Here is a 57,671-nt window from a genome sequence, read left to right on the forward strand (position 1 = left end):
AAACTGCGACTGAAAACTGCGACTGAAAACTGCGACTGAAAACTGCGACTGAAAACTGCGACTGAAAATTCACAATCCACCATTCACAATTAAAAAAAAAATCATCATTTATAATGACTCCTCCGCTATAACGAACTTCTACATTTGCGGTTTTAAAATTGAAGAATAAAAGTATCATGAAAAATTATCGTTCGTATAAAAGAGTTGATCCCGTTTATTTTAGCGGAGAAATTTTCTTTCCTGTCGGATTATTGTTTGTTGCCGCGCTTATAAGTTATTTTCTATTGTACTTCCTCGGACTTGGATTTGCGGTGTTTTTTAATGCTGCCATCGCTTGGTGCGGTTATTTTTACTTTTTTTATTACGGAAAATCCAGTGCCAGTATCAGTTTAAAATTTGTGTTTGGCGTTATTGTGATAACCGCATTGCTGCTTTTTGTAGATTATGGTGTTTATGCTTTGGTTACGTATCAAAAAACAGGATTTTTTAATGGTTTGTATTTCTCAATATGGCTTGCAGTCATACTTGGCACCCCGCTGGTTTATTATATGCATTATTTCGGTTCAAATTATTATGAACAAGTCAATCTGGCGAGTACTTATTTTAAAGCCACTTTCAGCGTTTTTCACGATCGCGAACTTTTAACGTATATTGATTCGATTGCATTTGTCAATTCTTCAAAACATGTAATTTCAGATATAAAACTGGAGAATAATATTTGTTTTTATTCTGAAGAAGAACTTTCAGAAATGGAAACACAATCTAAATACTATCATTTAAACCAATCAGCTTTTTCCGGTTTAATTCATATTCCGTTTGATGCAGATCGTTTTCAAATGTCATGGTTTTCTATGGTGGAAGATCGGTATTATAAAATTGATGTTCCGTTTCCGATGGAGAAATTAGAGCTTGAAGAAGAGAAATATCCGTTAGACGAACCCAAAAACATTCGAGGTAAAAAGTCGAAGCGAATCTATCTTCATATTTACCAAAACGGAGGCTTTAAATTATACAACGATGATACGGTTTTACTGGACTTTGAAGCCAATAATGAAACTGAAATAAGCGAAGAACAAAAACAAGAAAAAATTATAGCAAACCGACGTTGTCATAGATTTTATGATAACGAAGAACGTTTTTCTCAGTTAATTGAAAGAATAAAAAACTCCAATGACATTCAGGAACGTTTTGAATTAAAAGATAAACTTGTAGTTTGGAATTTAGAATTTGAAGGCTTAGACAAACGCAATTATCTCGAAATAAACGACAATTATTTTAAATATTATAAAATAGAAAAAGAAGCCATTGCAGAACCGGCTTTAAGACATTTGCCCAGAAAAATCATTTTTGTACATCGAGGATCTTATTTACGAACCTGGATGCGAGTGCATATTGATGTTCAAAAATTAAACCAGAAAATTGAAGAAGTTCTGGCAGCAGGATCCCAAAACCAGGTTTTGTTTTCTCTTGATTTTAAAGATGCCGCAGTAAAAGATTTAATTTTTACAGTAATTGGAAACGATAAAAAAATAGTTTTCACAGGCTGGGAAATTGAAATAGACGAATATCGAAAAAAAGAAATAGACGACGAACATCTCGAGCAAAAAGAAGACGAAACCAAAAGAGCACTTTTAAAAGAAGGCTGGGATTTTGTTTTTGCCAAAAATTATGAGGAAGCACAAAAAACGTGTAATGCTATATTGCTTATAGATCCTCAATATGCTTCGGCTTATTTTCTTGAAACCAGAATATTATGGTATACGAAAGGTTTTGAAGCCAGCTTTAAGAAAAGAAAATATTATTTCACAAAAACACAGCATGAACCTCCTGTAAATGCTCTTATCTACAATAATTATGGCTGTATTTTAGATAGAGAACTGCGCTATGAAGAATCACTGCCGTATTTTGAAAAAGCAATTGAAATAAACCCGAAAGAACCCATTTTTGTGTGCAATCTCGGAGAAATGTATTATAAATTAAAACAACCCGAAAAAGCATTAAAAGAAGCCAGAAAGGCAAAAATGATGGGATATCAATCGGCAATGTTAACCGAAATTATAACCAATAAAGGCAAAATTGATTCAGATAAATCAGTCATAAATTAGAAATCAAAATCACTATAAATAGTGATGCCAGATAAAAATACGGAAGATAAATTTGCCCCAGTAATTAATCAATTAAATTAAATATGGGATTAGCAGAAAAACGTTTAGCAGAATCGATTAAAGTAGAAAAACTTCCGGCTTTTGAAGCAAAACTAAAAGAAAGAGCAGGTTATGATATTAAAGTAGATATTGACTGGAATACTTTTACAGCTTATGACCAATATCCTTTATCAAGACTGGATATTGTTTTTGACGACGTAGAATCTTTCGTAAAAAAAATCTGTTCTGATGATATGGGAAAAGAAGCGCTGCAGGAAAAACTGAGCACCATTCACTTAACAAATTCTGAAAATAATGATGACGTTAAAATGGAATTAAAAGACGACACCTTGTTTTTAACCGTCCAATTGGTACAGTCGTCATTTAATTCCCAAACCGATTCTCAAATCGCAAACTATGTAGAAGCACTTTTGTAGGTTATTGGTGTTTTTAAATATTTTGTGGGGCAAAACGAGGTAGAGTAGTCTATCTCGTTTTCGTTTTTTGATATCCGGTTATCATTCCGTTAGGAATGTTTCATTGGTAGAAATAAATAGCAACAATCGGTATTTACATTCCGTAGGAATGTTTGATATTTCAGATTATTAAAAATGATAAAGCCATGTCAAAATCAAACGTTCCTACGGAACGCAAACAATAATAACAATATAATTTTCTACCTATGAAATGTTCCTACGGAACAAAGAAAATTATAAAATAAAAGAGGCTGTCTCAACGTTTGAAACAGCTTCTTTATTTTTTTTATATTTTATTATGTCAAAGTTTTAAACTTTGACATAATTACTCATCGAAAATAGGAAAAGCTATGTGTGAAAAAACGAGTTTTTTTTAATCTCCCTTTTCCAAGAATAAAAAATCTATGTTTCTATGTGTTTAAAAAAATAATTGAATATTTATATTTTATTATCAGCCGCAAAAGCAGTTTTACCAATTGTAGAAAACAATAAGGCAGTTCTTTTGTTGTAATTATTTTGCTTGCTTTTAATGAAAACTCAAGTTATGATTTTTTAATACCCAGTCATCATTCCGTTAGGAATGTTTCATTGGTAGAAATAAATAGCAACAATCGGTATTTTCATTCCGTAGGAATGTTTGATATTTCAGATTATTAAAAATGATAAAGCCATGTCAAAATCAAACGTTCCTACGGAACGCAAACAATAATAACAATATAATTTTCTACCTATGAAATGTTCCTACGGAACAAAGAAAATTATAAAAATAAAGAGGCTGTCTCGACGTTTGAGACAGCTTCTTTATTTTTTTTATATTTTATTATCAGCAGCAAAAGCAGTTTTACCAATTGTAGAAAGCAATAAAGCTGCAGCAGCACTTGTCAAAACAGAATAATCAAAAGGCGCTTTTACCGAAACAGAAATCGCCATTGCGATTGCAAAAACTAACATTAAAAAAGAAGTTCCCAAAGCAGCGATTCTGGTTTTGAAACCAAAGATTAATAAGATAGAAAACAGAATTTCAAAACCTGTTGCAATTGCACCCAAAACTTCAGCCGTCGATTTGCTTGCAAAAGAATTAAGTGTCTGCGTATAAAGAACAAAATTTTCCCAGTTTCCCCATGCAACACCATTCGAACCGGGCGCGCCCCAAAGTCCAAATCGGTCAGCAACCGCTGATAACATTGTGATTCCTAAAACTATTCTTAAAACTAAACCGGCTTCTAATATTGTTATGTTTTTCATTCTGTGTATTATTTATTTGTCAAATTGGGGGATTAAACGAATTCTTTTCCAACTCAAAAAAGCTGGCAAATCATTTTTATAACGATATTCTAAGCTTCAAATTGTTTAAAAAGGAGAATTCACAATCGATATTGCTTTTTTTCAAGGCTTTTTAATGAGAAATCATCATTTCTAATGATTTTTACTGCTGAATGAAATTCTACATTTGCCTCAGGATTTTTTGTTTTTATTTTTAGAAGTTCTGTAAAATTTACCTGGAACGTAATCATCAGTAACTTCTTTTTAAAATAGACTTTCTATTTTAAGTATTAGTAAAGTAAAAAAGGGATAGAAAATTAATTCTATCCCTTTTTGTTTTCAAATATCTGGATTCTTATTTCAATGTAGTTTTAATTACAATTGCAGCTTGTTGAATCGCAGTTTGAATCGCCGGAACATTTGCAATAGGATTTAAAAGTCCGTAATCGTGAATCAATCCGTTGTATCTTGTCAAAGTTACAGGAACTCCGGCTTCGTTTAATTTTCTGGCATACGCTTCACCTTCATCTCTTAAAACATCATTTTCAGCAGTTTGAACTAATGCAGGAGGTAAGTCTTTCAATTCTGCTAAACTTGCTTGCAATGGAGAAGCATATTTTTCTGTTCTTTTTGAAGCGTCTGGCAAATAATTATCCCAAAACCATTTCATCATATTTTTAGTTAAGAAACGTCCGTTAGCATATAAATTATAAGATTCAGTTTCAAAATTAGCATCTGTTACAGGCCATAATAAAACTTGTAGTTTAATATGAGGACCTTTTTTATCTTTAGCCATTAAAGTAATTGCAGCAGTCATATTTCCACCCACGCTATTTCCCACAACAGCAAGGTTTTTACCGTTTACACCAATTTGTTTTCCGTTTTCGGCTACCCATTGAGTTGCGGCATAAATTTCATTAATCGCCACAGGATATTGAGCTTCCGGAGAAGGAGTATAATCTGGGAAAACCGCAACTGCACCGCTTTCTACAACTAAATCTCTCACTAATCTTCTATGAGTTGGATAATCTCCTAAAACCCATCCGCCGCCGTGAATAAAGATAAATACCGGAGCATTTGCTTTAGCGCCTTTAGGTTTTGTAATATGGATTTTTACTTTTAAACCGTTTTGAGAAATTACTCTTTCAGATTCTTCGATACCAGAATAATCAACTTCAACTGACTTTTGTGCACCAACTAAAACGTTACGTGCATCTGTAACAGATAATTGTTCCAAAGGTTTTCCGTCACCAGAATTTAATGCGTTTAAGAAACCGCGTACTTCTGTAAAAATTTCAGGGTCATTTTGCCCTTTAAATTGTCTTTCCTGTGCTGAAGCAATTGTATTTACGATTAACAATGCTGCAATAAATAAACCCTGTTGTAATACTTTAATAGTTTTCATATCATTTGTCTTTTTAATTATTTATAATTTGATAGGACAAAGATATGGCGGTAATACAGCTCTAAAAATAGACAAAAGTCTATTCTAATTGTACATTTTTCCCTTGAAGGTATTTTTTCTTGAAATTAGACGGAGTGTCGCCAACTTTATTGGTAAAAAGTCGGTTAAAATAAGCCGGATCTTCATATCCTAATTGATATGCAATCTCTTTTACACTTAAAGAAGAATAACCTAAAAGCCTTTTAGCTTCCAGAATAATTCTATCCTTAATAATATCGTTAGGCTGAGAAAGTTCTAAACGATTGAATTTATTCGAAAGTGTTTTGGGCGCAAGACCTAAAATATCAGCATAATCGGCAACCGTATGTTTGGTCCTAAAATGAATTTCGACCAAACGGCTGAAATCTCTAAAGAAATCCATTTCCTTTGAAGGTTCATCGTTTAAAACACCCAATTGCTGTATTTTCCAGATTCGGGTTGCTTTAATAATAAGCTGTTTCAAATACGTGCGGATCATTTCTTCCTGCGAAGAATCGGGAGCGTCAAATTCCTGCTGAATTTGACTGTAAATGCCTTCCACAAATAAAACCTCTTTTTCAGGTAAAGTTGTCATTGGCATTTCAAAAATATTATTGAACAACAAACCGTCGCAGGCAACCTCGGCATCATGAATCTGCACACAATAAAAATCTCGGTTATAATACATAAAATAACCTTGCTTTTTTCCTTCCTTATTAATCTGTAAATATTGATTGCTGTTTATAAAAAACAGAGAAGGACTTGAAGTTTTGTATTGTTTAAAGTCAATTGTTATTTCGTAACCTTCCGGTAAATACAATACCTTAATATATGCTTTGTAATCGTCACCATTAATTTCCTCTACAGTTTCCTGATTCAGAATTAAAAATCCCAGTTTTTTATAATTAGATTCAAATATTTGGTGATTCATTTCGGCTTGTTTTGGTTTAAAAATACTAATTTTCTTTGGCAGAGCCGAATTTTAATTCGGACTTATTTGAAGATGATCCAGTTTTTTTCCAACCAAAGTTTTTTTGCCCACAACCTTAAACCCAAGTTTTAAATAAAGACTTTTCGCCAGCGGATTATCTTCGTCAACCAATAATCCTAAAGTCAGTTTATTTTTATGTACATATTCATCAATTAGAAACTGAAGTATTTTAGAACCAATTCCTTTTCCCTGATATTTCGGGTTTATTCCCACCGAATCAATATAATATTCACCCGCCTGCGTTTCCTCTTCAAGATGAAAATCAGGATTAAAGTTGAGATGTACATAATCAATAATAGGAGCGCGTAATTCACGTAAATCGGCGCCATTATAAACACTGACGGCACCAATGATTTCATTTTCAGACTCGGCTACAAAACAATTTTCATACGAATATTGATTGCCTTCTCTTGCAGTAAAATAAGAAACCAATTCGATTGCGCTGTCATGATCCTTCTTGCCCATATATTTATAGATGATGTCTTCCATTGCCAGTAATAAAATAGGAGCAATGTATTTTGAATCGGATATATTGGCTTTGCGGATATTCATTTTGAGAAGTTTGATTTAGCAAATTTAAAGTTTTTTAAACACATAGGAACATAGTTTTTCTTTGCGTGTAAAGGCGTTTCACTTGTTTCAATGCACATAGCTATGTGTAAAAAAACGAGTTTTTTTTTAATATCCTCTTTTTCAAGAATTAAAAATCTATGTTTCTAAGTGTTTAACAAAACTGCCGAATTTCGACCAATATAAAATAAAAACATATCAGCTCTATTATTTTAAAGAGATTTGCTTTAAAAAATATGTTTCCCGCGGATTTTGCAGATTGAGCTGATAAATAAAAATATCTGCTAATCTGCAAAATCTGCGAGAGAACAAATAAAAGGCATTGAAAAATTTGTACCGATATTTTATAAAAATATACAAGTTTTAAGAGTTAAAGCCCTCGTATCTTTGTTAGTATATTTTAAACCAAAATTTAAAAAACGATGAAAGCAATAGGATTCAAATCATCATTACCCATAGAAGAAAAAGACAGTTTTATAGAATTTGAAACTGCAAAACCAATACCCGGAGCGCATGATTTATTAGTGAAAATTGATGCCATCTCCGTAAATCCGGTTGATTTTAAAATTCGCCAGAGCGCTGCAAAAGACTCCGTTCTTGAAAACCCAAAAATTATTGGCTGGGATGCCGTAGGAATCGTGCAGGCAGTTGGAGAAAAAGTAACTTTATTTGAAGTTGGAGATCCGGTTTATTACGCAGGAGATTTAACCAAACAAGGAAGCAACGCTGAATTTCAAATTGTTGATGAAAGAATTGTAGGTAATAAACCAACATCATTAACGAATGCAGAAGCTGCTGTGATTCCGTTGACTGGTTTAACAGCTTGGGAAATTCTTTTTGACAGAATCAGAATCAATCCGGAGAAAGACAAAGGAAAATCAATCTTAATCATCGGAGGTGCCGGCGGCGTTGGTTCTATCGCCATTCAGCTATCAAAGAAAATTGCAGGATTAACGGTTATTGCTACCGCTTCACGTCCGGAAACAATAAAATGGTGCAAACAGCAGGGAGCCGATTTTGTGGTGGATCATAAAGACTTAGTTGCTTCGGTTAGAGAAGCTGGTTTTCAGCACGTAGATTTTATTTTAGATTTTGTTGATACCAATGCTTATTGGGATATTATGGCGGAATTAATTAAACCACAAGGACATATTGCATCCATTACCGGAAGTGCAGAACCTGTTGTTTTAAATAAACTGAAAGGTAAAAGTGTTTCCTTTTCATGGGAATTAATGTATACGCGTTCGATGTTTCAAACAGAAGACATGATCGAGCAGCATCATATTTTAAATAAAATTGCAGATTTATTAGACGAAGGCGTTTTAAAAACAACTTTAAAAGAAACTTATAAAGGACTTTCTGCAGAGAATCTTAAAAAAGCGCATCAGCTTTTAGAATCCGGAAAAACGATTGGTAAAATTGCGATTAAATATTAATTGCATTTTTTAGAGAGTAAAGAAATCCCATTTTGTAATGGGATTTTTTTGTTTACAGCAGTTTTATTTAAACACATAGAAACATAGATTTTTTAATTCTTGAAAAGAGGATATTAAAAAAAACTGGTTTTTTGCACATAGCTTTACGCATTTTGATGGCGCAGCTTTGTCAAAGTTTTAAACTTTGACAAAGCTTTAAACGCACAACTATGTGCATTAAAAACAAGTGAAACGCCTTTACACGCAAAGAAAAGCTATGTTTCTATGTGTTAAAAAATTAATTGCATTCCAAAACTCAGAATAGTATTTTTGCGATCCAATTCCAAAACTTACTACATGCGATTTCTATTTTTCTTTTCTGTTTTTATCCTCACTTTTTCGACAAAATCACAAACGGTTTCGGGAACTGTAAATGGTGCAAACGGAAAACCATTATCTGATGTTTTGATTCGGAATTTAATTTCTAAAACGCACGCTCATACGGATATAAACGGAAAATTTACTTTAGAAGAAACTAAAATCGGCGACAGCCTTCAAATTTCGAAACAAGGATTTATTACACAGAAAATAAAGGTTTTGTCAAATGAAAATCTATCGATTCAATTAGAAGAAAAACCTTTTTTACTGGAAGAAGTTACGATTACCAATAATCTAAAATATCTTAATACAATCTCCAAAATTGATTTAGAAATTCAGCCCGTATCTAACTCGCAGGATTTATTGCGAAAAGTTCCGGGACTTTTTATTGGACAGCACGCGGGCGGGGGAAAAGCAGAACAGATTTTCCTGAGAGGTTTTGACTGCGATCATGGAACAGATATTAATGTTTCTGTAGATGGAATGCCTGTGAATATGGTTTCGCACGCACACGGACAAGGTTACGCTGATCTTCATTTTGTGATTCCGGAAACGGTAGATAATATCGATTTTGATAAAGGATCTTATTTTGCAGATAAAGGCGATTTTACAACCGCAGGATATGTTGGTTTTAATACCAAAAATGCGTTGCAAAACAGTTCACTTTCTTTTGAAGGCGGACAGTTTGATACTTTTCGTACGGTGGCTTTGTTCAATTTACTGAATAAAGAAAATCAGTCGGCCTATTTTGCGGGAGAATATATGATGACAGATGGTTATTTTGATGCGCCGCAAAACTTTAACCGAATTAATTTGTTTGGAAAATATGCTGCAAAAATGAATAACGGAGATAAACTGGCAATTGCTGTTTCGCATTTTAAAAGTCAATGGGACGCCAGCGGACAAATTCCGGATCGTGCCGTAAACGACGGAACCATTTCGCATTACGGAGCCATTGATCCAAATGAAGGCGGAAATACCGGAAGAACAAATTTCAACCTGCAATACGATGCCAAAATTGATGAAAACACGCATATTAAAAACACAGCGTATTTGAGTAAATATGATTTTGAATTGTATTCGAATTTTACTTTTTTCCTGAATGATCCTGTAAACGGCGATCAAATCAAACAAAAAGAAAACAGAACTATTGTTGGTTTTCAGTCAGAATATAATGAGAAGTTCAGCGAGAAATGGCTTTTTAAATTAGGGGCAGGATTACGAAATGACAATAATAAAGATGTTGAATTATCGCATACTTTAAACCGAAAAACAGTTTTAGAATATTTGAGTTTAGGAACTGTAAACCAGACGAATTTGTTTACTTATAGCAGTTTAGATTTTACATCTGGAAAATGGCTGATAAATGGAGGTTTGCGTTTGGATTATTTCAAGTTTGGTTATGAAGATCAACTGTCTTCAACTTATACCAATCAAACGCAGACAAAAGCGATTGTAAGCCCAAAACTGAATTTCCTTTATACTCAAAATGAAAAATTACAATATTTCTTAAAAATGGGAAAAGGATTTCACAGCAACGATACACGCGTAGTAGTGGCACAGAAAGGCGAAAAAATCCTGCCTGAAACCTACGGAGCCGATTTAGGAATTAACTGGAAACCGTTTCCAAGAATGATCGTGAACTCGGCAATTTGGTATTTGTATCTGGCACAGGAATTTGTGTATGTGGGTGACGAAGCGGTTGTTGAACCAAGTGGAAAAACAGAACGTAAAGGTTTTGATTTTGGATTTAGATATCAGTTAACCAATTGGTTATTTTGGAATACAGATTATACCTATACACACGCAAGAGCAATCGACGAACCAAAAGGAAATGATTATTTACCGCTTGCTCCGGTTCATACTTTAATGAACGGATTTTCAGTAAAAGATTTAAAAGGATTTTCGGGAAGTTTAAGAACAAGATTTTTAGGAGATCGTCCGGCAAATGAAGACAATTCCGTTGTGGCAAAAGGATATTGCATTACCGATTTCTCAGTAAATTATCAAATTAAAAAAGTTTCGATAGGCGTAAACATCGACAATATTTTTAATACAAAATGGAAGGAAACGCAATTTTTAACAGAATCCCGTTTAGCAAATGAAACCGATCCTGTTGAAGAAATTCATTTTACAGCAGGAACACCATTTAATGCCAGATTGATATTGAAATACAGCTGGTAGGTTATGCCAAAAATATTTGTATAATATTTTATGTTCCGTAGGAACATCTCGTCGGTAGAAAATATTATGTTATTATTATTTACGTTCCGTAGGAACGTTTGATTATGACATCATTTTTAATAATCGAACGTATCAAACGTTCCTACGGAACGTAAACCCTGACAATTATTATTTTTTTCTACCAATCAAACATTCCTATGGAATGATAATCCGGGATCGAAATTTAATAAAAATTCTGTAAGTCTTATCTTAAATTATATAAAATTTTTGAATTTTTATTTTAGATATTTGAAGTTATAACCCAGATTAATTTAATAAATATCTACGATGAAAAATTTAAAGTACATTTTGATTCTTTCGAGTGCATTATTTGCCTTTAGCTGCAACAACAACGATGATGATCCTGAAAATGGAGGCGGAACCGTAACGAACCCTGTAGAAACAAATCCTGCAAATACTCAATATAAACCTGCTTTTGCCGGACAAACCCGAATTAGCGGAATGACTACCAATACAGAATATAAAGCCGATATCATTACATCGGCGCTTACAAGTCCGTGGGGCGTAAAAGTGCTTCCAGACGGCCGACTTTTGGTAACTCAAAAAACAACAGGAACATTACGTATCGTTACAACTGCCGGAGTGGTTAGCGCGCCAATTACTGGTTTGCCTGCCGTAAATCCTGCGAATCAGGGAGGTTTGTTAGGTTTATGTCTTGATCCTGATTATGCAACAAATAAAATGATTTACTGGGTGTTTTCTGAAGCAGTTGCAGGAGGAAATATTTCTGCTGTTGCAAAGGGAAAACTGGCAAATGACGAAAAAACTATCGAAAACGCAACGGTAATTTATCGTTCAAGTCCTGCAAATCCAAGTGATTTACATTATGGCGGAAGAATTCTGTTTGATCAAACCGGAAATCTTGTGGTAAGCACGGGTGAACGTTCTGTTTTGCAAACCAGACCTTTGGCACAATCTTTAACAGCAAGTCTTGGTAAAGTAGTCAGAATTACAAAAGACGGACAGCCTGCACCAGGAAATCCAACTTTTGGCGGTGCAAATGCATTACCTGAAATATTTACATATGGACACAGAAACCCACAAGGACTTGCTATGCACCCGGTTACAAAAGAAATCTGGGAGAGCGAACACGGACCAAGAGGCGGTGACGAAATCAACCGTTTGAAAGCCGGAACAAATTATGGATGGCCAACTATTACGTACGGAATTGAATACAGTGGACAGCCAATTGGCGATGCTATTCAGCAGAAAGACGGAATGGAACAACCGATTTATTACTGGGATCCTGTGATTTCGCCTAGCGGTATGACTTTCTACTCTGGAAATCGTGTACCGGAATGGGAAAATAATCTTTTCATAGGTTCGTTAAGCGCTACGCATATTGCCAGACTTGTTATCAGAGATAATAAAGTGGTGGGAGAAGAAAGATTATTAGCAAGTGAAGGACAGCGTTTTAGAGATATAACGCAAGGTGCAGATGGCGCTTTGTATGCGGTAACAGATCAGGGAAGACTTTATAAAATCGACAAAAAATAATTATTTGAATGGTTAATTATTAATTGTGAATTGTGAATTATAAAAACGGTGCTTTATGCATCGTTTTTTTTTGGTCGTTATTTTATAAAAGTTTTGGATGAATGTTATAAAACTATATCAGTGTTTGTGATTTAATTTTAAAGCTAATTAAATGAAAGAGTTATGAGATCGATATGGACAGGTTCAGTGAGTTTTGGATTGATTAATATTCCAATAAAAATGTTTTCGGCGGTAGAGGAGAGCAGTCTTGATATGGACATGCTGGATAAAAAAGACCACGCCAATATTAAATTCAAACGTGTTAATGAAGATACGGGTAAAGAAGTCGATTTTGCGAATATTGTAAAAGGCTACAAAATTGAAGACAAATATGTCATTTTAGAAGATTCTGATTTTGAAGCCGCAGATGCGATCAAAACGAAAACAATTGCTATAGAAAGTTTTGTTCTCGAAAAAGAAATTCAAAGTATTTATTACGAACAGCCGTATTATCTGGAACCGGATAAAGGCGCAATGAACGCTTACGGGTTGCTCCGTGATGCACTTGAAGCTTCAGGAAAAGTAGGCGTAACGCGTTTTGTTTTGCGAAACAAAGAAAGTCTGGCCATTTTAAAACCTTATAAGAATGTCATTGTTTTAAACCGAATTCGTTTTGAACAGGAAATCAGGGCTACAGACGAACTAAAACTGCCGCCAGTTTCTAAAAAAGCTACCAAAGAAATGGATATGGCCGAAAAACTAATTGATCAGCTTACCGAAAAATTTGATATTACGGGTTTTAAAGATGAATATACCACCAAACTTTTGGATATAATTAAAAAGAAAGCCAAAGGAAAAACAGCCAAAGCACCTAAACTTAAAGTGGTGCACAGCAAACAAAGCGACGATTTAATGTCAATGCTGAAAGCGAGTTTAGAAACCAAGAAAAAGTCATCTTAGACTCTTTCTTGTTTCTCTTCTAATTTCTTGATTATCTTTTTGATATTGGCACCTTTTGACAAAACAGGTTCCCATAAATCCCCTTTTTTCTCAAATCGCTGCAATACATTCTTAATCGTAAACTGCGACGGATGTAATTTAGTAGTAACTTCACTCCATTCTAAAGGTGTTGAAACTGTTGCACCAGGTTTAGGACGAACAGAATAAGGCGCTGCCAAAGTTTGTCCGCGGCGGTTTTGCAGATAATCTATATAAAGTTTATTATCTCGTTTTTTGATGCTTCTCTCAATTGTTGTAATATCCGGAAGCCTTGTCTGAACTTCCTTGGCGATTAATTCTCCTAAAATTTTTATCGAATCATAATCGTATTGTGCACCAAGCGGAATGTAAATATGAAGTCCTGTCGCGCCCGAAGTTTTGCACAAACATTCCGTTTCTAATTCATCCATAACTTGTTTTACAACTTGTGCAGTTTCAACAACAATATTAAAATCCTCTTCTTTTGCCGGATCAAGGTCCATTACAAGCCAGTCTGGATTGTGAATGTTTTTTATGGTCGAATTCCACGGATTAATTTCTATACAGCCCAAATTTGCCATATAAAGCAATGTTTCCTTATCATTACAAATAAGATAATCTATGTTTTCTTCGTTCGATTCTGAGAATATTTTTTTGGTTTTCAGCCATTTTGGAGTTTTCTCCAAATCAATATCTTTTTGATAAAAACTTGGCGCATCAATTCCGTTAGGAAAGCGGTTCATAGATTCCGGACGATCTTTTAAATAAGGCAGAATAAGGGATGAAACTTCATTGTAATATTGAATAATTTCGCCTTTTGTAATACCGTCAGCAGGAAAATATATTTTGTTCTGATTTGTTAAATGTAAAGTGGCTTTTCCAACTTTTAAATCGTAATCATTTTCGGTTTTGTGTTCTTTTAAATCTTCCATTTTATTTTGCTTGAGGTTAGTTTTGCTTTTACCATTGAAAACAACTTCATTGGCTTTTTTATCAATTCTTAATCCCAGATAAACAGGATGTCTCAGGTTATTATCCTGCGTCCATTCTGAATATTTAACCTGACATACAACTTTGGGTTTAACCCATTGAATTTTATCTCTTAGTGGAACTTTTTCGCTTAGCGGGGATTTGTCCAGAAATAACGGTTTAAGCTTTGTATAAAGCTCTTTTAGAACTTCTTCTGAAAAACCCGTTCCGCATTTTCCAATATATTTTAATTCTCCGTCATTATATTGGCCCAGTAAAATGGCGCCAAAGTATTTCCGGGAATTCTTAGGTTCTGTTATTCCAATGATTATAGCTTCTTCTTCATTAGAAATTTTAATTTTAAGCCAGTTACTACTCCTGCTTGCAACAGAATAAGTACTGTCGGCTTTTTTTGCAATAATGCCTTCGCTGTTGTTTTTTCGGGCATTTTCAAATTGTTTAATTCCGTCCCCAATAGTATGTTCCGAATAAAAAACATTTGTAAAATCATATTTATTAAATAAAATTTTCAAAAGCTCTTTTCTGTCAAGCAGAGAAAGGTCTGTTACCGAATTTCCATCTAAATTGAGCAGATCAAAAACATAATATTTTAGGTTTCCGATTCCAGTTTTAAGATAATTTTGAAGAAGTTGAAAATCAGCTCTTCCGGATTCATTTTCAACCACGATTTCACCATCCAGAATTACGGTGTGATCTATCCTTTTCAATTCGTCTGCAACGGGTTTAAAACTGACATTGAACGAAATTTGATTTCTGCTGAATAAATTTACTTCATCCGGATTAATAACGGCAACGGTACGATAACCGTCATATTTATTTTCAAAAAACCATTCTTCATCATCAAAAGGTTTTTCGACTGTGGTGGCAAGCATTGGTTTTACAAAAGAAACTTCGGCAGTTTTTGCTTTAGACTTTTTTTTTATCGTTTGCTTTTCTTCTTTTTCTTCTGGTTTTGCCTTTATTTTTTCAGATTTTTTCTCCAGTTCTTCTAAACTTCTTTTCGAAATAACCGATTTATTTTTTTCTAAAATATCAGCATCTGTAGCATATTTATCTTGTTTCTTGATCAACAGCCAGGCGTTTTCCTGTTTTCCGTGAAGTTTTACCAATGAAAATTCCCCTTTAAGTTTTTTTCCTTTTAAGATAAAACTTAAACGTCCTTTTTTCAAATCGGCTAATAATTGTTTTTCGTCTGAGGCGGTTTTTTCGTCAGAAGTATACGTTCCGTTATCCCAAACAATAACATTTCCGGCACCATAATTTCCTTCGGGAATTGTACCTTCAAAATCTTTATAACTGTACGGATGATCCTCAACCATCATGGCGAGGCGTTTTACTTCCGGATCAAGTGATGGACCTTTTGGAACAGCCCAGCTTTTAAGAACGCCGTCCATTTCTAACCTAAAATCATAATGCAAATGTGATGCAGCATGTTTTTGAACGACAAAAATCAATTCACTTGCTGATTTTCCGATTTTACCCTTTGGTTCGCGGGTTTGTTTAAAATCTCTTTTTTCGTTGTATTTAGACAATGACATAAGCGTTTGCTAATATTAAAAGTGTTAACGTAACAGAGTAGAGCGCCGTGGCGACAATGGCAAAAATTATATGGGCAAAGAACAGCTGAATGTAATAACCCTTAAAATCAATTGGGGGGTGATGGTGGGTCATCTTAAAAATAATTATCCAGCTGACTATGCCAACTACACCGCTTATTACTCCTAATATAAGAGCGCTTAACGGTGAAATTGGCAGTATATCCTTTACCCAAATAATATGATATCCTATAACAAACAAAAGACCAATTATATAATGTAATAACCAGCCCCAGATTTTTTTTGACTTCGGCGAGAGCTCTATTTTCATTTTGTCGATAGCATAACTCAAAAGCACCGGTTCTTTATACAATTCTCTAAAGCTTTTTGACATGGCATAACTAAACCACGTCATGGCTGATGTTGCCATAATTGAAACCACAACCAATTGTATAATAACATTAAAAATCATGTACGGTGTTTTTAAAGTGACTCACTCAAAATTACTTTTAGAAATGCTTTTTTTAGTTATACGATTAGATTTCGTAATTATATAATTATAGGATTAAATAATTGATATCATGGATATTGTAATATGAATGTTATAAGCCTGAAACCAAATTGTATAATATTTAACATGAAAAGCCTTCTAACTTTGTTTAGCTATTTTGCTAAATATTCTTCTATCGAAATAGACCAATTATTAAGTCACCAATACATTTTAAATCAAGAAACAAATGAAAAATTCAAAGAAAACAAATCAGGATAATTCTGATGGAAAACAAAGAGATTTAGATTTGAATAGATCGAATGGAGAAAATCAGTTTTTGACCACTAACCAGGGAGTTAAGATTAATGATAATAACAATTCCTTAAAGGCAGGAGAAAGAGGGCCGTCTCTTTTAGAAGATTTTATTCTTAGAGAAAAAATAACTCATTTTGATCACGAACGCATTCCGGAACGAATCGTTCACGCAAGAGGTTCTGGAGCTCATGGATATTTTGAACTTTATAAAACCATGGAAAAATATACTAAAGCCGGATTTTTAAACAATACAAGTATTAAAACTCCCATTTTTGTTAGGTTTTCAACTGTTGCCGGTTCAAGAGGATCAACAGATTTGGCTCGCGATGTTCGTGGATTTGCCGTTAAATTTTATACTCAGGAAGGTATTTTTGATTTAGTTGGAAACAATGTTCCGGTATTCTTTATTCAGGATGCCATGAAATTTCCAGATTTAATTCACGCTGTTAAAGGCGAACCGCACAATGAAATTCCGCAGGCCGCGTCTGCACATGATACTTTTTGGGATTTTATTTCCTTAATGCCAGAATCCATGCATATGGTTATGTGGGTAATGAGCGACAGGGCAATTCCGAGAAGTTTAAGAATGATGGAAGGTTTTGGAGTTCACACCTTTAGATTTGTGAATGCACAAAACGAATCTCATTTTGTAAAATTTCACTGGAAACCAAAATTAGGAACTCATGCTGTTGCCTGGGACGAAGCACAAAAAATATCAGGTAAAAATTCTGATTTTCATAAACTGGATTTGTGGGAAGCGATCGATACCGGAAATTTCCCTGAATGGGAATTAGGCGTTCAGATTATTCCGGAAAGCGATGAACATAAATATGATTTTGACCTTTTAGACCCAACAAAATTAGTTCCTGAAGAATTGGTTCCGGTAACCATTATTGGAAGAATGGTGCTGGATAAAAACCCAGACAATTTTTTTGCAGAAACAGAACAGGTTGCGTTCCATCCGGGTCATATAGTTCCGGGAATTGATTTTACAAATGATCCGTTATTACAAGGCCGTTTATTTTCTTATACAGATACACAATTATCAAGGTTAGGAAGTCCTAATTTTCATGAAATACCAATTAACAGAACCATTGCGCCTATGCACAACAACCAGCGTGACGGGCATATGCGTCAGGAAATTGCAGTTGGTAAAGTAAGTTATCATCCTAATTCCCTGGGCGGCGGATGTCCTTTTCAGGCAAAAATTGACGAAGGAGGTTTTGCCAGTTTTAATGAGCGAATTGATGCTCATAAAATAAGAGAACGAAGCGAAAGTTTTTCAGATCATTTTAGTCAGGCCGTACTTTTTTATAACAGCCAGACTCCGGTAGAACAAGATCATATTGCAAACGCATTGTCTTTTGAACTTGGTAAAGTTGAAACTGTTGCAATTAGAGAAAGAATGCTTGGGCTGCTAAATCAAGTTGATGGTAATCTGGCATCAAAAGTTGCCAAATCCTTAGGAATTCCGGTTCCAAAGAATATCGAAAAACCCATCAATCATGGAGTTGGTGCCGATGATAAAGGCAATCACGAACCAACAAAAGTGAAACAAAGCATTAAAAATTCTGATGCTTTAAGTATGCTGAAAAATCCAACTATTTCGAATACTATTGCAACACGCCAGATTGCTTTTTTATGTGCTGAAGGCGTAAATGCATCATCAGTAAAAGCAATGAAAACGGCGCTTCAAAATGCAGGTGCAAAAGCAGTAATTATTGCACCGCATTTAGGAACAATTACATCAGAAGACGGAACAGCCATTCCGGTGGATCAAACTTATAAAATTGCAGCTTCGGTACTTTTTGACGGGGTTTTTATTCCGGGAGGAAAAGGAATTAAAGAACTTTCAAGAATCAAGGAAGTGAAAGAATTTATAAATGATTCCTATAATCACTGTAAGTTTATTGCAGCTGAAGCAGAAGGAATTCAAATAATAAAAACAAACAGCGATATAAAAGAGAAGGATGCAGGAGTTTTAATTAGCAATACTATTGCTGACAAAGCTTTAAATACTTCTTTTATAAAAGCTTTAGGAAGACATCGTTTTTGGGAAAGAGAAAAGATGCTCTAACAAATTGTTTATATAAAATATACTGAAACCATTCATTAATTTGAATGGTTTTTTTTTGTGGAATCAGAGCAAATAGGTTTCAAATTATAATTTGAAACCTATTTGTAAGATTTTGGCTCTTAGTAAGTTGTAACTTAGTTGTCCCTTAAAACCACAAATCATGAAAACAAACGACATTTTAAATGCTGCTTTAATTTTCATAAAAAATAAAGCAATACTTCTATTATTTGTAATTATTGGTACACAGGTTACTTTTAGCCAGGAAAATGAAAAACCGGGAACTCCAAAAGTTTTGCCGCAACCTGATTTTCATTTTTCAGGATATGTGGGCAGAACGTATCTGGATTCAGATCCGCCGCAATTTCCTCAGCCTGTAAAAGCTCCAAAAGGCGCACCAAACGTGGTGCTCATTTTATTAGATGATTCGGGATTTGGACAGTTTAGTACTTTTGGCGGCGGCGTACCTTCACCAACAATGGATAAACTGGCAGCAGAAGGAATACGTTACAATAAATTTCATACTACAGCGCTTTGCAGTCCAACACGTGCAACCTTAATAACAGGACGAAACCATCACTCAGTTTCTTTTTCCGGAATTACAGAAGCAGCTACGGGTTATGACGGCGCAGTTTGTATACTACCCAAAAATGCCGCAACCATTGCCGAAGTTTTACGTCAAAATGGTTATATGACGGCTTGGATTGGTAAAAATCACAATACACCCGCTTGGGAAACCAGTGAAGCTGGACCATTTGACCGCTGGGCAAACGGATTAGGCTTCGAATATTTTTATGGATTTAATTCTGGAGATATGAATCAGTGGAACCCGGTTTTGTTTGAAAACCGAAATCTTGTTCCGGTTTCTAAAGATCCAAATTATCACATGACAGTCGACCTTGCAGATCACGCTATTGCATGGGTTCGAAAAGTAAAATCGATCGCGCCTGATAAACCTTATTTTTTATACGTTGCTCCGGGTGCGGCACATTCACCGCATCATGCTCCGCAGGACTGGATAGACAAGTTCAAAGGTAAATTTGATATGGGCTGGGATGCTTACAGAGAGCAGACTTTTGAAAGACAGAAAAAACTGGGTGTTATTCCGCCAGATGCAAAACTTACTCCAAGACCAGAAAGTCTGCCTGAATGGAGTTCACTCAATGCCGATCAAAAACGTTTGTATGCCAGAATGATGGAAGTATTTGCGGCGTATGGCTCGCATTGCGATTATGAAATGGGAAGAGTAGTCGATGCTGTAAAACAATTGCCGGATGCAGATAATACCATTATCATTTACATTGCCGGAGATAACGGCGCCAGTGCCGAAGGCGGAATAGAAGGTTCTGTAAATGAAAATTTATTTTTTAACGGAATTCCCGAAAAATGGCAGGATAACCTTAAAGTAATAGACGAATTAGGCGGGCCAAAACATTTTAATCATTTTACAGCAGAATGGGCGTGGGCAATGGATACACCTTTTCAATGGACAAAACAGGTGGCAAGTCATTTTGGAGGAACACGAAACCCTATGATTATTTCATGGCCTGCCAAAATTAAAGACAAAGGAGGTTTAAGAAGCCAGTTTACACATACCATTGATGTTGTGCCAACGCTTTATGATGTCATTGGTATTACACCACCTGAAGTTGTAAATGGTATTACTCAAAAGCCTATTGAAGGAATTAGTTTTGCTTATACTTTTAATGATGCCAAAGCAAAAGAAAAACATACAACCCAATATTTTGAACTGGCTGTAAACAGAGGTATTTATCACAATGGCTGGATGGCTTCGGCATTATCATTTGCACCATGGAATCCAAATCGTGGCGCCTTTGATCCCGATAAACAAAAATGGGAGCTTTATAAAGTCGATGAAGATTTTAGTCAGGCCAATGATTTAGCAGCAAAAAATCCGCAGAAATTAAGAGAAATGCAAGATTTATGGTGGGTTGAAGCCGCTAAATACAATGTACTTCCGCTGGACTGGCGTGCTGTTGAAAGACTGAACGGAGAATTAATGGGAAGACCAACGCTGGCCGGAGACACCAATACTTTTACTTATTATTCCGGACAAGTGGGTTTACCAAATGAAGCCGCTCCAAGAATCCTTAATAAATCATGGTCAATTACCGCCGATATTGATGTTCCAGATAATGGAGCAGAAGGAATGATTGTAACACACGGAGGTTTAGTGGGCGGATACGGACTTTATGTACAAAACGGTAAACCAAGTTTTGTTTACAATAATCTTGCTTTGGAACGTCCTACAGTTACAGGAAATGAAGTATTGCCAAAAGGAAAAGTAAAACTGGTTGTTGATTTTAAATACGAAGGCAAAGGAGAAGAAAGAGGAAAAGGAGCAACAGTTACACTGCTTGTTAATGGCAAAAAAGTAGGAGAAGAGCATCTGGAAAGAACAATACCTATTCAAATATCCCTTAATGAAGGTTTAGATGTGGGAATGGATGCCGGTTCTCCGGTTGATTTTAATTATAAACTCCCTTTTGAATTTACCGGAAAAATTGAAAAAGTAACGTATAACCTGAGTGAAAACAAAGGCTCAAAAACAGGAAAATCCGCGAAAGCGAAATAATTATAAAAGCATTTTTTATGAAAAAGCTACTTCTATATTTTAGTCTGCTCCTTCTTGTTTTAAGCAGCTGTAAAAAAGAATCTGATACTTCAGTTTCAAACAATAACTCGTCAGATTCAAGTTCTGATGGTTTAGACAGCCCCTTTTTTTAATATTTGATTTGTATGTGTAATGAGTTGTCCCTACGGGACAATTTGCAGGCGTCGATATTGTTTTTTCTACCGACCAAAAACTCCTAACAGAGTTTATGTTAGTCGAAAATGTATTAAAATTTAAAAAACTCCATTTGGAGTTTCTAATCTATAGCCCCTACGGGGCAATTTTGCAGGGATTGGTATTTTTTTCCACCGATATAAAACTCCTAGCGGAGTTTATGTTAGTCGAAAATGTATTAGACTTTAAAAAACTTCGCCAGGAGTTTACTTTAGTAGAATTATATTAAAAATTAAAAAACTCCGTTAGGAATTTCTGGTCGGTAGAAAATGTTTGGAAATTTGCTGCAGAAAAAAAACTCCGTTAGGAGTTTCAGATCGGTAGAAAAAAAATGCATTACCCGATATTATTGTCCCGTAGGGACTACATTTTTTATACAAATGAGTAAATTATTTAATTATAAGTGTCATATTGGGAACGACGATATCTCCATTACTTCCTGTGTAACGTTGTGCAAAAACTTCAATAAAATCATTATTTACTAATTCTACTGATGCGTTTATGGGAAGCACTACAATATCGTTAAGTACTTGTCCTCTTCCGTAAATTTTGTACTGAGTTATAACTGTTCCATTTTTTGCGATATAGATAATGTAGGTTCCTGCTCCAGGCACTTGGAAAGAAATAGATCCTCCAATTAGAAAGATTCTCTTCTTTTTTCCCTGATATCGTAATCGATTTGCAGCATCAGTTGAAAATCTAAATAAATTTGAATAAGTGGTGGAAGGAGTTCCAGAGCCTACTTTTACTATATTACTTGGATTGAGGTTATTTGTAAAACTAACTCCAAGTCCACTCCCAACAGCATAATCCATAGAAAGATCGCCTACAGCATTAGCATCTGTTTCTGTTGGAATTCCGGAAGCTCTAACATTCCAGCTGTTATTAAAATTATATCCTGTATATGATCCTGTAGTATAGCCTTTTACATATCCTGTTGTATTTGAGCCTGTAAAAACAACAGATTCTAATATGGCATCTCCGGTAATACTAAGTCCACTAGTAGAAACATCAAATCCTACGGCAGTTCCGTCAACCTGACTAAAGCCACCTTGTTTTTCTACTAATGTAAATGTTCCGGTTAGTTTTTCGTAAGTCCCGGTATTATTACCAAACCATCCCTGATTGCTTAATAACAGCTGATTAATATTGTTATAGGTTATTCCGGTCGTATTTCCGGTAAAATTGACAATACTCAAAAATACAAGCCCAAAACCAGATATTGTTCCTACACTTGCTGAATTGGCAACGATACAGTCCCTAAAAACTAAATTTTGAGTTGCCGCTCCGCTAAGGTTAAAAACACTACCTGTTGCTGCTCTAAGCGTAACATTTTTTATATTTCCTCCTGTTGCGCCTTCAAAAATATTTCCTGTTGTTCTAAGTATAATATCATCATTAGAATCTAAACCGTGTACATAAGCATTATTTAATTCTATAGGAAAGTTGAAGGTAACAGTACCATTTATTTCATACAATGTATTTGAGTTTAAAAGATATTTCGCTCCTCCGCCTGCGGTAAGCTCTGCTGCCAAAACGGTTGCTAAATTATCTGTAGATCGAATACGTTTAAAATTTAATCTGGGATTTATACCGCTGCTCACCACTAACCATGACGTAGAACCTGAAGAATAATAGTAAAAAGCTTTTAAATCAGTATCATAAACAATTAATCCGTCAGCAGGCGTTGTTATGGCAGTTCTTTGGGCAGTTGTCATTCTGGGAGTCAGCATACCCTGAGTAGTTGAGGTAATATCTAATACCGAACTCGCATTAGGAGTAGTAGTTCCAATTCCGACTTGGGCATTTGCGATAAAGGATAAAAAAATAAAAACGAGTAGTAATAATGTCTGGTGTTTTTTTGAGGCTGTATTTTTCATAATTTCAGGTTTTAGATAGTTGAAAGGCAATAAAAAACATTATTAATTTCCTGCATTCGAAATAATTACTTTTTGGGATATTTTTTCATTATCAGCAGTTATGAAGGTCGCAATATATACTCCGGAACTTAAGCCGGAAGTAGAGAAACTATAGTTTTCTTCAACCCCCAAGTTCTCTTTATATCGAACTGTTTTACCCACCATATCATAGAGATAAAATGACTTAAACGGAATAAAATCCGGATTTGAAGCTTTTAATAAACGGCTTGAATTGTCCTGCATAATGAAAAAATTACTTTTAGCATTTTCATCTGTGCCCAGTGTTTTGTTTGTGAAAGTAATTTTAAAACGATCCGGGAATACGCCTGCCGGAATGGTAACTTCATAATTCCCCGTTTTAATATTATGATACGATGCATCTGAGGCATCATATATAAATATATTTTGTGCAGGATCAAAGTTGATAACTTCGGGAATATAAAATTTAAGGGTAGTGCTGGCTTCGGCCTTTACGGTTAAAGGAATTTGTTTGGTAATATCAAAATTAGTACCTGTTATGATATAATTTTTTCCTTCCATCAAAAAGAAAGTATCGCTGGGAAAATTGTCCATACTTACAGCGTCAAGACCTCTGTCAACTCCGTCTGTCGCTTCCGGTAAAAAAGCAAGGGCGAGCTGTCTGGTAAATTCGTTGTTGATAATAGCATTTATCCTGATGTGCGGAATATCATTTGATTCTTCGGCTTTTTCAGTTTTAGCTGTTTCTTCGGTTTTAGCGGTAGTTTTATCTTTTGCGGGTTTTTCAAATTGTGATAAACCTGCACCTTCTTTATAAAATATTCGATACGAATTTCTAAAGGTTACCGTTCCGTTTGCAGCACCTTTAATCACAAAGCCCTGTCCGATAGGCGAATATTTACGCTGACGCATAAGCCCAGACGAAGTACCAACCGTATTTAACGAACCATCGCCATTATAACTATTAAAAGTGGCAGGAACATAAATACCGTTTGAGCCTAAACTTCCGGGTGAATAAGTGGCATATCCGCCCCTATAAGCCTTAATTAAATGTGAATTTGTGGTTTTGTCCTGTTCCCAGAAATAAGCAATTCCCGTACAGGCACTGTTTAGTGGATCTAATAAAAAAGCATTTAAATGCAAGGCAGAAGGATATGGATTTCCGGTTAAGGTTGAGGCATTTCCCGCACCAACGGTAACGGTAATATTTCCGTCATTGGGTTTTCCTCTAAAATCATAACGCTGAGCACCAGTTCCGCCGGGATTATTTGCACCAGTTCCTTCCGGGTCTACAGCATCAGTTCCGCTGGTTCCTTTCATGGTGAAACCTTCACCGGGTGCCAGTGTAGTAGTAGTTCCTACCTGAACCCATTGCGAATAACTATTAGCATTGGTCAATTTATAAATCCATCTTGACGCAATAGAAAGCGGATTTGCAATTCCGTCATAACTTGCTAACGGCAGGATTGTTGCAGCAGTCGATGCCGTTGAGGTCGTTGGCCTGTTCAGTAAAGTAATACCAAAATTTCGGTTTCCGGTTGCAGCTACGTTTACACCTACGGGAGAACACCAGTAATTGTAGTCAAAATTATCTGCGCTTCCTTCCTGATAAACAGAAATTATTCCGGTTCCTACATTAGTCGAAGTTCCTGTTGTACCCTGAACCAACTGAGATAAATTACGCAGATATAAATTTGAATTTGCGGCAAGGTTTATAGTCTGCCCTACGTAAAGAACCTGGTTTTTTACATAAACGGGAGTACTTGCACCAACATAAATCTGTCCAAAGCTTTGAATAGAAATGATATAAATTAATAAGGCAAATTTTTTCATAATTTTTAGTTTAGTTAAAAATTAGATACTGTCGAAAACTATATTTCAAGTAATGCTAAACCCTTAATTATATATCTGCCTGCAGCAAATAACTGCTTTTTCCTACTGCATGATTAAGAATTCACTTTTATAAAAAACGGAAAGTAAAGTATGATTGTAAATTATTTAAATTGTAAAAAAAAGCTGCACTAACCAGTTTTCTAACTAGAAAAATACTTACTTATTAGTTACGATAAATCAAATATTTAAGAAATTTACTATGCTCAAATTTAAACCCTATATATTTTAAATTTTTACATAATTTCTTACATATTTTATATTATTTCCATTTTACACGCCATTTCTTATAAAAGTGAATCGATATCAAAGAACTTTTTTGACTACGTTGGTTTTAAAAAGATTAGAATATCCTTTGGCAATCAGCCTTGTTTCGGTTTCATTCCAAATTTCGCATTGTGCATTTACGAATTGCTTTCCTTTTTTTATTATGGATGTTTTCGCCAGGATATTGTCTCCGGAATGCGCAGGAGCGAAGTAATCAATAGTTAGGTTTATTGTGGTATAAAAATGTTCCTCGTCAAGCGAAAATAACGTTGCACCAATACAATCATCTACAATTGCCGCAGTAACTCCGCCGTGTAAAGATTTGATTGGGTTCGTCATTTCCTCTCTAATGTGGTATTTAAAAGTTACTGTTCCGGGTTCTGCCACGACAACAATGGGTTTCATCCAAAGCATAAATGGAGAAGGCGAAAGCACAAATTCTCCGCCAATGTGATCTTGCAACACTTCTAATCTTGTTTTTGTTTTCATTATTTAAATTTTAAATTAGTAATTATACCAATCGGTATATTTTTGTATGTAAAAAAAGCAATCGGTAGATTATTGCTTTATTCTAAGTCGTCGATAATTTTGCAAAGCGAAAGCATTATGGCAGATAAATCAGTATCACTTCCTGTTAATTTGCTTATCATCATGCCGCCTTCAATCAATGCAATTATGGTTAAAGCTGTATTTTCAACATTAATTGATTTTGCTTTAAATTCTCCAGCATTTATACCCTGATCGATGAGGTACATTAGTTTCTCTTTCCAATACAACAGCGTTCTTTCGGCATATTTTTTAAGAACCGGATGTGTGTCATCAGATTCAATAGCAGTATTCAAAATAGGACAGCCTCCAAGAGTTACATCCAGACTTGGGTATTTGGCATAAACGCGTGGATAAACTAGCAATTTTTCTTTAAAAGTTCTTTGTTTTTCGATTTCCCGGCTTAAAACATCGTGAAGCTTTTTCACATTAAACTTAAAAGAAGCAATGGCAACTTCATCTTTATTCTCAAAATTACCGTAAATACTTCCTTTGGTAAGACCTGTTGCCGTTGTCATATCATTTATAGATGTACCGCTGTAACCCTTAGTATTAAAGATTGGAGCTGTTTTTTCAATTATAAATTGCTTAGTTTTTTCTGCTTTACTCATCTTGAAATGATTTAGTTATACAAATATATACCAATCGGTATAATTTTAAATCGATTTATGTAATTATTTTTTATGAGATTATTGTGAGTTGGTTTTAATCTGCAAAAATTGAAATTTAGTATCTTAGTGTTTCTTGCAAAATGCGAGTTTACAGTTCTCTTATTTTAAATTTAAAAAATCAAAATATGCCTTGGAATCCAGATGTTTATAACAAGTTTAAAGATATTCGATACAAACCATTTTATGATTTAATAGAATTTATACAACCGCAAAAAGGAATGAAAGCTATTGATTTAGGATGCGGTACGGGAGAACAGACTTCTATTTTGGCAGATAAATTTAAAGAGGCTCATTTTCTTGGCATAGATTCTTCTGCAGAAATGCTGGAGAAATCAAAATCCTTAGAAACTGATAATCTCCATTTTAAAAAAGCAACTACAGAAGAAACCATACATTCAGGAGAAAAATGGGATTTGATTTTTAGTAATGCCGCTTTACAATGGTCAAATGATCATGAAAGTTTGTTTCCGAATTTATTAAAATTACTGAACAAAGATGGGCAGTTTGCCGTACAAATGCCCGTTCAGCCAGAAAATAAACTCAATAAAATCCTTTCTGACCTTGTTGATGAAGAACCGTTTAAATCGTATTTAAAAGGCTATAAAAGAGATTCTCCTGTTTTAAGTCTTGATGAATATGCACAAATACTTTTTGATGGCGGTCTTAAGGATATTGAAATCCTTCAGAAAGTGTATCCCATTATTGCTGATGATCACGAAACGCTTTATAATTTTATTTCGGGTTCGGCATTAATTCCTTATATCGAAAGGCTTGAAGGCGAACAAAAAGAACTTTTTATTAAAACATATAAAGAGAGAATTGCAGTAAATTTTCCTAAACTTCCTGCTATTTATTCTTTTAAAAGGATTTTGATGTATGGAAGAAAGGAGTGAATTAGTGGTCAGTGATCAGTGATCAGTGAAAAGTGATCAGTGAAAAAGTGATCAGTGAATAGTAAAAAGTAAAAAGCCTGTAGATTTCTCTACAGGCTTTTTTGAATTAATAGTTAAATTTAGTCTTTATATAAAATAATAACAGCTTTATAACCAGTTCCAACATTCCATTGGCTGGCTTCAATCACTTTTCCGTTGTCGTCATAAACCTGAAATTCGGCTGTGTTTGGTGATGCTGAGCCTTCGTTTAAAGCTTCAAAATCAATTTTGTTCATTCCTTTTACCAGGTTTATTTTAAATCCTTTAAATTCTCCTACCAGACTAACTTCCGGTTCGATCACTTTATCATTAAGATATACTCTAATTTTATCACCGTCAACAAAAGCAGCATCACGATAACGAATGGTTGAGGTTGTTGATTTGGTTACAAAACCACCTAAATATTCATTTCTTCTGTAAAAAATACCTTCAACGTTTGCCTCTCTTTTATAAAGCGTGTTGTCCTTAAAAAGTTCCTCTGGATTTATTTTTAAAACAATCGGATCTTTTGCAAGAGTAGGTTCATCCGGCGGCGGCGTTTCCGTTGGCGGAATAACTTCTTTAGTTTCCGGAGTTTTAGATTGAATAGGCTGATATTTCCCTTTAACTTCTCCCTGAGAATAAGCTTGAAGTGAAGTAACGATTATAATTAAAAACAATATTCTTTTCATACTTAAATTTATTTTGAAATGTATAGAAGCAATTTTGACTTCTAAATATCTATTTATAACAATTGATTAAGCCATTTATTGCCCAAAAAAGTAATTAAATAGCCAGATGTAGAAGTTTTGTAATAATCGTATCGAAATAGTGTAAAGATTTGTTTACATATCTGGGTAATTTTAAAATTGTAATTATTTAATATTCAGGAGATGCATTTATCATTTAGAAAAATAGTATTTGGAGCATTTTTATGTATGGCTGTAAATGTGCAGGCGCAGCAAAAAAATGACAATGAAAAATGCCGTTATACCAAAACGACTTATGGGTATTTGATGGTTTTGCGTGAGGGAGATAATGTACTCAGCTTGATTGAAAACTTAGCGAAAGAACAGCAGATTCCTTCGGCAAACTTTACCGGAATTGGTTTTGCGCAGGAAGTTACTTTTGGATTTTACGATTTTAATCAAAAGAAATTTAATCCTAAAACATTCAATAAGGTCGAAATGGGAAGTTTAACAGGCTCAATTGCATGGAATGAAGGAAAACCATCCCTGCACATTCACGGAGTTGCCACAGATGATAAATTTGATGCTTATGGCGGACATATTCTTGCGCTGAAAGTTGGAACGGGTTCGATGGAAATTTATATAACGGTCAATAGTGAAAAACTCGAAAGAAAAATAGAGCAGCCTTTGAATGCTAATGTATTACAGCTTCCGTGTATAAAATAAATTTAAAGTTTACAAACTAAAATTATAATTATGAAATCATTTTTTAAATCAAATATAGCCTTACTCTTTATTCTGATTACAGTTTTATTTTCATGTAAAAATAATCAGGATGGTTACAGCGATGAAATTGAAACCACAACTGTAACAGACAGTACAAAAAAGCCTGTAGATAGTACAGGCACAAATGAAACCGGAACTAATAAAAGTACGGGCAAGCCAATTACAGGCGCTGCAAGTTCAACGACCAATAAAGACTTAGGAAAAGAAGGTACAGCAAAAGGCGGAACCGGAACGGGAATAGGACCAGGGGAAGATGCTCAGGATGGCGCTACTTACACCAGCTCTTCAAAAAAGCAAAATATTGATAAAGATTCGGTTAGAATAAAACCAAGAAAATAGTTTATTCTATACTGGCTAATGCTGTTGGCGAATAACCAAATTGTTTTTTGAACGCAAAAGAGAAATGGGAAAGATTTTCAAAACCAACTTCATAATATATTTCGGTTGGTTTTTTTTTGTTTTCTGCCAAATGATAATGCGCTAATTCGAGTCTTTTTTTAGTCAGCCATTTTTGAGGCGTTGTATTAAAGTACTTTTTAAAATCCCGATTAAAAGTTGATAAACTGCGGCCTGTTAAATAACCCAATTTTTCCATTGGCATATTAAACATAAAATTACGCTGCATAAAATCGATCAAATCAATTTTTCCCGGTTCGTCAAAGCTTGCTAAAACAGCATCAATTCTTTTGTCGATTGTTCTTAAAATAGTGATTGCTTCGGTTATTTTTAAAGAAGCAATATCTTCCGGAAAATCGCCTTCAATATCAAAATAAGGCATTAAGGAAGCCAGACAGCTTTCTAATAGCGGATGATTGCTGTAAGAAATGATTTTTTGTTCAGAACCTGTTTTGGCACTTAAGTCAACATTCTTATAAAACTCTTTTAAACGTTTTACCGAAAGATGCATGACAACCGTTTTGTGCGGCTGGCTATTTTTGGGATAATTGATAATAGTTGCCAGTAAATTTCTGGGAATAAGGAAAATATCTCCGGCTTTAAAGGTAAAAACGGCATCCGTTTGTATGATTTTGGTTTCTCCGGAAATAAACCAAATCAGCATATGATCATCAAAAACCAAATCAGATTTGAAGAACTTATCTTCATAACAAGAAAGTTTGATCTCAGGAGTTAAATATTTTGATATATGTTCCATTTTACACTGTTTTAACCGCCAGGTTTTTTTCTTCGATTATCAAAGATAAAAATCCTGACGGTATATTATTTTCTAAATCCTGATTAACTAACGTCAAATGACATTCCTAACAAACGTTCACTTAAATCCCAAAGTCTTTTTGCATTATCCTGATCTACAGCATAAGGCTGAACACCAAATATGGTTGAAGGATCATCAAATTTGTGTTCAACTTCTCCAAGATCTAATCTGGCAACATCAGCATCTTCACAATAAACACCGCCAATATTGTTCAATAAAGGACTTACAGCGCACCAAACCGTAGTTGCAGCGCCCTGAGGAACGTTTTTTAATAAAGCAGCAACCTCTGGTTTTAAATTTCCATCCTGATCATGCGTTCCTATTTGTTTGAATAATTCAATAGGTTCATCTCTTCCTAAATCAGTTCCCAAAACACTTCCCGGATGTAGCGAATAGGCCCTAACATTAAAGTCTTTTGCACGATTGTCCAGTTCTAAAGCAAATAAATTACACGCCGTTTTAGATTGTCCGTAACCTTGTAAAGTATGATATTCACGGTGAAGAAAATTAGGATCGTCAAAATTAAATGGCGCCATTTGATGTCCGTATGAAGATACATTTATTACTCTTGCGCCATTTGCCTTTTTAAGTGCCGGCCATAATTTTGCCGTAAGCTGAAACTGCCCTAAATAATTGGTTACCAATTGCGATTCGTAACCACGACCGTCTCTGCGTAACGGAACCCACATAATTCCCGCATTATTAATAAGAAGATGAAGCGGTCTTCCTGAAGAAAGAAATTTTGATGCAAACGAATCTATAGAATCCGGATTCATGAAATCTAAAGCTTCCAATTCTACATTAGCAATTCCGTCAAGATTTTTCTGCGCTTTTGCAATATCTCTCGCCGCAACAATTACAATTGCTCCGGCATTTACAAGTGTTTTAGTAGTTTCTAAACCAATGCCCGTGTGTCCGCCTGTTACAATGGCGATTTTTCCTGTCAGGTCAATTCCTTTAATTACATCTGCCGCAGTCGATTTTGCATTAAATCCTGATTGTAAAGGGTTTTGTAATGCTCCATGATAATTATTTGCTTTCATTTTTATAAATGTTTAATTGTTTATGAAGCAAAATTATAGAGAAGCAAAACTTTCGATTTTGTTTAAAACGCCATTTTGCTTTGTTTAAAATGTCATTTTCAATTCATTGTTTTTAAGTATCTTTAACGCTGTACAACCAGTCAATTAAACTTGAATTTATGAAAGCATTGGTAATTGGGGCTACAGGCTCAACCGGGAAATTTTTGGTAGAAGAACTGCTCAAGGATAATGATTATTCTTCTGTCGTAACTTTTGTTAGAAAACCTTCGGGCAAAGAACATCCTAAATTAACAGAACACATTGTCAATTTTGATGATATTGAATCTTTTAAAGATCAGATAAACGGAGGTGTTTTGTTTTCCTGCCTCGGAACAACTTTAAAAGCTGCAGGATCTAAAGAAAAACAATGGAAGATAGATTTTGATATTCCGGCTGCATTTGCCGTTGCGGCGAAACAAAATGAAGTAAAATCTTTTGTACTTGTTTCTTCTTATGGAGCTTCTGCCACAAGCAGTGTTTTTTATTCTAAAATGAAAGGAAAGCTGGAAGATTATATCGCCGAACTTAATTTTGAGCAGTATATTATTTTTAGACCGGGACCTTTGGTACGTGAAGATACTGACCGACTGGGCGAAAAAATTTCGGTTAAACTATTCAATTTCCTCAATTCAATTGGCATTCTTACTAAGTTTAAACCGCTTGAAACACAGCTTTTGGCACAGAAATTAGTGAAGGCCCCAAAAATACTTCCAACAGGAAAGAAAATAATAGAACTTAAAGAAATTTTTAAATTTTAATATTTGAAAGAGAAATAACGCAATTAAAAAGAAATTGTAATAGATTTTTTAAAAAATTGGCAATGTTTTTTTATAAATTTGTTTTTAGTGAGAAATAAAAAAATTCTCCTAACAGCATAACATTACCTACAATGAACACAAACCCCGCTTCTTTGCTTTCTTCAGAATTTCTGACGGATATAAAAACACAAACCGCTACTTCTCATAAAAAATTAGAAAGCCTTCCGGTGTCAGCTTCTATTTTGTCTCCAGAGATGAAAATCGAAGATTATATTCACTATTTAAGTTTAATGCATGACGTTCATAAAAACACGGAAGACACAATATATCCCTTACTTTCTGGTATTGTTGAAGATTTAGAACAAAGAAAAAAAACACATCTTATTGAAGAAGATTTTCTTTTCCTTCATCACCAAAAAACAGGATCGGCAAAGGTTTTTGATCGTACAGAAATGACAGTTCCTTTTGCGCTGGGCGTTTTGTATGTTATTGAAGGTTCAAGTTTAGGCGGAAGATTTATACTAAAAAACATTGTACTTAACCCGCAGCTTTCTAACGATCTGGGTGTATCGTATTTTAAAGGTTACGGAGACAAAACAGGCAGCTACTGGAAAAATTTTCTAAATGTACTTGCTGAATATGAACAAGATTATAATTGCGCAGACGATATCATAAAAGGAGCTATATATGCTTTTGATAGTATTTACAATCACTTTGAGAAGGCATAAAGAAAATGAAGATTAAAGATATAGTTAATCGCAATATTGTTACACTAACCAACTGTGAGCACGAACCAATTCATATTCCGGGAAGTATACAGCCACATGGTTTTTTAATTGGCCTGAATGCCGATTGGAAAATAGATTTTTGTACCGCTAATATTGCTGAATTTATTGATATACAGCATACCGAAGTATTAGGAAAGGATTTAACAGCAGTTTTTGGTTCAAAATCGCAGGAGCTGATTTTAGAATATTTAAATGAAGATAAAATTCAGAATGTATTTCCACTTGAAATTAATTTGCTCGAAAAGCAATTTCAGTTAAGCATTCACAAGAGTTTTGATATTTATGTTCTGGAGGCAGAGCCAAAATTTCCCGATAGAGAAAAACTGGCAGATGTTTATACGCAGACTATTCAGTTTGTAACCCAAATGAACAATACAAGTTCTCTTAAAGACCTGTGTGCACTTGTTGCGCAGGGAACCCGCGAAATTACCGGTTATGACCGTGTTATGATTTATCGTTTTGATGAACAGTATAATGGTGAAGTAATTGCTGAAAACTGCAGGGAAGACCTTGAACCTTTTTTAGGTTTACATTATCCGCATACCGATATTCCGCCTCAGGCGAGAGAATTGTATATAAAAAACCAGCTCAGGTTAATTGTTGATATTGATTATAAACCCGTTCCTATTTTTACGATTGATGATAACAGGGAAGATAAGAATCTGGATTTAAGCCTTTCGATACTTAGAAGCACGTCTCCAATTCATGTTCAATATTTAAAAAATATGGGCGTTGGCGCGACACTAACGATTTCACTTATTCATCAGGACAAACTTTGGGGTTTGATAGCCTGCCATCATTATTCTAAAAAGAATATTTCGCCGGAAATCAGGCTCGCAGCAAAACTTCAGGGGCAGTTTATTACCTCTCAAATCGATATACGACAATCAAATGATGAAAATGTAAATGCCAGAAAAACATCTTTGGCACTCGAATTATTATCCGGTTTAGAACTTCCGCTTACAGAGGATTCATTAGAAACGATTATCAAGTCACCACAATTATTGAATATTTGTAATGCGTCTGGAGTTTCTGTTTTGGTAAAAGATAAAATTTACAAAAACGGTTTAACGCCATCAAATGAACAGATTATAAGCCTAATTGAATCGATTAGTAAGAAAACAACAGACAAAACATTTAGCACAAATAAGTTAAGGGATCATTTTCCGGAAATGGAAGAATGCTCTGATTTTGCTGGTATTATTTATCATTCTCTCGACAGTGCCAACCATATAATCTGGTACAGGCCCGAAACAATTTCAGAAATTAACTGGGGCGGCGATCCCGAAAAAGCTATTGTAAAAGACAGCAACGGTTTGCATCCCAGAAATTCATTTAATATCTGGAAACAAATTATTAAAAACCAAAGCAACATCTGGAAGCAGTACGAAATTAATGCCGCAACCCAGTATGCACATACGCTTCACAACCATTTGATGATGATAATGCTTAGTGAAGAGGAAGAAAAATACCGTACGCAAAGTGAAATTTTGCGCGAAACCAATGCTGAACTTGAAAATATCAACTGGATTAGTACACACGATTTGCAGGAACCGCTGCGTAAAATTCAGTTAATTACTTCAAAAATGCTGACAGAATTAGATGTTATTCCTTTAGAATCCATTTCCAGTTCGTTAGTAAGAGTATCAAAATCTGCGGCAAGAATGCGGGTTTTATTAGAAGATATCCTAAAGTTTACCCGAATAAAATATACCAGAGATGCGCTGCAAGAAGTTGATCTGAATCAGATTTTGGAGATAACTTTAGCAGAAATGAAAGAAAATATCGCTGAGAAGAATGCAGTTATAGAAAGTGAAAACCTTCCCGAAGTTCACGCCATTGGGTTTTTAATGCGTCAGTTATTTTCTAATATTATTCAAAATTCATTAAAATACGCTTCGCAGGAAAGAACGCCGGTAATTAAAATCACGGCTTCAAAAGAGGCAGAATTGGTGGGGCATTCTAATAAAATTTACTGCCATTGGGTTAATTTTTCTGATAACGGAATTGGTTTTGAACAGCAATATGCCGAAACAATTTTTAAAGTCTTTACAAGACTCCATAATCAGGATGAATACGGCGGCTCTGGCGTAGGTTTGGCTTTATGCAAAAAAATTATGCAGACAGTTGGCGGCAATATTTATGCAACGGGAAAATTAGGAGTAGGGACAGATATAAAAATTTATTTTCCGTGCAATCCGGAAGATTCACTTATATAAAAAATCAAATCCATTCTCCGGATGCATCATAATCATCTGGCAGATAGGTAAGATATTGTACCATTCTTGGACTTAAACCTTTATTTGGTGATGCACAATGCGGTAAAGTATTGTTCCAGATTATAAAATCGCCTGCATTGCCAGTAATAGGTTCAGGTTTTAAAGTTTCGATGGCTTTGTTTCTTGGATTTTCATTTGGTTTAAGATCATTAAGCCAGTCATTTATTTTATTATGAAATCCCGGAACGCAATGAAAAGCGCCGTCATCAATACCGCAGTCTGTAAGATAGAGCAGTCCCTGAAATCCAAAAGTAATGGGCTGTTTTAAACTAATATCCCAATGCAGCGGACTTCCTGAAAAAGTAAACTCGTTAGTTTCAGGCGGGTTAAAACTGACTTTGTCAATGGTTTTGTAAATTTTGGTGGAATTATAAAGCTGTTCGTAAGCCTTTTTTATTCTTGGCGAAAAACGGTTTTTATTTAAAGTTTCGTGATCAGAAAAATTAAGCATTAAACCTTTTTGATCTTTATGTCTTTTGTACCAGCTTTCGCTTTTATCAGGATCCATTTCTAAATAATCCCAAATGGCGTTAACGGTATCTTCGCAGTCTTTTTGCGAAACAGCATTTTTTATAATTACATAACCATTTTTATCCCAAAACTCAAGATCTTGTTCTGAAAGCACATTGTTTACAGTAGCTGCGACAGTGTTTCCGTTTTTCTTTTGATTGTTAATCCAGGTTTTAAAAGTTTCAAAATCAGGTTTTTCAAAATATAAAAACTGAACCGTATCTTCCATGCTGATACCTAACTGGAACAAGGTTTTCATTTCCAGATCCCATAGTTTATCCGTTATAACAGCGGATGTATTTATAGTACGGTTCCATAAATTTTCAAGAATATTCCAAGGCATATTTTATTGTTTCAAATCGTCAGGAAGATAATCAAAATACAATTGAAGTGAAAAATCTCCCATTATTATATCATTTGCCACAAATAAATGACCATTAGGAATATCACCAACCGCCGCATTTGTTGAAATACTATGAATGCCTCCGCGAAATGAACCTGCTTTAACTGATTTTATATGAATGGGATTACCTTCTTTATCGACAAGTTCTTGTCCCGGCTGCAATTGCGAAGCAGGAGCATATTTACCGTTACTCAATAAAAAAAGCTGATCTGCGCTGCAGGTAATATTTTTACATGAACCTTGAAAGTCCATTAAATCCAGATAAATCATACGGGTTTGTTTGCTGCATTCGATACCATTGCTAAACGAAACTTTTGCCTGAGAAGCAGTTAGTTTAACGGTACCCGATTCTAATTTTGCCGAAAAAGCTAAAATTGAATCTCCAATTTGAAAAGATTGGATATCTTTTTCTCCGTTTGGAGTTGAAATTTTTGCAGAATAAGCGAAATCATTACTATTTAAGTGTTTTACAGATTGATTTGGGTTTGTTTTCATATTGTGCCGATATTTAGTTAAACCTGCTTATACGTAATTGTTCTCTCAAATTTAAGCAATTATTTTTTCTTTTTCTAGGTATAAATACCTGTTTTTGTGTTTGTTGCAGGTAAAAAAAAGTGCTTTATCTTTTGAATAAAGCACTTTAAAATTTTATAAGGTTCAGATTAATCAATTTTATATCCATCGTCGGCAAAAGTTTCCGGCTCGCGGTCATTTTCATCATAATCTTCTACTAAATCATCGTCAAGATCATCTTCATCAAGATCTTCTTCTTCATCAAAATCATCTTCTTCTAATTCACTTTCGTCAATATCTTGTTCTAAATCTTCATCGTCATCTCTTTCAAGTGCATTCGAAAATTCATTATCCAGATAATTCTGATCTTCGTTTAAAGAATAAGCGTGTTCAAAATTATTTTGATCTCCAATGTGTTCTTGCTGATATTGATCAACATAACTCTGATTGTCGTTTGTGATATTACTATCATCCTGATCGTAATATCTATTATTATCTGCTGTCATATAGAATGTTTTTAAAATTAAGTCAGCAGCGAAACCTTGATTTAAGTTTCACGCTATTTCAAAAGTACTCACATAGTCAGCCTATTTTATTATACGATTTTAGCAAACAATTACTTAATTATCATTGAAGGTTGTAAAGCAGTAATAACGAAAAGCAATAAATCTTTTATCTTTGATTTACAAAACTGAATTATGGAAAAACTACGAAAGCATATTGAAGAAATTATCCCGGTTACTGATGAAGAATTTGAATCGATAAAACCATTTTTTACCATACGAAAGGTTTTAAAAAATCAATATTTGATTAGTCAGGGCGACGAAGCAAAGTACGAATACATTATTGTAAGCGGAATTTTCAGGGTTTTTTATCTTGATGATGACGGGAAAGAACATATCGTACAGTTTGCAACCGAAAACTGGTGGATGTCTGATTATATTTCTTATTTCAATCAAAAACCTGCAAACATGTATGTTGTTTGTATGGAAGCGGGAGAAGTTTTGTGTTTAACGCTCGAAGGAAGAGAAAAACTTTCGATTGCATTGCACAAAATGGAACACTTTTTCAGGGTAAAACTAACCAAGGGATATATTGCGCTTCAGCAGCGAATAATCTCCTTACTTTCTAACAAACCGGAGCAGCGATATAAAGAATTTGCCAATCTTTATCCCAATTTAATGCAGAAGATTCCTAAAAAATATATTGCAGAATATCTGGGTGTAAGCCGTGAAACCCTTAGCAGGCTTTACTCCGGCAATAAATAGCATCATTAAAACCTATCAAAGTGTGATTTTCGTCACACTTTTTTTGTGACTTGCCTCCTCGCATTCAGGAGGCATGCCGATATAAATTTGTCTTGTAAATAATTCATAACCAATTAAAAAATAATACAGATGAAAAAAATTATGATTTTGACAATGGCACTTTCCTTTTTTGCAGTTAGTGCACAAACTAAAAAAGAAAACAAAGTATCGGAAGAAAAAACAAACCACAAAAACGAAACGAAAATGAAAAAGAGAATTTTAATTATTGTATCAAATGCAAATACAATTGGTCCAAACAACAGAAGAACAGGAAGTTTTCTTCCTGAAGTAGCACATCCATATGCTGAATTTGACCGAGCAGATTATCAAATTGATTTTGCAAGTTTAACCGGAGACACTCCGTATTTAGACGCACTTAATTTAGCAGGTGATCCAGACAATCTTGCTTTTTTAACTGGAAAAGGATGGGAAACCATGCAAAAAGCAGCAAAATTATCGAATGTTGATGTAAGTACTTACGATGCCGTTTTTGTTCCCGGCGGATTAGCTCCAATGGTAGATATGCCCGAAAATGCGCTTCTTAAAAAAGTAATTAAAGAAACTTACGAACGCAATGGAGTAGTAGGTGCTGTCTGTCACGGTCCTGTATCTTTACTAAACGTAAAATTAAGCGACGGATCATATTTGGTAAACGGTAAAAACATTACCTCATTTACAGATGAAGAAGAAAAAGGGTACGCCATTGCCGATGTGCCATTTTTATTAGAATCTGCGTTGACAAAACAAGGAGCAAAATTTCACGCAGCGGCCGTTTGGTCAGCCCACAGCATTGCCGACGGAAATTTGGTTACAGGTCAAAATCCTGCATCTGCAAAAGGAGTAGCAGAAAAAATGATTGCTATTTTAGAAGCTCCTAAAAAATAATATGCTGTTTATATTGACCTCTTCCAAAATTCGGCAGAGGTCAATATGATTTTAAAATCAATTATCTCATTAAAAGAAAACAAAAATGAAAAATCAAAATCCAATTCATGTTTTCGCAACATGGAAAGTTAAAGAAGGTCAAATTGAAAACGTTTTGCAGTTACTAAAAACTGTTCAGGAAAAAAGTATTCAGGAAAGCGGTAACCTGTTTTACAACATTCACCAAAGCATTACTGATTTAAATACAATCGTATTGTTTGAAGGATATACAAGTGAAGATGCTGTAACAGAACACCGAAATACAGCACATTTTCAGGATTTAGTTTTAGGGCAGATTGTACCGCTTTTAGACGAAAGGAATATCATTTTGACTTCACCAATAGAATAAGAATTATTTAAATCGTCCATATTTAATTGTGTAACAAATAGTTAAAATATTGAAACATAATAAAATACCTAATAATTAAATTTGATAAGCTTTATTATAAACTTAAAAAAAATTAATTATGAAAACGATATTAAACTCCAAACTACTGGTATGTATTGCTTTAATAGCGCTGTCAGTTTCCTGTAAAACGAGTTCTTCTTCGGGAACTGCAGTAAATACAGATTCAGATGCTATAAAAGCCGGAGACAGTACATCATTAAATACTGGAACAAAAGGCACAACACGAGCTAACGAAGGAAACGAACCAAGTGATCCACAGCCAAGTGATGCAAATGCTCCTAAAAAATAAATCACTTTTATAAAAGCAGACAAATCTTTATAAGATTAAAATTAAAACCGCTGAAAAGCGGTTTTTTTTATGCTTCTTAAGTTTTTAAAACTATTTAAAGCAAAGCTAAATCAAAAATCTACATTCAAAAATCTAAAATCAAAAATCTAATTTAGTTTTATATCGCCACTTTTACCTCTGATAGCGATATATGGTTATTAATTGCATTTAGCAATATTTGTAAAGTCTTTAGAATATAGCTTTTCGTATAAAGGCATCATTTTGGTTTCCCGGTTGGTATTCGATAATCGAAAATCTAAAAAAATTACCAACAATTAATTTTTAAAAAATTATGAAACCAATTTTTAACCAAAATTTTGGGTCTTTAAAAATGTTTACAGGCCTTTTAATCATCAGTTTATTTTCTCTAACCTCTTGTAATAAAAAAGAAGAACCGGCAAAAGCAGCCGAAGAAACTACAGTAGCAGAAGATACCGCTGCGGTAAAACCCGCCAATCCACCGGCTAATTTTAAACACCAAACTGCTTTAGTAAATGGTGTCAACATTCACTACGTTATAGGCGGAAAAGGGGAGCCGCTTGTACTTGTTCACGGTTTTGGACAAAACTGGTATATGTGGAACCGTCTTTTACCGGAACTTTCGAAACATTTTACCGTAATCGCGCCAGATTTAAGAGGAGTAGGCGAGTCTGACAAACCAGAAGGCGGTTACGACAAAAAAACAATGGCTACCGATATTCATGAATTAGTAAAAAAACTAGGTTATAATAATATTAATCTGGCAGGTCACGATATTGGACTTATGGTAGCGTATGCTTATGCGGCGCAATACGGTTCTGAAGTGAAAAAACTGGCCTTAATGGATGCTTTACTTCCGGGAATTGAACCAGTTTGGTCACAGGTTTCGGCTTCTGCATGGTGGTTTGGATTCTTTGCATGGCCGGCTTCGGGAGATATTGTTAAAGGAAAAGAAAAAGAGTTTTTGACTAATTTCTGGCCAATGGTTGGACACGTAAAAGATCCTTTTACTCCAGAAGAAACTGCAGAATTTGTTAGGGCTTATGCTGTAAAAGATGGTGCAAAATCAAGTTTTAAATGGTTTGGAAATTTCCCTCAGGACGGAAAAGACAATTTGGTTTTTGCCAAAACAAAACTAAAAATGCCTTTACTGGCAATGGGCGGTGAATATTTTGCAGCAGCATTTTTAAAAGACCATTCTAAACTGGTGGCAGAAAACGTAACCGAATCTAAAATTGCAGGTTCAGGACACTGGCTGGTTCAGGAAAATACCGCGCAGGTTCAAAAAGATCTTTTAGCCTTTTTTACTGCAAAATAACTTCAACTCAATAATTGAAGATTCTAAGCTATTTTCTATAAACCATCGATAATGAAAACTAAAAAAATCATTTTAAGATTTGCAATTCTAATATTGCTTATTTTAAGTAATACAGCAGCTTACGCACAATTTCCTATGCCGGATCATGTTCCTATCTGGGACGCGAATACGGTAACTTTAAAACTTCATAAAATTGCCGAAAATGTTTATTCAGTAGCGCCGGAAACGGTTGAAGCTGAAACAACAAAAGGTATTGCACAGGCAACATCGGCAGGTTTTATTGTGGGTGAAAAAGGAGTTTTGGTAATTGAAACTTTGCTGAGCAAAAGATTGTACGATCAGTTGTATAAACTTATAAGATCCGTTACTGATAAACCTATTGTTTATGCCGTAAATACCAGCGATCATGGCGATCATTGTTTTGGAAATTATCTGCTTCCAAAAGAAACCATTATCATTCAGAACGAATTCTGCAAAGAAAACCTTTCTAAAAATTACGAGAATATCAAACAATTTATGATTATGCTTTTTGGTAAAGGAAGAGGAATTGAAGAAAGTGTTTATCGTCCGGCAGATATTACAATCGCCATCAATCAAAACCTAAAGATTGATATGGGAAAAGGAAACGTTGTTGAGATTATAAACGTGGGAACGGCACAGTCACCTGCAGATCTTTTTGTGTATTTAAAATCACCGACGGGAAATGTGCTTTGGGCAGGAAATCCTTTTATTGCCGAAAGTCCGACAATTCCGTGGTTGTTTGACGGTTATTTTCTGGAACCCGTAAACAACCTGAACAAGATTTACAACATGATTGGCGACAAAGATATTGTAGTTCCGGGACACGGTCGAATTACAAATAAAGCCGGAATAAAATACACGATTGATTATGTTGAAGCATTAAAAACAAATGTTGAAAATGCGGTTAAAAAAGACCTGACTTTAGAAGAAACTAAAACCGCTGTTAAAATGAAAGAGTTTGATAAAGGTTATGAACTTTTTAACTGGCTTCATTTTAATTTCAATATTCCGAATGCGTATAAAGATATCAAACAAAACAGCACAAAATAATGTTGTTTAAGATTTCTAAATGTTTAAAAATAAGGACAATGAAAAATACAATTTTAATAGTGATTTTGTTGATTTCATTGTCCTGTTTTGGACAACAGTATCCTGATTTTAAATCGCTCCGATATGATGAAAATTATAGTTTCCTAAAAAGCGATACAACAACTGATAATTGGTATAAAACAATGAAGTTTCTGCCGCTTTCAGCATCCAAAGAATCTTATATAAGTTTTGGAGGAAGTATTAGATATCAATATTTCTATGCCGAAAATGAAAATTGGGGAGACGGTCCGCAAGACAGCGATGGTTATGTTTTATCACGCTATTTGTTTCATGCAGATTTTCATGCCGGAAATTTTTTCAGGGCTTTTGTACAGACGCAAAGTAGTTTAGCCGACAGTAGAATTGACCCAAGTCCGGTTGATCAAAATCCGCTTGAAGTGCATCAGGCTTTCGCCGATTTTAATTTCATAAACGAAAAAAATCACAAGCTTATTTTAAGAGCGGGAAGGCAGGAACTCACGTATGGATCACAGCGTTTGGTTGCTATGCGGGACGGACCAAATAACCGCCAGTCTTTTGATGCTGTAAAATTGTTAACTTCAAAAGATAATGTTTCGGCTGATTTTTTCTACAGTCATTTTGTTGTGGCGCATGACGGAATTTTTGATGATAATTCTACTCCCGAAAGGCAGTTTTGGGGCAGTTATTTTGTAATTAATAAAGTTCCCGTTATCAAAAATATTGATGTTTATTATTTTGGATATGAAAGAACAAAAGCCACATTTAATGACGGAGCAGGAAAAGAAGAACGACATTCTGTAGGAACCCGAATTTGGGGAAAAACCGAAAACTGGCGTTACGATGGAGAAGCTTTGTATCAGTTTGGTGATTTTGCTTCAAAAGATATCAGCGCGTGGACAGCTTCGATCAATTTGGGATATCGTTTTAATGAAATAAAATTTCATCCTGAACTGAGTTTTAAAGCCGAAGCAATAAGTGGTGATAAACAAATGGGAGATAATCAATTACAGACCTTTAATCCGCTGTTTCCGCGTGGTGGATATTTCGGTTTAACCTCTATAATTGGACCGTCAAATCTTCTGGATTTTCATCCCGGAATAAGTTTAGAGCTGAGTAAAAATATTGATTGGGTTATCGATTATGATATGTTTTGGAGATACAGCAGCAATGACGGAATTTATGGGCCAAATACTTTTTTGATTTATCCGGGAGACACAACGACAAGCAAGAAAATTGGAAACCAGCTTGAAACTGAGGTGATTTGGCAGCCAAATCCATATCTTTATTTTCGTTTTGAATCGACGTGGTTTAATGCGGGAGATTATATAAAAGCTTCGGGAACAGGGAAAGATATTTTTTTCGCCGGAATCACAATGCAGCTGAATTTTTAGGTTAAAAAAAAATGTAATTAAAATGAACAGGATGATTTGTAATGCCGGATTGAAATCCGGCGTTACAAATCTAAAATAACCGGATTGAAATCCGGTTTACGAACCATATTGTAACAAAATATTTCAATCCGGTTTTATTTTTTATCAATTAAAAATTCAGACAAAAATTCAATTTTTATAGTAGTTCCATTTTGATTTTCTATTAAAAGTTTGGCGTCTAAATCATAACTTAAACCCTTTATCAAACTCATTCCAAACGAGTTTTTTCTTTTTGAAGAAATGGCAGCATCAAAACCAATTCCGTTATCAGCGATAGTAAGCAAATAATAATTTCCGGTTGTTTTTTCTACCGAAATATAAATCATTCCCACAGCATAATTTGGGAACGCATATTTTATCGAATTTGTTATAGCTTCATTTAAAATAAGCCCAAGCGGAACGGCCTGTGCGACATCTAATTCCAGCGGATCTGCTTTTATTTCAAACCGAATTCTTTGTCCCAAATTGAAAGATTCCTTTAAATATTCGGCTAATTCTTTAATGTAATTTGGCATATTAATCGTCGAAATATTTTCAGAATTATATAATTTTTGATGAATTAAAGACATCGAATGAATTCTGTGCTGGCTGTTTTTTATTGCCGATAATGCCATATCATTATCTAAGTAAGCCGATTGTGAATTGAGCAGGCTAATAACAGTTTGCAGATTGTTTTTTACCCGATGATGAATTTCTTTTAAAAGCCATTCTTTTTCATCAAGCAAATGCCTTAGATTTTTATTTTTTTGGTTTATTTCTTTTTCTTTCAGTTCAAGTTTAATATTATTTCGTTGTTTCAGTCGGTATCTGTTAAACAATAAACCAATAACAATCAAAAGTAAAATAAGACTCCAAATCGATAATGTATTTAAAAGCTTTGATTTTTTTAGCTCACTTTTTTGTAATGTGGATTGTTTACTTAAAAGCTTTATTTCCTGTTCTTTATTTTTGGTTTGGTATTGAATAATGAGTTCTTCGATTTGTTTGTTTTTTGAAAAATTAACGATAGAGTCATTTATCTTTTTATAATTCTTATAATGGTTTAAAGCAGATTGATAATTTCCTTTTGCAGAATCAATTATATAAAGCGAGATTTCGAGATTTTCAGAATTATAATTTCTTTTATATTTTTTTGACAGCGCTAAAATTTTATCTGTATACAATTTTGCTTTTTCAACCTGATGTCTGCGGGCATAAAAAGAAGCCATTGAGGAATAAGCATTTAAAACATCCATTAATGTTTCGGGACCAGCTAATTGACTGGCATAGCGGTCCATTTCCTTAAAATACTTTTCTGCTAAAGTAAAATTATTTATTCGCTCATAACAATTAGCTTTCGTACTATTCACAATCATCTTATCAAAAAGATCAACTGGCGGATAATCTGTCGTTATGGAATTTAAATAATTAATAGCTTCCTGATTTTTTCCTTTAGATGACATGGCTAAAACCAGACTGACATAACTTCTGTAAAAACCGCCGCTGTTCATATTTTGATGACCCATTTCGACACTTTTTTTATAAATATCAAGAGCTTCTTCATAATGACCAAGCGCTAAATAAACGTTTCCGAAACGCAGGTAAAAAATGTCTGCAAAGTTATAATCCTGAATAGTTTCCATTGTTTTTATACTTTTTAGAGCATAATACAAAGCACTTTTTGTATTGTAAAGAAAGAGTTCTATATAAGAAATGGTTGCTTCGGTAAAATGAGTATGCTTAAAACCTATTTTTCTTTGGTCGTATAAACTTTGATAAAATTCTTTTAAGGCAAGTTTGATATTTCCTTTCCCGTAATGAACGGTTATCAGTCTCATATGGTTTTCAATTTTCTTTTCTTCCAGATTTAACTGCGTATAAAGTTGTATAGCTTCATTTAAAATGATTTCTTTTTCAGGATCTGAATTTGGAAGGTTTAAAGCTTCACTCGCTAAAGCATCTGCAAGTGATTTTAAATCATTTTGCTTTCGGCATTCCTTTACAACTTTAATGAAACAATTTTTGCTTTCTGCAAAACGGGATGACTGAGCGTAATATTTTCCAAGTAATAACAAACTCTGCTGCTGTAATTTTTTATCGTTTAGTTTATTACTTTCTTTTAAAGCTTCATTTATAGAAGTAAAAGCATTTTGAAGATCATTTGCTTTTGTTCCGGTTTTAAAAAGATAGAAAGAACCAAGCTGCAAAAGCATTTTAATTTGAGTATCATTTTTTGATTCGGATAAAAGTTTTTTGTAGGCGTTTATATTTCCTTTTTCGATAAGCTCATTGCCAATTAAATTGGCCTTAACATCATAACCTTCATCATAACTTAAATAAACGGGTAATTTGTAAGCTTTGCAGGTTAATACAACGGAACTGTCTTCGTCAATTTTTCCTTGATTTTTAGCATACAAAAACATTGAACCAAACTGGATCAATAATCGTTTTTTCTTTAAATCATAATCTGCAGTAGAAGATGTTGTTTGAGAAATACAATGAAACGAAATAAAAAGCAGAATAAAAGCATAAATTTGTTTCATAAGTATTTAATAAATAACGACTTAATTGATCGTTAATGAACAAATATAGGGATATAAATCAAGTCTGTAGAGTTCTCCGGCTTGTATCTGCTATCATAATTTAACAGTTAATATTGATTTTCATAACCTCTTGTTTAAAACTATATTTTTTCTGTTAAATAATTTTAGAATAAATTTCTGTTCTTTGCAGTAATAAAATAAGGAATACAGTCTTTGCAGAAAAAATTCGTGTACAATATTATTTTGAACATGGAGTTAAGACTAAGGATCATATTTACGTTATGGACAATAAAAAGTTTATATTAAGTTTAAAAAAAGGTAATGAGGCTTCTTTTAAAGAAGCTTACCTAAATTACTACGATAAACTTATTGGTATTGCCAGACGTTTTAATTTTACGGTTCTTACTCCGCAGGATTTTGTACAGGAAACTTTTTTAAGACTTTATAATAAAAGAGAATTACTTAATGAAGATGTTTTGTTTGATAAACAGCTCTTTGTTATCTGCAAAAATATTATCATCAATCATGTTAACAGGGAAAATAAAATAATTCAGCTCGATACTTCAAATTTTGAAATCGAAAATGAAGACTATGATGATGTTATTTTTGAAGAAAGAAAAGAAAAACTGTATGCTTTTATAAATTTACTTCCGGAGCAGCAGCAAAAAATATTTACTTTACATAAACTGCAAAACCTTAGCTATAAGGAGATTGCGGCAATAACAGACCTTTCTGAAAAAACAATTGCCAATCATATTTACCTAGCCAGTAAATTTATTCGAAAAAAAATCGAAAACGATTAGGAACTTTTTTGTTCTCGTTTGTTATACTAATAAACAGAAACAAAAATGCATATTGAATCTTATAAAACTGATGTTAAAACCAAGGAAGATGCAAGCTTTATTGTAGTGCTTCTTCGTTTTATTATTTCTGACTGTTCAATGGATTTTGTGGTAGATGATAGTAATCATATTCTAAAAATCGAAACGAACAGAGAGATTAAAGAAATGGTGTATGGTGTTTTTAATAAACAAGGATTTTATTGTCAAAAACTTTAACGCAATAAAGACATGGACGAAAAGAAAATAGAAGAGGAATTGAAAAAAATATGGGACGAAATCCCTGTTTCACATTCTGATAATGAAAAAGAAATGTCTTGGGAACAATTCCAGGCAAAGGCATTTTCTCCAAAAAAGAAGAAGAATAATTCTTGGCGTTATTTTGCGGCAGCGGCGGCTGTTTTGATTTTTGTTCTTATAGGAACCGGACTTTACTTTAATGGCAGTAATCCTGTAAACAATGAAATTCAACTTACCGAAAATGTAATTGAAAATACAACTTCGATAATAAAAACGGCTGTTTTACCAGATAGTTCAAGAGTAGAATTGAGTCCGAATTCTAAAATTTCGTATGCCAGTAATTTTGCATCAAATAGAAAACTTGAAGTTTCGGGAGAAGTTTATTTTAAAGTAAAAAAGGATAAAAAACATCCTTTTCAGGTATTTTGTAACGAAACAACCACTACAGTTTTAGGAACTTCTTTTACAGTAAAAGGATACACTCAAAAAGGAGTAACGGTTGAACTTTATGAAGGAAGTGTTCAGATGAATGTAAAAGACCGCAATGAAAAATGGATACTAAAACCGGGCGAAAAATTCACATACGGAAACCAAACTACATCTGTTACAGAATTCAACAGATTTATAGATTTTGACAATCAAAAGCTAACAGATGTAAGCACTTATATCGAATCAAATTACGGATATAAAGTAATTATGCCGCAGGAATACGAGAACCAGCGAATTACGGTACGCATCAATAAAAAAGAAGATTTAAATACGATTATCCAATTAATATCAGAAATGTATAACCTAAACTATGAAGTAAATGAAAAATTAAAACAAGTTACTTTTCAATAGAAAAGAAAAGGATGCACTAGCCGCGAAACTAAAAACATCCTTCCTATAGTCAGGATAGTATAAAACTATTCCATTTAATAATTCAAAAATACAAAATTTCATGAAGCATATAATTTCAGCGTGCTTTTTTTTATTCAGTTGGGGAGTTTTTTCCCAAAACGTCACGGTAACTGTAGATCAAACGGTAACATTAAAGGAATTCTTTAAACAAATTGAAAATCAATCTGATTTTAAATTTGCCTTTACAGATCAAATTAATACCAGCCAAAGATATTTTACGCAAAAAAACGTGTATACTAATATCGATATCAAACAGCTTATTAATGAATTAAATAAAAACACATCGATTCAATTTTCGATTGTAGGCAGTAATATTTTTGTAAAACAAAAAGCTGTAAAAACGGCTAAAAAAAAAAATAAACTGACAGGACAGGTTCTTGATGAAAACAAGGAACCCGTAATAGGAGCGAATGTTTTCATCATAGAACTTTCTACGGGTGTTACAACAGATATTAATGGAACCTTTAGCATAGATGTGGACAAAGGTATTTACAATCTTGTTGTAAGTTATGTAGGCTTGAAAAACAAAGAAAGACAGATTGCAGTTGATGGTGATGAAAGAATAAAATTCAACATGGAATCTGACAGTCAGCAGCTAGAGCAGGTAATTGTAACCAATAGTAAAGCTGTTGATGTAAGGAATACTCAAATGAGTGTCAACAAACTTTCGATGGCAGAAATTAAACGTATTCCTGTTGCAATGGGAGAACCTGATCCTTTGAAATCATTGTTAACATTACCCGGAGTTACAAATGCTGGAGAAGCTTCTTCTGGTTTTAACGTTCGTGGTGGTGCTGCCGATCAAAATTTAATTCTGCTGGATGGTGCGCCGGTATACGGTGATTCACACATGTTTGGATTTTTCTCTATTTTTAATGCTGATGTTGTAAACGGATTAGATTTATATAAAGGTGGAATTCCGTCTAAATTTGGCGGACGTGTATCTTCTGTTCTTGACGTAACGCAGCAAACTGGAGATTTTGAAAATTACAAAGTCAACGGAGGAATTGGTTTAATCTCAAGCCGACTTTTAGTGCAGGGACCAATACAAAAAGATGTGGGTTCGTTTCTTATTGCAGGTCGTGCCTCTTATGCACATTTATTTTTAAAACTGGCAGATAATAATAATTCGGCTATGTTTTATGATATCAATGCGAAGTTCAATTATAGATTGGGCGCTAATAATACACTTGCTTTTTCCGGATATTTTGGAAATGATGTTTTTGATATAAACGATCGTTTTTCCAGTACTTACGGAAACACAATGGGAATTTTAAGCTGGAAACATAAATTTTCTGAAAACCTGAATACTAATTTAGCTGTTTTTTACAGCGATTATAAATTTAATCTTGGCTTACAGCAGGAAGATTTTGACTGGAAGAATAACATTCGAACGTACGGACTTAAATATGGTTTTAATCATATTGTAACGGATAAGTTTAAATTAAACTACGGAATCGACGGTCAGTATTATAATTTTAATCCGGGTACCGTACAGCCTACAAGTTTAGATTCGGACTTTAATTACAAACAGCTGGATAAGAAATATTCACTAGAAACATCTGCTTATGTGGATTTTGAAAATCAAATTACGCCAAAATTAAACCTTCGTTACGGACTTCGTTACAGTTTGTTTTATCGTTTAGGTGATGAAACTATTAATACTTATGCAGATGGAAAAGCAGTAGTATTTAATCCGTTGTATCATATTTATGAGGAAGGCACTCCAACAGGATCTATATCATACGGAAAAGGAGATAAAATAAGCAGTTTTGATAACCTTGAACCACGTGTGGCGTTATCATATGCTTTTAGTGATGATGCTTCTGTAAAAGCAAGTTATAACAGAATGGCGCAGTACATTCATATTTTATCTAATACACAATCGCCATTGCCTACAAGTGTCTGGACACCAAGCGGACCGTTTACAAAACCGCAATTACTGGATCAATATGCGGCCGGATATTTCAGGAATTTTAAAGACGGCGATTATTCTTTTGAAGGAGAATTATTTTATAAAAAGATACAAAACCGTATTGATTACATTGATGGTGCCGATATATTGGCCAATAACAATATTGAGCAGGTTATCTTAAATGGTAAAGCCAGATCGTATGGTATGGAATTATCATTTAGAAAAAATACAGGAAATTTTACAGGATGGGTTTCCTACACTTTATCAAGAGCAGAACAAAAAACACCGGGAAGAACTCCTGATGAACCTGGAATTGCAAATGGTGACTGGTATTTATCTGGATATGATAAACTGCATAATTTGAACATTGTAGGAAGTTATGAATACAATCCAAAATGGTCATTTAATGCTAATTTCACTTTGCAGTCTGGTCAGCCGGTAACATATGCAAATGGTTATTATGAATTTGGTGGAATCAATATACCAAACTTTTCACTTCGAAATGAAAACAGACTGCCGCTTTTCCACCATTTAGATTTGGCCGCGACTTACACGCCAAAGCCGGATAAAAAGAAAGGATGGCAAAGCTATTGGGTATTTAGTCTTTATAATGTTTACAACAGAAAAAATGCAGCTTCTATGACGTTTGCAACAAATGAAGACACGGGAGCGAATGAAACCAGAAGACTTTCAATTTTTGGAGTGGTACCTGGAATTTCTTATAATTTTAAATTTTAATGAGTATGCAAAGGATTAATAAATATAATTTTAAAAGTAAAGCACTAGTTTTATTCAGCTTGTTTTGTGTGCTGTTTTTATCATCTTGTGAAGATGTAGTCAATCTTGATTTAGAAACCGGACAGACAAGAATAGTAGTCGATGCTGAGATTTTATGGTTTAAAGGAACAGCTGGTAATGAACAAACTATAAAAATCAGTAAAACAGCTCCGTATTATAATAACACAACACCAAAAGTTTCGGGAGCGCAGGTAAGAGTTGAAAACAGTACCGGAACTGTTTTTACTTTTAATGAAACAGAACCGGGTGTTTATAAGTGTACCAATTTTGTTCCTGTTTTAAATGCAGATTATACGCTTTACGTACAAGCAGAAGGTCAGAGTCTTACCGCTACTGAAAAGCTGACATCTGTAACGCCAATTGATAGAGTAGAGCAGGCAGTTGTTCCTGATTTTGGAGGAGAGGATGTTATAGAACTGACTTTTTATTATAAAGACCCTGCCGATCAGGTGAATTATTATCTTTCAGATTTTAAAAGCAGTTTCCTGATTTATCCGGAATATGACCTTACAGATGATGATTTCTTTAACGGAAATGAAATAAGTAACAGGTTCAATCATGAAGATATGAAAGCAGGAAATACGGTTGATATTACAAATCGTGGTATTTCTAAAAACTTCTATAATTATATGAACTTACTTTTAGAAATATATGGCGGAAGTCCGTTTTCAATTCCTCCCGGAAATATCCGCGGAAATATTGTAAACACTACAGATGCTAATAATTATGCCTTTGGTTATTTCAGGCTTTGCGAAGCAGATAAAGTTTCCTATTTGGTAAAATAACGATTTTAATTAGGTTGATTTGTACGCGAACATCTGGCATTAAAGCAATTTAGTGTCAGATGTTTTTTTATGGTACTATTTCATTTAATAAACAGCATTTTAAATGACATTAAAGCTCTTCGTTTGCGAATTCAATTTTACTTAAATTAATAAAATCAGGTCGTTCAGAATCCGTTTCGTGTAAAATTTTAATCTCATTTTCAGATATAAATTTTATTTCCTTATCACATCCTACATGACAAGATTCCACAGCAATTGGGAAATATAATTTTTTGTTTTTATCATAACCTATAATGTTGTTTCGAAAATAAGAAACAATCTTAAAATCGTCATTTTCAATTACTCGATCTTTATCATATTCTCCATTAAATTCAAATAAATTTTCACTATAATAAGTACTTTTTACAATAGTTGGGTAAGAACTTTCTTTTCCTTCGGGATAATTGTCTTCATCCCATTTTTGTTCAAAATTCTTATAATAATTGATGTCTTTTTCTTCCTCAGTTGGCTTATAAATCCATTTACTTTTAGCACCAAATTGATATAATTCGTTGTAGATTGCAGTGTTAGCTTCCAGAGTTTTATCTTTTGTAAATTCGCCATCAACAAATTCTCCGGATCTTAAACTATATTCTCCTATATATTTTAATGCATAAAATTTTAGACTATTCGTATTTAGCATAATAAAACTTAGGTATATTTCGGGATCTCCGTTGCCTAAAGGAGATTCTTTTATAGCAAATAGAAAATAATCTACACCTTGAATTTTTTTTCTTAAAGTATGTTTTGGATCGATTACGATATGATTATAGTCACTAATTACCAAAGTGTCACTTTTACTCAATTCAAGATTTTTTTTATACGTTGAAGCTATTATTATATTTTTTGCACCGCCAAGATAAAAATCATCTTCATCGCCAGCATCGCTGCCAGATATTTTAATTACTTCAGTATTATCCTCATTGTTAAAAGAGAATAAAGTTACCGTTCTTACTGTTTCGTCATTATCTTCTTTAATCTTTGGTGGTGTGTTTTCCTTATTTACTTTTTGATTCGGAATTTTGTCTTCTTTTTTGCAAGAATACAGCATAATAGAAGACAAAAGAATTATAGCTAGTTTGGTTTTAATGGTGCTCAATTTAGTTATCGGGTTTTATGTTATTGGCAAGATAAAAATTATTTCAGAATTAAAAAATATCCTATGAAATGTCTTTTTATTGATAAATAAAATTTGCTAGATTTACTGAAAAACAAAACGTGATAAAAAAAATACTCTGCCTGTTTCTTGTTTCAATTGCTGTGATTTCGTGTAAAAAAGAAAGCGAGGCAAAACACATTAAAACTTCTCTGGGAATTGTTGCAAATTTTGAAGGAACAGATTTATTTGCTAATAATGATTTATCTCAAAAAACAGATCATTTAAATTATGCTGCAAAAATTGAAGTTATTTCTTTTGACAGTATAAAAGGAGTTTCGAAAATTCTCTATAAAAATCAAGAATTATATGTAGCTTCTTCAGCATTAGAATTACTTTCTAAAAAAGAAAATGATAACAGTTATTTTACAAAAGACTGCTATTGTTTAATGGGATTAAAAGAAGCCAAAACCTTTAACTTTCCAACGAAATACGATACAGTTCATTATTTTGAAAAAGACAATAAAATACGATTTATAAAAGAGGTATCCTATTATAAACCTAGTTATGAAACGTATAAAAGTCATGACATAGAAATGACCCAAGAAGATTATAATGCTGGCGGGCCAAATTTTTATTCATACGTTACAATTGACAGAAACAATTTTCTGATAGGTACTTTTTTTACAGAGCAAAATAAATCTTATCTAGAATGTTATAATAAGAAATCAACCTACGAAGTTTCTAAAAATTCCAGCAAATTATCAGAGTACTATGAAACTGAGGAGTTTAATTATGCTATGAATTTATTTAATACAGATCTTTTATTTGCAAAAATTGGCAATGATAATTTTGTAAAATCTTCTGATAATTTCGACTACAAGAAACAAGCAATTTTGATTGATCAAGGCGAACTGAATTTAGAGAAAAATGTAAATATTCAATTATATAGCTTAAATAATTTTGAGCCTGTTGTCTACAATGATCATGCAATACTTTTTAATTATTTGAGAGAGTTTAAAATTGTAAAAAAAGAGGGCAGAAAAAGATATTTTGTAAAAATCTATATAGAAGAATTTGAAGGTTCTGATATAGCAGGAGAGTATTATATAGATTTAAAAGAAATTGCAGCGTTTGCTTCAATAGGTGATTAATTCAAAAAGTTTATTTTTAAATATGAAGTATTGTATAAAGCTATTTGCTCTTTTATTTTTATTGAATAGTTGTAAAAACGAAACAAAAGAAGTTCGTAATAAAAGAGCTGTAAAAACTCAAAAAAACGATGAGGTTAAAATTTCTGCAACGGTATATAAAGATTATACAACAGCTCCTGTCAATTTTTTGGATGAAAAATATAAAATTGATGGTTTTGAATTCCAGGACAGTTCACCTTCATTTCCTTCTTATTATTTTTTTGATGAAAATTTAGGGTCATTTACGGTTACCTATGTCGGAAAATCAAGATTAACTCGGGATTATTGGGATGCCGATAACTCAAGTGGTTTTTTTGCTCTATTTAAGGGTAATAATAAAAACAACAAACTAGTAAGTGATAAGGCAAATGAAGTTTTAAACCGGGAATCAAACGATTATTACATTGTTGTTAATTTTTTACCTATAGAAGCAATTACAGAATGTTTTGATTGTGATTTAGGAGATTTTAAACTCAAAGACGATGCATATAATTATTTTTATGTATATGAAAATAACAAATGGGTTTTGATAAAAAGACTTTTGAACAACAATATTAAAAATCAAGGAATTTCGCTTTTTACAGAGGTATTATTATCTCATAAATTAAAAGATATTAAACCAATTGCAGAAGAATTTCAAGGTAAATTTAAAGCCGAAGCCGATGGAGAATATACTAATGATGGACAAGGTCATACGACTTATTATTTTACCATTACAAAAAAGAAAATTGATTTAAAGTATGAAGCTTTTAGAGGAGATTTTGTTTGCGAAGGCGAGTATAAAGGAATACAGAATGGTACTATTTTAGAATTGTATTATGATAGAGAAGATGATCGCTGTTTAAAATTAGATCCTACTTATTTAATAAAAAGAGAAGACGATAATTTTTTTATAAAAGGAATTGGTGGCGAAGGAACTATTAATGAATGGATAAAAATGGATAAAGAATGATAAAAGTTAGAATAATGATTTACTTTCTGTTTCTTTCATTATGTGCCTGTAAAGAGCCAAAGAAAGAAATAAAAGAAACAAAAGAAATAACTCCAAAAGTAATTAAAGATAAAGTTCAATCTGTAACTAATGATCAGTTAAATGACTTTATAGGAGAATATGAATTTAAAGATCCAGATAATCCAAAAGAAAACCTTCTTTTAGTTTTGAAAACTGCAGATATTAAAAGTATTGCTGATTTTGAAGGATATGCATGGGAAGAAACAAATGAAAAAAGAGAAATTGTTGAGAAAACATTAATTGGATTATTTTACGGTAATACAGATTTATTTGATCAAGCGAGGGAAGGATATGGACCTGGTTTTTTTGTTGCAAATGTACAAGTTGAACCTGCTGGAGAGAATTCATTGCAAGTAAATGTTCAGGCAACTGCTTCGGATATTTTAGAAAATCCCGTTGTGCCGCCAATTAAATCAACTAAAGAAGCTTTGGAAAAAGGGAATAAAAAATGGGAGATAACAGAAATTGATATTTTCAGAGAGTTAATTTTTGAAATTAAAAATCCTAAGGAATTAATACTCAAATCAGATTTAGGTTTAGAGGATAAAACATTTAAAAAGATAAAGTAATTACTTAGAGAATTAAAAAATGAAAGAACAGCTTACCGAAATTATAAGGCAGGTTTATCATAAAAAGAACAGAAATCTATTTACATTTTTAACAGGTGCAGGAATTTCTGCAGAAAGCGGTATACCAACATACAGAGGAGTAGATGGCATATGGATAAAAGGAACTAAATTTCATAAACCGGAAGAATTTGGAACGTTTAAATATTTCAAGGAAAATCCCGAAGAAGTCTGGCAATATTCGTTGTTTAGAAAAAGGATGTTTGAAAATGCCCAGACAAATCAAAGTCACCATGAAATAGTAGCAATTGAAAACCTTTTGCAAGACAGATTTCATTTAATAACTCAAAATATAGACAATTTACACCGTCGTGCCGGCACGGAAAGAATCTATGAAATACACGGAAAAGCCAGAGAAATCAAATGTTCTAACGGATGTAAAGAGATAGAAAATTTACCAGCTGAAATTGAGGGCAAAGACATAGACGAAGACCTGACAGAAAAAGATATCGAATTATTGAAATGCAAAGAATGCGGCAGCTGGATGCGACCAAACATTTTATGGTTTGATGAATATTATGATGAAAAAACAAATAAAAAATTCAGCTCTTTAAAAATCGCTAAAAACTCAGGAATTCTATTTATTGTTGGCACTTCTGGAGCAACAAATCTGCCAATGGCAATTGCAGAAACCACATTGAAATATGGCGGAACAATCGTTGATATTAATACCGAGGATAATTTATTTACTGAACTTATTAAAGAGAAAAAAAATAAAATTATCATTCGTGAAACTTCAACAGAAGCATTAAAAACAATACGAGAAATATTGCAAAATATATCAGAGGAATAACGATTTTTAATATCAAAATATATGTGTCAAAACGGAAAAGAAATCAAACTTTGTACCTGCGTTCCCAATGGAATGGATACTATTATTCACCACAAGAATTCCCGAAAAAACAGACAAAAAAGACGTGTCGATTTTACCTGGACGTTAGAAAAATGTTTGGGCTGGAGTAAAACTACAATGGATGGAATGGGGTATATGCCTGAGAAAGCTTTAACAGAAGATTTGACAAATGAAAGAATGCTTGTTGATCTTAACAGTAAAAATTGTTTCGATTTCGATTATGAACCTAATGAAAAAGATAATCTTCAAATTTTTGCTCCTGAAGGTTCTATTAGAAGACATTTATCTTTTATTTTTCGAAATGGAGAATGGGTAGCAGGTTCTCATATGCCTTTTATGTACGAGATGGAAAAAATAAATTTTGGAAAAGTAACTTTAGAAGATAAAACTGAAAATAAAAATGATTAAAAAAACACTATTTCTGCTAATAACTGTACTAACGTTAATAAGCTGCAAACATCAAAATGAGGAGAATAAATCTTTAAATGTAAAAAGCGATAATAAGGACAATTCTGAAAATCTTTTAAAAAAGAATAAAGATACTGACAGTATTATTGAGGTTGAGGAGACTGAAAAACCTACCGAAGTTCTTTTCAAATGCAAAGAAAACGACAACGGTATGTCGAGATATGATGATCCTTTAAATAAAACCTGTGTATGTAACGAAACCACATTTGACGGTGCTTATGAAATATTTTACAAAGAGTCACCAGATTACGAGCAAAAGAATTTATTGAAAAAATTACCAGAGAAAAATAAGGAATGGAAAGCTCCCGATGCAGACGTTACCTACACATGGGTTGAGCAGGATACATTAAAAATAAACCTGTTTTATCAAGGAGGTGAAGACACGTATGTTTTTTATAAAAACAGCGATAATAAAATAGAATACAAACAATATGTATCGCTGCCGTAAATTTAGATTTAATCGCAGCGATAACCATGCAAATCTAATCCTTCAACATAAATTGTTTTAAATTTATCGTTTTTTTGATGAATAAGGATTCTTCTTTCGGGAAATTTGGTTTTCGATTTAGCGGAAGTTTTTCCCCACAAAAAATCATCATTATAAACAAAATAGGCAGGACCAATATTAGCAAACACTTTTACTTTGGTGCTGTCTTCATCACTATATCTGTAAACGATGCTGTCATCCATTTTTTGAATTTTTCTTTGAATGGGAAAATAGCCTTTTCCGTAATTTAGGTTTAATGGTTTTTTAGAACATAAAAGTGGTTTGCCGTTTTTAGCAGTATCAAAATTCTTGATGGTCAGGCCAATGAAATTTTCT

52 protein-coding genes (1 of these 52 running past the window's edge) are annotated in these 57,671 nt (G+C 33.7%); 33 read left to right on the plus strand and 19 right to left on the minus strand.

Features of this window, described 5'->3' with window-relative positions; all coding sequences use genetic code 11:
- Positions 1–176: 176 nt before the first annotated feature.
- Entirely contained in the window at positions 177–2,105 is a 1,929-nt protein-coding gene (locus ACODSB_RS10550; RefSeq protein WP_488936996.1) for a tetratricopeptide repeat protein, read from the plus strand.
- An 83-nt stretch (positions 2,106–2,188) separates the two neighbouring features.
- Positions 2,189–2,581, plus strand: a complete 393-nt coding sequence (locus ACODSB_RS10555; RefSeq protein WP_488936997.1) for a hypothetical protein — start codon at positions 2,189–2,191, stop codon at positions 2,579–2,581.
- 849 nt (positions 2,582–3,430) lie between these two features.
- Here the strand turns inward: ACODSB_RS10555 and ACODSB_RS10560 are convergent.
- The 4 genes from ACODSB_RS10560 to ACODSB_RS10575 all read right to left on the minus strand — a co-directional run bounded on the left by ACODSB_RS10560 (position 3,431) and on the right by ACODSB_RS10575 (position 6,849).
- The gene (locus tag ACODSB_RS10560; RefSeq protein ID WP_309842621.1) at positions 3,431–3,865 is read right to left on the minus strand and encodes a DoxX family protein; all 435 of its coding nucleotides are present in this window, start codon (positions 3,863–3,865) and stop codon (positions 3,431–3,433) included.
- Between the two features lie 373 nt (positions 3,866–4,238).
- Entirely contained in the window at positions 4,239–5,288 is a 1,050-nt protein-coding gene (locus ACODSB_RS10565) for an alpha/beta hydrolase (protein WP_488936998.1), read from the minus strand.
- 79 nt (positions 5,289–5,367) lie between these two features.
- Positions 5,368–6,237 (minus strand): helix-turn-helix domain-containing protein, encoded by an 870-nt coding sequence (locus ACODSB_RS10570; protein WP_488936999.1) that lies wholly within the window; start codon positions 6,235–6,237, stop codon positions 5,368–5,370.
- A 51-nt stretch (positions 6,238–6,288) separates the two neighbouring features.
- Positions 6,289–6,849 (minus strand): GNAT family N-acetyltransferase, encoded by a 561-nt coding sequence (locus ACODSB_RS10575; RefSeq protein ID WP_488937000.1) that lies wholly within the window; start codon positions 6,847–6,849, stop codon positions 6,289–6,291.
- Positions 6,850–7,289: 440 nt separating this feature from the next.
- Here ACODSB_RS10575 and ACODSB_RS10580 point away from each other — a divergent pair, with 440 nt between their 5' ends.
- The 4 genes from ACODSB_RS10580 to ku all read left to right on the plus strand — a co-directional run bounded on the left by ACODSB_RS10580 (position 7,290) and on the right by ku (position 13,340).
- Positions 7,290–8,303 (plus strand): zinc-binding alcohol dehydrogenase family protein, encoded by a 1,014-nt coding sequence (locus ACODSB_RS10580; RefSeq protein ID WP_488937001.1) that lies wholly within the window; start codon positions 7,290–7,292, stop codon positions 8,301–8,303.
- A 336-nt stretch (positions 8,304–8,639) separates the two neighbouring features.
- The gene (locus ACODSB_RS10585) at positions 8,640–10,844 is read left to right on the plus strand and encodes a TonB-dependent receptor (RefSeq protein ID WP_488937002.1); all 2,205 of its coding nucleotides are present in this window, start codon (positions 8,640–8,642) and stop codon (positions 10,842–10,844) included.
- 327 nt (positions 10,845–11,171) lie between these two features.
- Positions 11,172–12,401: a PQQ-dependent sugar dehydrogenase gene (locus ACODSB_RS10590; protein ID WP_488937003.1), complete on the plus strand. Its 1,230-nt coding sequence runs from the start codon at positions 11,172–11,174 to the stop codon at positions 12,399–12,401.
- Positions 12,402–12,563: 162 nt separating this feature from the next.
- The gene (gene ku, locus ACODSB_RS10595; protein WP_488937004.1) at positions 12,564–13,340 is read left to right on the plus strand and encodes a non-homologous end joining protein Ku; all 777 of its coding nucleotides are present in this window, start codon (positions 12,564–12,566) and stop codon (positions 13,338–13,340) included.
- Here the strand turns inward: ku and ligD are convergent.
- Positions 13,337–15,886: a DNA ligase D gene (gene ligD / locus ACODSB_RS10600; protein WP_488937005.1), complete on the minus strand. Its 2,550-nt coding sequence runs from the start codon at positions 15,884–15,886 to the stop codon at positions 13,337–13,339. The two genes, ku and ligD, sit on opposite strands and share 4 nt — an antisense overlap.
- Positions 15,873–16,355 (minus strand): hypothetical protein, encoded by a 483-nt coding sequence (locus ACODSB_RS10605; protein WP_488937006.1) that lies wholly within the window; start codon positions 16,353–16,355, stop codon positions 15,873–15,875. Before ACODSB_RS10605 ends, ligD begins: the two co-directional genes overlap by 14 nt.
- A 265-nt stretch (positions 16,356–16,620) precedes the next feature.
- On the opposite strand from ACODSB_RS10605, the gene ACODSB_RS10610 reads away from it, so the two are divergent.
- The 3 genes from ACODSB_RS10610 to ACODSB_RS10620 all read left to right on the plus strand — a co-directional run bounded on the left by ACODSB_RS10610 (position 16,621) and on the right by ACODSB_RS10620 (position 21,510).
- Positions 16,621–18,765: a catalase gene (locus ACODSB_RS10610; RefSeq protein ID WP_488937007.1), complete on the plus strand. Its 2,145-nt coding sequence runs from the start codon at positions 16,621–16,623 to the stop codon at positions 18,763–18,765.
- 160 nt (positions 18,766–18,925) lie between these two features.
- Positions 18,926–21,358 carry an arylsulfatase gene (locus ACODSB_RS10615; protein WP_488937008.1) on the plus strand — a complete coding sequence of 811 codons (2,433 nt, stop codon included), beginning with the start codon at positions 18,926–18,928 and terminating at the stop codon, positions 21,356–21,358.
- Between the two features lie 17 nt (positions 21,359–21,375).
- Positions 21,376–21,510, plus strand: a complete 135-nt coding sequence (locus tag ACODSB_RS10620; protein ID WP_488937009.1) for a hypothetical protein — start codon at positions 21,376–21,378, stop codon at positions 21,508–21,510.
- 450 nt (positions 21,511–21,960) lie between these two features.
- Here the strand turns inward: ACODSB_RS10620 and ACODSB_RS10625 are convergent, their stop codons facing one another.
- The 4 genes from ACODSB_RS10625 to ACODSB_RS10640 form a co-directional block, all read right to left on the minus strand.
- Positions 21,961–23,451: a hypothetical protein gene (locus tag ACODSB_RS10625; protein WP_488937010.1), complete on the minus strand. Its 1,491-nt coding sequence runs from the start codon at positions 23,449–23,451 to the stop codon at positions 21,961–21,963.
- Positions 23,452–23,493: 42 nt separating this feature from the next.
- Complete coding sequence (locus ACODSB_RS10630) at positions 23,494–25,302, minus strand: DUF8693 domain-containing protein (RefSeq protein ID WP_488937011.1); 1,809 nt, start codon at positions 25,300–25,302, stop codon at positions 23,494–23,496.
- Positions 25,303–25,665: 363 nt separating this feature from the next.
- Positions 25,666–26,115 carry a PaaI family thioesterase gene (locus tag ACODSB_RS10635; protein WP_488937012.1) on the minus strand — a complete coding sequence of 150 codons (450 nt, stop codon included), beginning with the start codon at positions 26,113–26,115 and terminating at the stop codon, positions 25,666–25,668.
- Positions 26,116–26,192: 77 nt separating this feature from the next.
- Entirely contained in the window at positions 26,193–26,783 is a 591-nt protein-coding gene (locus tag ACODSB_RS10640; RefSeq protein WP_488937013.1) for a TetR/AcrR family transcriptional regulator, read from the minus strand.
- 185 nt (positions 26,784–26,968) lie between these two features.
- Between ACODSB_RS10640 and ACODSB_RS10645 the strand changes: the two genes are divergently transcribed.
- A complete protein-coding gene (locus ACODSB_RS10645; protein WP_488937014.1) occupies positions 26,969–27,736 on the plus strand; it encodes a methyltransferase domain-containing protein in 768 nt (255 codons plus the stop codon).
- A 119-nt stretch (positions 27,737–27,855) separates the two neighbouring features.
- Here the strand turns inward: ACODSB_RS10645 and ACODSB_RS10650 are convergent, their stop codons facing one another.
- Positions 27,856–28,446, minus strand: a complete 591-nt coding sequence (locus ACODSB_RS10650) for a hypothetical protein (RefSeq protein ID WP_053470345.1) — start codon at positions 28,444–28,446, stop codon at positions 27,856–27,858.
- A 201-nt stretch (positions 28,447–28,647) separates the two neighbouring features.
- Here ACODSB_RS10650 and ACODSB_RS10655 point away from each other — a divergent pair, with 201 nt between their 5' ends.
- Positions 28,648–29,169, plus strand: coding sequence for a PPC domain-containing DNA-binding protein (locus ACODSB_RS10655; protein WP_488937015.1), 522 nt, complete (start codon positions 28,648–28,650; stop codon positions 29,167–29,169).
- 30 nt (positions 29,170–29,199) lie between these two features.
- The gene (locus ACODSB_RS10660) at positions 29,200–29,568 is read left to right on the plus strand and encodes a hypothetical protein (protein WP_053470347.1); all 369 of its coding nucleotides are present in this window, start codon (positions 29,200–29,202) and stop codon (positions 29,566–29,568) included.
- Position 29,569: 1 nt separating this feature from the next.
- On the opposite strand, the gene ACODSB_RS10665 is transcribed toward ACODSB_RS10660, so the two are convergent.
- Together ACODSB_RS10665 and ACODSB_RS10670 are read right to left on the minus strand one after the other, a co-directional pair.
- A complete protein-coding gene (locus ACODSB_RS10665; protein ID WP_488937016.1) occupies positions 29,570–30,382 on the minus strand; it encodes a helix-turn-helix domain-containing protein in 813 nt (270 codons plus the stop codon).
- A gap of 83 nt (positions 30,383–30,465) precedes the next feature.
- Positions 30,466–31,485, minus strand: a complete 1,020-nt coding sequence (locus ACODSB_RS10670) for an SDR family NAD(P)-dependent oxidoreductase (protein ID WP_488937017.1) — start codon at positions 31,483–31,485, stop codon at positions 30,466–30,468.
- 158 nt (positions 31,486–31,643) lie between these two features.
- On the opposite strand from ACODSB_RS10670, the gene ACODSB_RS10675 reads away from it, so the two are divergent.
- From ACODSB_RS10675 to ACODSB_RS10685, 3 genes are all read left to right on the plus strand, one after another.
- A complete protein-coding gene (locus ACODSB_RS10675; protein ID WP_488937018.1) occupies positions 31,644–32,282 on the plus strand; it encodes an NAD(P)H-binding protein in 639 nt (212 codons plus the stop codon).
- 131 nt (positions 32,283–32,413) lie between these two features.
- Complete coding sequence (locus ACODSB_RS10680; protein WP_488937019.1) at positions 32,414–33,010, plus strand: biliverdin-producing heme oxygenase; 597 nt, start codon at positions 32,414–32,416, stop codon at positions 33,008–33,010.
- Between the two features lie 5 nt (positions 33,011–33,015).
- Entirely contained in the window at positions 33,016–35,289 is a 2,274-nt protein-coding gene (locus tag ACODSB_RS10685; RefSeq protein WP_488937020.1) for an ATP-binding protein, read from the plus strand.
- A 4-nt stretch (positions 35,290–35,293) separates the two neighbouring features.
- Here the strand turns inward: ACODSB_RS10685 and ACODSB_RS10690 are convergent, their stop codons facing one another.
- From ACODSB_RS10690 to ACODSB_RS10700, 3 genes are all read right to left on the minus strand, one after another.
- Positions 35,294–36,202: a phytanoyl-CoA dioxygenase family protein gene (locus ACODSB_RS10690; protein ID WP_488937021.1), complete on the minus strand. Its 909-nt coding sequence runs from the start codon at positions 36,200–36,202 to the stop codon at positions 35,294–35,296.
- Between the two features lie 3 nt (positions 36,203–36,205).
- Positions 36,206–36,757 (minus strand): hypothetical protein, encoded by a 552-nt coding sequence (locus ACODSB_RS10695; protein ID WP_488937022.1) that lies wholly within the window; start codon positions 36,755–36,757, stop codon positions 36,206–36,208.
- Positions 36,758–36,924: 167 nt separating this feature from the next.
- A complete protein-coding gene (locus ACODSB_RS10700; RefSeq protein ID WP_488937023.1) occupies positions 36,925–37,281 on the minus strand; it encodes a hypothetical protein in 357 nt (118 codons plus the stop codon).
- Between the two features lie 192 nt (positions 37,282–37,473).
- Between ACODSB_RS10700 and ACODSB_RS10705 the strand changes: the two genes are divergently transcribed.
- The 7 genes from ACODSB_RS10705 (at position 37,474) to ACODSB_RS10735 (ending at position 43,523) form a co-directional block, all read left to right on the plus strand.
- Positions 37,474–38,043 carry a Crp/Fnr family transcriptional regulator gene (locus ACODSB_RS10705; protein WP_053470356.1) on the plus strand — a complete coding sequence of 190 codons (570 nt, stop codon included), beginning with the start codon at positions 37,474–37,476 and terminating at the stop codon, positions 38,041–38,043.
- Between the two features lie 129 nt (positions 38,044–38,172).
- On the plus strand, positions 38,173–38,967 hold the full coding sequence (locus tag ACODSB_RS10710; protein ID WP_488937024.1) for a type 1 glutamine amidotransferase domain-containing protein: 795 nt from the start codon (positions 38,173–38,175) through the stop codon (positions 38,965–38,967).
- An 85-nt stretch (positions 38,968–39,052) separates the two neighbouring features.
- Positions 39,053–39,355 carry a putative quinol monooxygenase gene (locus ACODSB_RS10715; protein WP_488937025.1) on the plus strand — a complete coding sequence of 101 codons (303 nt, stop codon included), beginning with the start codon at positions 39,053–39,055 and terminating at the stop codon, positions 39,353–39,355.
- Between the two features lie 118 nt (positions 39,356–39,473).
- On the plus strand, positions 39,474–39,704 hold the full coding sequence (locus ACODSB_RS10720; RefSeq protein WP_488937026.1) for a hypothetical protein: 231 nt from the start codon (positions 39,474–39,476) through the stop codon (positions 39,702–39,704).
- Positions 39,705–40,035: 331 nt separating this feature from the next.
- Complete coding sequence (locus tag ACODSB_RS10725) at positions 40,036–41,040, plus strand: alpha/beta fold hydrolase (RefSeq protein WP_488937027.1); 1,005 nt, start codon at positions 40,036–40,038, stop codon at positions 41,038–41,040.
- Positions 41,041–41,091: 51 nt separating this feature from the next.
- Complete coding sequence (locus ACODSB_RS10730) at positions 41,092–42,111, plus strand: MBL fold metallo-hydrolase (protein WP_488937028.1); 1,020 nt, start codon at positions 41,092–41,094, stop codon at positions 42,109–42,111.
- Between the two features lie 38 nt (positions 42,112–42,149).
- A complete protein-coding gene (locus ACODSB_RS10735) occupies positions 42,150–43,523 on the plus strand; it encodes an alginate export family protein (protein ID WP_488937029.1) in 1,374 nt (457 codons plus the stop codon).
- 134 nt (positions 43,524–43,657) lie between these two features.
- Here ACODSB_RS10735 and ACODSB_RS10740 read toward each other — a convergent pair whose 3' ends face one another.
- Positions 43,658–46,084 (minus strand): tetratricopeptide repeat-containing sensor histidine kinase, encoded by a 2,427-nt coding sequence (locus ACODSB_RS10740; RefSeq protein WP_488937030.1) that lies wholly within the window; start codon positions 46,082–46,084, stop codon positions 43,658–43,660.
- Between the two features lie 281 nt (positions 46,085–46,365).
- On the opposite strand from ACODSB_RS10740, the gene ACODSB_RS10745 reads away from it, so the two are divergent.
- The 5 genes from ACODSB_RS10745 (at position 46,366) to ACODSB_RS10765 (ending at position 51,561) form a co-directional block, all read left to right on the plus strand.
- Positions 46,366–46,887, plus strand: a complete 522-nt coding sequence (locus ACODSB_RS10745) for an RNA polymerase sigma factor (protein ID WP_488937031.1) — start codon at positions 46,366–46,368, stop codon at positions 46,885–46,887.
- A gap of 45 nt (positions 46,888–46,932) precedes the next feature.
- Positions 46,933–47,142: a hypothetical protein gene (locus ACODSB_RS10750; protein WP_053470363.1), complete on the plus strand. Its 210-nt coding sequence runs from the start codon at positions 46,933–46,935 to the stop codon at positions 47,140–47,142.
- A gap of 12 nt (positions 47,143–47,154) precedes the next feature.
- Positions 47,155–48,003, plus strand: coding sequence for a FecR family protein (locus ACODSB_RS10755; protein WP_488937032.1), 849 nt, complete (start codon positions 47,155–47,157; stop codon positions 48,001–48,003).
- 100 nt (positions 48,004–48,103) lie between these two features.
- Positions 48,104–50,716, plus strand: coding sequence for a TonB-dependent receptor (locus tag ACODSB_RS10760; RefSeq protein WP_488937033.1), 2,613 nt, complete (start codon positions 48,104–48,106; stop codon positions 50,714–50,716).
- Positions 50,717–50,721: 5 nt separating this feature from the next.
- The gene (locus tag ACODSB_RS10765) at positions 50,722–51,561 is read left to right on the plus strand and encodes a DUF4249 domain-containing protein (RefSeq protein ID WP_180857862.1); all 840 of its coding nucleotides are present in this window, start codon (positions 50,722–50,724) and stop codon (positions 51,559–51,561) included.
- Between the two features lie 109 nt (positions 51,562–51,670).
- On the opposite strand, the gene ACODSB_RS10770 is transcribed toward ACODSB_RS10765, so the two are convergent.
- On the minus strand, positions 51,671–52,699 hold the full coding sequence (locus ACODSB_RS10770) for a hypothetical protein (protein ID WP_488937034.1): 1,029 nt from the start codon (positions 52,697–52,699) through the stop codon (positions 51,671–51,673).
- A 119-nt stretch (positions 52,700–52,818) separates the two neighbouring features.
- Between ACODSB_RS10770 and ACODSB_RS10775 the strand changes: the two genes are divergently transcribed.
- Genes ACODSB_RS10775 through ACODSB_RS10800 form a run of 6 tightly spaced genes read left to right on the plus strand, consistent with a single transcriptional unit; the run spans position 52,819 to position 57,296 of the window.
- Complete coding sequence (locus tag ACODSB_RS10775) at positions 52,819–53,850, plus strand: hypothetical protein (RefSeq protein WP_488937035.1); 1,032 nt, start codon at positions 52,819–52,821, stop codon at positions 53,848–53,850.
- A gap of 22 nt (positions 53,851–53,872) precedes the next feature.
- Complete coding sequence (locus ACODSB_RS10780) at positions 53,873–54,841, plus strand: hypothetical protein (RefSeq protein ID WP_488937036.1); 969 nt, start codon at positions 53,873–53,875, stop codon at positions 54,839–54,841.
- On the plus strand, positions 54,838–55,470 hold the full coding sequence (locus ACODSB_RS10785; protein ID WP_488937037.1) for a hypothetical protein: 633 nt from the start codon (positions 54,838–54,840) through the stop codon (positions 55,468–55,470). The genes ACODSB_RS10780 and ACODSB_RS10785 overlap by 4 nt, the downstream gene beginning before the upstream one ends.
- Before the next feature lie 19 nt (positions 55,471–55,489).
- The gene (locus tag ACODSB_RS10790; protein ID WP_488937038.1) at positions 55,490–56,320 is read left to right on the plus strand and encodes an SIR2 family NAD-dependent protein deacylase; all 831 of its coding nucleotides are present in this window, start codon (positions 55,490–55,492) and stop codon (positions 56,318–56,320) included.
- Between the two features lie 21 nt (positions 56,321–56,341).
- Positions 56,342–56,788, plus strand: coding sequence for a hypothetical protein (locus ACODSB_RS10795; RefSeq protein WP_488937039.1), 447 nt, complete (start codon positions 56,342–56,344; stop codon positions 56,786–56,788).
- Complete coding sequence (locus ACODSB_RS10800; protein WP_488937040.1) at positions 56,781–57,296, plus strand: hypothetical protein; 516 nt, start codon at positions 56,781–56,783, stop codon at positions 57,294–57,296. The genes ACODSB_RS10795 and ACODSB_RS10800 overlap by 8 nt, the downstream gene beginning before the upstream one ends.
- Before the next feature lie 8 nt (positions 57,297–57,304).
- Here the strand turns inward: ACODSB_RS10800 and ACODSB_RS10805 are convergent, their stop codons facing one another.
- Positions 57,305–57,671, minus strand: partial view of a hypothetical protein gene (locus ACODSB_RS10805; RefSeq protein ID WP_488937041.1) — the final stretch only. The gene runs 470 nt beyond the window's last position; only the last 367 of its 837 coding nucleotides appear in the window; the start codon falls outside the window, past its right edge; the stop codon is at positions 57,305–57,307.

Source organism: Flavobacterium sp. FG68 (genome assembly GCF_057808895.1).

What these genes read in the sequence shown, in the direction of transcription:
- ACODSB_RS10745 (WP_488937031.1), top strand. Translation starts at nt 46,366, where the DNA reads ATGGACAATAAAAAGTTTATATTAAGTTTAAAAAAAGGTAATGAGGCT.
- ligD (WP_488937005.1), bottom strand. Translation starts at nt 15,886, where the DNA reads ATGTCATTGTCTAAATACAACGAAAAAAGAGATTTTAAACAAACCCGC.
- ACODSB_RS10685 (WP_488937020.1), top strand. Translation starts at nt 33,016, where the DNA reads ATGAAGATTAAAGATATAGTTAATCGCAATATTGTTACACTAACCAAC.
- ACODSB_RS10760 (WP_488937033.1), top strand. Translation starts at nt 48,104, where the DNA reads ATGAAGCATATAATTTCAGCGTGCTTTTTTTTATTCAGTTGGGGAGTT.
- ACODSB_RS10705 (WP_053470356.1), top strand. Translation starts at nt 37,474, where the DNA reads ATGGAAAAACTACGAAAGCATATTGAAGAAATTATCCCGGTTACTGAT.
- ACODSB_RS10585 (WP_488937002.1), top strand. Translation starts at nt 8,640, where the DNA reads ATGCGATTTCTATTTTTCTTTTCTGTTTTTATCCTCACTTTTTCGACA.
- ACODSB_RS10660 (WP_053470347.1), top strand. Translation starts at nt 29,200, where the DNA reads ATGAAATCATTTTTTAAATCAAATATAGCCTTACTCTTTATTCTGATT.
- ACODSB_RS10680 (WP_488937019.1), top strand. Translation starts at nt 32,414, where the DNA reads ATGAACACAAACCCCGCTTCTTTGCTTTCTTCAGAATTTCTGACGGAT.
- ACODSB_RS10650 (WP_053470345.1), bottom strand. Translation starts at nt 28,446, where the DNA reads ATGAAAAGAATATTGTTTTTAATTATAATCGTTACTTCACTTCAAGCT.
- ACODSB_RS10740 (WP_488937030.1), bottom strand. Translation starts at nt 46,084, where the DNA reads ATGAAACAAATTTATGCTTTTATTCTGCTTTTTATTTCGTTTCATTGT.
- ACODSB_RS10795 (WP_488937039.1), top strand. Translation starts at nt 56,342, where the DNA reads ATGTGTCAAAACGGAAAAGAAATCAAACTTTGTACCTGCGTTCCCAAT.
- ACODSB_RS10790 (WP_488937038.1), top strand. Translation starts at nt 55,490, where the DNA reads ATGAAAGAACAGCTTACCGAAATTATAAGGCAGGTTTATCATAAAAAG.
- ACODSB_RS10715 (WP_488937025.1), top strand. Translation starts at nt 39,053, where the DNA reads ATGAAAAATCAAAATCCAATTCATGTTTTCGCAACATGGAAAGTTAAA.
- ACODSB_RS10765 (WP_180857862.1), top strand. Translation starts at nt 50,722, where the DNA reads ATGCAAAGGATTAATAAATATAATTTTAAAAGTAAAGCACTAGTTTTA.
- ACODSB_RS10610 (WP_488937007.1), top strand. Translation starts at nt 16,621, where the DNA reads ATGAAAAATTCAAAGAAAACAAATCAGGATAATTCTGATGGAAAACAA.
- ACODSB_RS10640 (WP_488937013.1), bottom strand. Translation starts at nt 26,783, where the DNA reads ATGAGTAAAGCAGAAAAAACTAAGCAATTTATAATTGAAAAAACAGCT.
- ACODSB_RS10570 (WP_488936999.1), bottom strand. Translation starts at nt 6,237, where the DNA reads ATGAATCACCAAATATTTGAATCTAATTATAAAAAACTGGGATTTTTA.
- ACODSB_RS10700 (WP_488937023.1), bottom strand. Translation starts at nt 37,281, where the DNA reads ATGACAGCAGATAATAATAGATATTACGATCAGGATGATAGTAATATC.
- ACODSB_RS10725 (WP_488937027.1), top strand. Translation starts at nt 40,036, where the DNA reads ATGAAACCAATTTTTAACCAAAATTTTGGGTCTTTAAAAATGTTTACA.
- ACODSB_RS10580 (WP_488937001.1), top strand. Translation starts at nt 7,290, where the DNA reads ATGAAAGCAATAGGATTCAAATCATCATTACCCATAGAAGAAAAAGAC.
- ACODSB_RS10780 (WP_488937036.1), top strand. Translation starts at nt 53,873, where the DNA reads ATGAAGTATTGTATAAAGCTATTTGCTCTTTTATTTTTATTGAATAGT.
- ACODSB_RS10550 (WP_488936996.1), top strand. Translation starts at nt 177, where the DNA reads ATGAAAAATTATCGTTCGTATAAAAGAGTTGATCCCGTTTATTTTAGC.
- ACODSB_RS10615 (WP_488937008.1), top strand. Translation starts at nt 18,926, where the DNA reads ATGAAAACAAACGACATTTTAAATGCTGCTTTAATTTTCATAAAAAAT.
- ACODSB_RS10555 (WP_488936997.1), top strand. Translation starts at nt 2,189, where the DNA reads ATGGGATTAGCAGAAAAACGTTTAGCAGAATCGATTAAAGTAGAAAAA.
- ACODSB_RS10665 (WP_488937016.1), bottom strand. Translation starts at nt 30,382, where the DNA reads ATGGAACATATATCAAAATATTTAACTCCTGAGATCAAACTTTCTTGT.
- ACODSB_RS10655 (WP_488937015.1), top strand. Translation starts at nt 28,648, where the DNA reads ATGCATTTATCATTTAGAAAAATAGTATTTGGAGCATTTTTATGTATG.
- ACODSB_RS10785 (WP_488937037.1), top strand. Translation starts at nt 54,838, where the DNA reads ATGATAAAAGTTAGAATAATGATTTACTTTCTGTTTCTTTCATTATGT.
- ACODSB_RS10630 (WP_488937011.1), bottom strand. Translation starts at nt 25,302, where the DNA reads ATGAAAAAATTTGCCTTATTAATTTATATCATTTCTATTCAAAGCTTT.
- ACODSB_RS10695 (WP_488937022.1), bottom strand. Translation starts at nt 36,757, where the DNA reads ATGAAAACAAACCCAAATCAATCTGTAAAACACTTAAATAGTAATGAT.
- ACODSB_RS10625 (WP_488937010.1), bottom strand. Translation starts at nt 23,451, where the DNA reads ATGAAAAATACAGCCTCAAAAAAACACCAGACATTATTACTACTCGTT.
- ACODSB_RS10560 (WP_309842621.1), bottom strand. Translation starts at nt 3,865, where the DNA reads ATGAAAAACATAACAATATTAGAAGCCGGTTTAGTTTTAAGAATAGTT.
- ACODSB_RS10620 (WP_488937009.1), top strand. Translation starts at nt 21,376, where the DNA reads ATGAAAAAGCTACTTCTATATTTTAGTCTGCTCCTTCTTGTTTTAAGC.
- ACODSB_RS10645 (WP_488937014.1), top strand. Translation starts at nt 26,969, where the DNA reads ATGCCTTGGAATCCAGATGTTTATAACAAGTTTAAAGATATTCGATAC.
- ACODSB_RS10635 (WP_488937012.1), bottom strand. Translation starts at nt 26,115, where the DNA reads ATGAAAACAAAAACAAGATTAGAAGTGTTGCAAGATCACATTGGCGGA.
- ACODSB_RS10690 (WP_488937021.1), bottom strand. Translation starts at nt 36,202, where the DNA reads ATGCCTTGGAATATTCTTGAAAATTTATGGAACCGTACTATAAATACA.
- ACODSB_RS10800 (WP_488937040.1), top strand. Translation starts at nt 56,781, where the DNA reads ATGATTAAAAAAACACTATTTCTGCTAATAACTGTACTAACGTTAATA.
- ACODSB_RS10710 (WP_488937024.1), top strand. Translation starts at nt 38,173, where the DNA reads ATGAAAAAAATTATGATTTTGACAATGGCACTTTCCTTTTTTGCAGTT.
- ACODSB_RS10750 (WP_053470363.1), top strand. Translation starts at nt 46,933, where the DNA reads ATGCATATTGAATCTTATAAAACTGATGTTAAAACCAAGGAAGATGCA.
- ACODSB_RS10670 (WP_488937017.1), bottom strand. Translation starts at nt 31,485, where the DNA reads ATGAAAGCAAATAATTATCATGGAGCATTACAAAACCCTTTACAATCA.
- ACODSB_RS10735 (WP_488937029.1), top strand. Translation starts at nt 42,150, where the DNA reads ATGAAAAATACAATTTTAATAGTGATTTTGTTGATTTCATTGTCCTGT.
- ACODSB_RS10605 (WP_488937006.1), bottom strand. Translation starts at nt 16,355, where the DNA reads ATGATTTTTAATGTTATTATACAATTGGTTGTGGTTTCAATTATGGCA.
- ACODSB_RS10675 (WP_488937018.1), top strand. Translation starts at nt 31,644, where the DNA reads ATGAAAGCATTGGTAATTGGGGCTACAGGCTCAACCGGGAAATTTTTG.
- ACODSB_RS10575 (WP_488937000.1), bottom strand. Translation starts at nt 6,849, where the DNA reads ATGAATATCCGCAAAGCCAATATATCCGATTCAAAATACATTGCTCCT.
- ACODSB_RS10590 (WP_488937003.1), top strand. Translation starts at nt 11,172, where the DNA reads ATGAAAAATTTAAAGTACATTTTGATTCTTTCGAGTGCATTATTTGCC.
- ACODSB_RS10730 (WP_488937028.1), top strand. Translation starts at nt 41,092, where the DNA reads ATGAAAACTAAAAAAATCATTTTAAGATTTGCAATTCTAATATTGCTT.
- ACODSB_RS10720 (WP_488937026.1), top strand. Translation starts at nt 39,474, where the DNA reads ATGAAAACGATATTAAACTCCAAACTACTGGTATGTATTGCTTTAATA.
- ku (WP_488937004.1), top strand. Translation starts at nt 12,564, where the DNA reads ATGAGATCGATATGGACAGGTTCAGTGAGTTTTGGATTGATTAATATT.
- ACODSB_RS10755 (WP_488937032.1), top strand. Translation starts at nt 47,155, where the DNA reads ATGGACGAAAAGAAAATAGAAGAGGAATTGAAAAAAATATGGGACGAA.
- ACODSB_RS10565 (WP_488936998.1), bottom strand. Translation starts at nt 5,288, where the DNA reads ATGAAAACTATTAAAGTATTACAACAGGGTTTATTTATTGCAGCATTG.